Below are 42,118 nucleotides of genomic sequence, written 5' to 3' on the forward strand. Positions count from 1 at the left end.
ATGGGGGCGCTGCAGGGCGTTTAAAGACTCATCACTAGCATTCGCTAGAAGAGCCTGAAATAAGGCTCTAGCGCTTGATGGATAAGCGCGAGAAGCTATCAAAATGATAGCTTTTGATGACTGCCAGCTGCACTGGCAAGCCGCAGCAGGCGTGAGGGGCGTTTCGCCCGATACTCTAGCCCCGCGCACATTCCCGCTGCTTTGCCATGACCGACTTGCTTGCCCCTGCCAACGAAGCCCCCACCCAGCTCACCTCTGCCAACCCTGCCGATTGGCCTGTAGCCCCTGGCTGGCAGCCGTTGGTGGATGAGTTTTTTGGTGGACCTGTGGGGCAAAAGCTGCTGGCTTTTTTGCAAAGCCGCATGGATGCAGGCGCCAGCATCTTCCCACCCCGCCCGCTGCGCGCGCTGGAACTGACCCCGCCCGATGCCGTGCGCGTGGTCATCCTGGGGCAAGACCCCTATCACGGGCGTGGGCAGGCCGAAGGGCTGGCCTTTTCGGTAGCGCCCGGCGTGCGCCTGCCGCCCTCGCTACAAAACATCTTCAAGGAAATGCAGCGCGATCTGGGCGTGCCGTTTCCGCCCTTTCCCAATCCTGGTGGCAGCCTGGTGAAGTGGGCGCAAAACGGGGTGCTGCTGCTCAACACCTGCCTCACCGTGGAAGAGGGGCAAGCTGCCAGCCACGCCGGCAAGGGCTGGGAGCTGCTGACCGATGCCGTCATCCGCCATGTGGCCGAAGGGGATCGCCCGGTGGTTTTCATGCTGTGGGGCTCGCACGCACAGTCCAAACGCGCCTTCATCCCGCAAGACCGGGGGCACCTCGTGCTCACATCCAACCACCCCTCGCCTCTGTCGGCCTTGCGGCCACCCGTGCCCTTCATTGGCAATGGCCATTTCGGCCATGCGCGCGCGTTCCGGGAGCGGAACCAGGGCTGAGGCGCTGCCCCACACCTTCACCGCGCTGGAGGGGGGCTTATTCCTCGGCCTTGGGTGCCAAGGGCGCCGCAGGCGACTCGCAGCCCGCAGCCTGCCCCAGCCCCTTGAGGTAGCTGCGCCGGATGGTGCCCGCTGTGATGGAGGCTTCCACCTCGCGGCTGTACTTCTCGGCGCCCGTCAGCTTGCGCACCCAGCTGCGCATGGGCACAACGTCTTCTGCTGCGCCTCTCACGGCGCCGATGGCTCCCTTCTTCGCTGCGCCCGCACCCCGCTCAATCAGACTGGGGTTGGTTGAGGTGGAAGGGGTGTCCAGATCGGCCCCCAGCACCGCATCCAGTGACCGCACCTGCTCTGCCAGCGCTTGGCAGCTGCGGTCGGTCGGCAGGGCGTAAGGGGCTTGGCGGGCTGCCGCCAGCTGCGGCGGAATGTTTGCCTTCACCAGATTCAGGTCTGACAGCGGAGGCGTGATGGCACGGCCCACCTCCGATGCTGTATCGGAAGACTGTGGCGCCCCATGCGCTGTGCCTGCGGCTGCCTTGGTGTTCTTGTCAGTCGGGTTGGCGGCACAGCCCCCGAGCAGCAGAACACAGGAAAGCGCCACGGGGTGGAGGGAGAGGGTTTTTCTCATGAGGGGAGGTCTTGCAACGTGTGCCAGCTCCAATGTGTGCTGGTTAGTCGCGGCGAGTGTAGGCCCGGTATGTTGTGCCTTGCCCCTCTTGATGGCATCCAATCGTAAACAGGTGTGACGATTTGCTCGGCGTGGCGGTGCTAGGTCGTTGGATCAGTTGGCGGCCTTGGCGCGATCCAGCAGCATCGCATCCCCATAACTAAAAAAGCGGTAGCGCTGTGCAATGGCGTGGCGGTACAGGCCCATGATGTGGGCGTAGCCCGCAAACGCGCTCACCAGCATCATCAAGGTGCTTTTGGGCAGGTGGAAGTTGGTGATCAGCACATCCACCATCTTGAAGCTGAACCCTGGGGTGATGAAGATGTTGGTGTCACCCGTGGTCTTGCCGCTTTGGGCCCACGATTCCAGCGTGCGCACGGTGGTGGTGCCCACAGCTACCACGCGGCCACCGCGCTGGCGGCAGCGCTCCAGGGCAGCCAGGGTGGCCAGGGGCACTTCGTACCACTCGCTGTGCATCTGGTGTTCGGCCAGGTTCTCCGTTTTGACCGGTTGGAAGGTGCCTGCGCCCACGTGCAGGGTGACGCTGGCGCGCTCGATGCCGCGCGACTGCAGCTCGGCCAGCACGCCTTCGTCAAAGTGCAGCGCGGCGGTGGGGGCAGCAACGGCGCCGGGGTTGCGGGCAAACACGGTTTGGTAGCGCTGGCTGTCTTCCGCCTCGTCAGGGTCGTGGTCGGTGTTTTGCTGGCGTTCGATGTAGGGCGGCAGCGGCAGGTGGCCGTGGCGGTCCATCAACTCCCACGGCGTCTCGCCTGCGGGGCCTTGCAAGGCAAAGCGGAACAGCGGGCCGTCTTCGGTAGGCCAGCGGCCCAGCAGCGTGGCATCAAAGCCGCCCGCGTGGCGGCCGCCGGCCATGTGCACTGTGCTGCCGGGCAGGGGCTTTTTGCTGACCTTCATGTGGGCTACCACTTCATTCCCTGCGCTTCCAGCTTCGGCGGGCAGGACGCGCTCGATCAGCAACTCCAGCTTGCCGCCACTGGCCTTCTCGCCAAAGATGCGGGCCTTGACGACGCGGGTGTCGTTGAAGACGAGCAGATCGCCCTCGCGCAGCAGGCCGGGCAGTTCACGGAAGATGCGGTCTGCGGGCGCCATGGCGCGGCCGTCGAGCAGGCGCGATGCGCTGCGCTCGGGGGCGGGGTGCTGTGCGATGAGTTCGGGGGGCAGCGAGAAGTCGAAGTCGCTGAGGGTGTAGGCGTGTGGTGCCAGGGGGGCGCCAGGGGCGGAGAGCGAAAGATCGGTCATGAGCTTGAGGGCCGAACGGGCCCGTGCCAAGTGAAAAAGGGCGCTATTGTCCCACGCCCCGATGCGCTCGGTGTGGCTGTTCAGCGGGCCACAGTGATCACCTGCGGCACGGGCACCTGGGCGTGCAGGCGGTGGATGTCTGCTGCCTGGGCCAGCGCCGTGCCGGGCGACAGCAAGGCGGCTGCCCCGGCAGCCACGCCCCAGCGCAGGGCCTCGGGGGGCGTGTCGCCACGTTCCAGCGCCCAGACCAAGGCCGCTAAAAAGCAATCGCCCGCCCCGGTGGTGCCGGTGGTGGCCGGCACCTCAAGCGCTGGTGCGTGCCATACGCCGTCGCGGTGGGCCAGCACCGCGCCTTGTTCGCCCATGGAAATGGCCACCGTGCTGGCAGCGCCTTGCTGCACCAGGGTGAAGGCGGCGTCACCGCATTCCTGCACGGTGTTCAGCGGCCGTTGCAGCAAGTCGCGCAACTCGCGCAGGCTGGGCTTGACGAGCGCCACTCCCCCTTCCAGCGCTGCCGCCAGCGCGGCGCCCGAGGTGTCGAGCGCAAGCGGTGTTCCTTGCTGTTGGGCTGCGTGGGCCAGTTGCGCATAAAAGTCGTGCGGCATTCCGGGCGGCAGGCTGCCGCTGGCGATGATCCACCGGGCGGGTTGCGAACCCGGCTCTGCGGTTGGCAGCAGGGCCTCTAGCAGGGCTTGAGATTGCGTGTGGTCCACCGTGGGGCCTGGCAGCACGAACCGAAACTCCTGGCCAGTGCGGGTCTCCAGCACCGACATGTTTTCACGGGTATCGCCAGCGATGGCGTGCATCTGGCATGCCACCCCTTCTTGCTGCAGCAGTGCTTGCAGTTGCGCGCCTGCAGGGCCGCCCACCAGGGCCCGTGCCTCTACTGCAGCGCCCAGGCGGTGCAAGACCCGGGCTACGTTGATGCCGCCCCCGCCCGGATAGCGCAGCACCGTACCGCACCGCAGCTTGTGGGTGGGCAGCACCTGCTCGGTGCTGGTGGCAATGTCCAGCGCGGGGTTGGGGGTGAGGGTCAGAAAAGAGGTCATGGCGCGGCGCGTGGGTGGCGTCAGGTGACTGGCCTTCGGCGGTGCAGCGGCGTGCCGAAGGCGCTGGGGTCAGGGCTGCCCGTGGGGGTTGCCAGGGGCGCTCTGGCAGGCCCGACCACAACTCGTTGAGGTCTGGAAACCGCCATTTGTCAGGGTCTTCGCGGGCGACGATTTTTTCGTTGCAGCCCGGTTCGGCAAGATTCACCACTTCAGGGGGGATGCGCAGGTCTGACTTGGTGGAGAAGAACACCTTCACGCGCGGCGAGGTGAGGGACTTTTCGCCTTGCTCTGTCACCACGCCAATGCGGCCGGATGACAGCCGCACGAGCGAGCCCACCGGGTAGATGCCGATGCTTTTGACGAAGGCCTGGAACAGGCGCGGGTCGAAGTGCCCCTTGGTCCACTCGGCCATGCGACGAATGGATTCGGAAGGATCCCAGCCGCTCTTGTAAGGGCGGTCAGACGTGATGGCGTCGTACACGTCACAGATGGCCGTCATGCGCGCGATCAGCGAGATCTGGTCGCCCTGCAGCCTGTCGGGGTAGCCTGTGCCGTCCATTTTTTCGTGGTGGTGCAGGCAGGCGTCAAGCACCGAGTCCTCGACATTGCCACCTTCCTTGAGCAGGTTGTAACCCTCGACCGGGTGGCTCTTGACCACCGCGAACTCGCTGTCTGTGAGCTTGCCAGGCTTGTTCAGAACGGGCAGCGGGATGGCGGCCTTGCCCAGGTCGTGCAGCAGGCCGGCCATGCCGGCGCTGCGGGTGTGTTCCTCGCTCAGGCCAATCTGCTTGGCCAGTGCCACCATCATGGCGCACACAGCCACCGAATGCATGTAGGTGTAGTCGTCGGCAGTTTTCAGGCGTGCCAGGCTGATGAGTGCGCCGGGGTTGCGTCTGACGGAGTCCGAAATCTCTTCCACCAGGCTTTGCGCGTTGGCCGCGTCCACCACCTTGCCCATGCGCGCTTCGTTGAACATCGAAACGACGGCGCGTTTGGATTCGCTGCAAATGGAGGCCGCCAGTTGGATTTCATCTTGCATCGACGTGGGTTCACGGCTCCGACGCGGCAGTACAGGGCGGGGCGGCTCTTGGATGACGATGGCTGGCATGTCTTCCAGCTGGGCAAACTCTGAATCGATCTGCAGGTCAGCCTCTTCGCGCGAGACGGACATCACCCCCGCCGCCACATCCAGCCCCTTGGAGGTGTCGATCCACACCTCATCGATCGCGGTGGCCTGGAGGCGCTCCAGATCCTTGGGGTCCTTCAGGACGAACTTTGCACGCCAGAACGGGTGCTCCATCCAGGAGCCGCAGAATTCGTGCAGGTACATGCCCAGGATGAGATTTTTGGTACTGATTCGCTTGAGCATGACAACTATCTAGAACGCAAACTGACGCAATCACAGGGGCCGGGGCTTTATCCATGTTAGCCTTTTCGCCCCGCTTCTCCCTCTCCATTGTCCTCCCGCTTTGAAGAAAATGCCCGCAGTTTCGAGGCCCGCTGCCCCGGCCGCCCCCAGCGCTGCCCAAAAAGCCTTGCAAAAGATGGGGCTGCGCCGCGATATCGACCTGGCTTTGCACCTGCCGCTGCGCTACGAGGACGAAACCCGCATCACCCCCTTGGCCAGCGCCCGCGACGGGCAGACGGTGCAGATTGAGGCCACGGTGACGGCCTGCGAAGTGCAGTTGCGCCCGCGCCGCCAGTTGCTGGTGCAGGTGGAAGACGCCACGGGCAGTTGCGAGCTGCGGTTTTTCAGTTTCTACCCCTCGCACCAGAAGACCATGGCGGTGGGCAATCGCCTGCGCATTCGGGGCGAGGTGAAGGGGGGCTTTTGGGGGCGGCAGATGCTGCACCCGGCGTTCCGGCTGGCGGGGGGCGAATTACCCACAGCCCTCACGCCCGTTTACCCCACCACCGCCGGGCTGCCTCAGCCCTACCTGCGGCGCGCCGTGGTCAGTGCCCTGGGGCGTGTGGATTTATCAGACACCCTGCCGCCGGGGGTGGAGCCTCCTCATGCCATGTATCAAGGCCAAAATGGCCTCCAGCGCTCGTGGGGATTGCGCGAGGCGCTCACTTTTTTGCATCACCCCACGCCGGATGTGGCCCTGTCCACCCTGGAAGACCACAGCCACCCCGCCTGGCAGCGCCTGAAAGCCGAGGAGTTGCTGGCGCAGCAGCTCTCGCAACACCAGTCCCGCCGTGAACGCGACCGGCTGCGCGCCCCGGTGCTGCGCCCCCAGCCTGCGCAAGATGGTGCGCTGCCCTTGCACGAACAGCTCATGGCCGTGCTGCCGTTCGACCTCACAGCCGCGCAGCGCCGCGTGGGGGAAGAAATCGCGGCCGACCTGGCCCGCCGCGTGCCCATGCACCGGTTGTTGCAGGGTGATGTGGGCTCGGGCAAAACCATCGTCTCGGCCCTGGCCGCCTGCCTGGCCATGGATGCGGGCTGGCAATGCGCGCTGATGGCGCCCACCGAAATCCTGGCCGAGCAGCACTTCGCCAAAATGATCGGCTGGCTCGAACCCCTGCTGGCCGCCCGCGGCCGCAAGGTGGCCTGGCTGGTGGGCAGGCAAAAGAAAAAGGATCGCACCGTCATGCTGGAAATGGTGGCCAGCGGCGAGGCCGCGCTGGTCGTGGGCACCCACGCCGTGATCCAGGAACAGGTGCAGTTCAAGAATCTGGCCCTGGCCATCATTGACGAGCAACACCGATTTGGCGTGGCGCAGCGGCTGGCCTTGCGGCAAAAACTGGCGGCGCACGGTATGGAGCCGCACATGCTCATGATGAGCGCCACGCCCATTCCGCGCACACTGGCGATGAGCTACTACGCCGACCTGGATGTGTCGGTCATCGACGAGTTGCCGCCGGGCCGCACACCCATCGTCACCAAGCTCATTGCTGACAGCCGCAAGGATGAAGTGATCGAACGCATCGGTGCTCAGGTCGAAGCCGGGCGGCAGGTGTACTGGGTGTGCCCGCTGATTGAAGAAAGCGAGGCGCTGGACCTCTCCAACGCCACCGCCACGCACGCCGATTTGAGCGAGGCCCTGCCCGGCGTGATGGTGGGCCTGCTGCACTCGCGCATGCCCACGGCAGAGAAGAAGGCCGTGATGCAGCTTTTTTCCAGCGGCCAGATGGGCGTGCTGGTGAGTACCACCGTGATCGAAGTGGGGGTGGACGTGCCCAATGCCTCGCTCATGGTCATCGAACACGCCGAGCGTTTTGGTCTGAGCCAGTTGCACCAGTTGCGCGGGCGGGTGGGGCGGGGCGCGGCGGCATCGGCCTGCGTGCTGCTGTATTCCACCAACGACAGCGGCCGCGTGGGCGAAACCGCCAAGGAACGCCTGCGCGCCATGGCCGAGACCAACGATGGCTTCGAGATCGCCCGGCGCGACCTGGAAATTCGTGGCCCCGGCGAGTTTCTGGGCGCGCGCCAGTCGGGCGATGCGCTGTTGCGATTTGCTGATTTGGCAACCGATACCCACCTGCTGGAATGGGCGCGCGAACTGGCGCCCCAGATGCTTGATCGCTACCCTGAATTGGCTGCCAAACACGTGGCGCGCTGGTTGGGGGGAAAATCGGACTATCTCAAAGCATGAGACCCCGCCCAGCCCCACGCTGACGCGGCCCGCAGGAACACACCATGACCCTCACCGAACTCAAGTACATCGTGGCCGTGGCGCGCGAAAAGCACTTTGGCCACGCGGCCGATGCCTGCTATGTCTCGCAGCCCACGCTCTCGGTGGCCGTCAAGAAGCTGGAAGAAGAGCTGGATGTGAAGCTCTTTGAACGCAGCGCCGGCGAGGTCACGGTGACTCCGCTGGGTGAGGAGATCGTGCGCCAGGCCCAAAGCGTGCTGGAGCAGGCGGCGGCCATCAAGGAAATCGCCAAGCGCGGTAAAGACCCGCTGGCCGGGCCGCTGACGCTGGGCGTGATCTACACCATCGGCCCCTACCTGCTGCCCGAGCTGGTGCGCCAGTCCATCAAGCGCACCCCGCAGATGCCGCTGATGCTGCAGGAGAACTTCACCGTCAAGCTGCTGGAGATGCTGCGCACCGGCGAGATCGACTGCGCCATCCTGGCTGAGCCCTTCCCCGACACCGGGCTGGCCATAGCCCCACTGTACGACGAGCCCTTCATGGCGGCCGTGCCCAGCACGCACCCGCTGGCATCCAAGAAGTCCGTCACGGCGGCCGAGTTGAAGAACGAAACCATGCTGCTGCTGGGCGCAGGCCATTGCTTTCGCGACCATGTGCTGGAGGTGTGCCCCGAGTTCGCCCGCTTTGCCAGCAACGCCGAGGGCATCCGCAAGTCGTTCGAGGGCTCGTCGCTGGAGACTATCAAGCACATGGTGGCCGCAGGCATGGGCGTGACGCTGGTGCCCCGCCTGTCGGTGCCACGCGACGCCCTGCACACGGCGGCGCGCCGCCGCAAGAGCGACGAGAGCTACATCCGCTACCTGCCCATCGAAGAAAAAGACGGCAGCCCCCCGCCCATGCGCCGGGTGGTGCTGGCATGGCGGCGCAGTTTCACGCGCTATGAGGCCATTGCCGCCCTGCGCAACGCCATTTACGCCTGCGAATTGCCGGGTGTGACGCGTCTGTCCTGAACGTGGGCTGCCCAGGCGGTGGCCCTGCTGCAGCGGCAGGGCAAACGAAATATTTTGTTACTCGCGCCCTGTCGTTGGGCGGGGCTACACTCGCGCCGCGCTGGCAAAGCATGCCTGGCGTTTGCAATGTTTTTGCATTTCTTCCTCTTCCCGTCCCTGCCGTCGCCGTCCGCATGGCGGCGGTAAGTCCGTGACCGCTCCAAAAGAAAGGTTCCCATGAAGAAGCTTTGGCTTTCCGCCACGTTGGTGGCGGCCCTGTCGGCCTGCACTTCCATGCCACCCGCCGCATCCCAGGCCGGCGGCACCATCAAGAAGCCCGAAATGGACCGCATCGCTGCGGCACCTGCTGCCATGTCTGGCACGGCCGCATCGGGCAGTTTCAGCCAGTTCCTGGCGCTGTCGGCCCAAATGCAGCCCGAACTGGCGCCCGCCGTCGCGGCGTACGAGCGCAAGGCCACGCTGCAGGGCGATGACCTCGTCAACATCAGCCGCCTGCTGGGCCTGCACAACCGCCTGAAGAACCAGGCTGCCGTGATCGACGCCACCGCGCGCATGGTGTCCATCCCCACGGTGCGCTCCGACAAGGTGCCGCCGCACGAAGACAAGCACATCATCGCGTTTGGCGCGCTGGTGGAAGGCATGGCCAAGGAGTTTGGTCTGCAATACCGCAACGTGGACAACCGCGTGTTTGAGGTGAAGCTGCCCGGCAGCGGCCCCGACGAGTTCGGCATCCTGACCCATGCCGACGTGGTGCCTGTGGTGGCCGACGAATGGGTGCTGGACGACGGCACCAAACTCGACCCCTTCAAGCTGACCCGCGTGGGCGGCAACCTGTATGGCCGGGGCTCCATCGACGACAAAGGCTCCATCGCCACCGTGCTGTACGCCATGAAGGCCGTGAAGGAAAGCGGCCTGCCACTGGCCCGCACCATCCGCCTCATGATCGAAACCACCGAAGAAACCGGTGGCGACGCGATGAAGTACTACCGCGCCAAGACCACCCTGCCCGAGTACAACATCGTGCTCGACAGCAAGTACCCGGCCGTGGTGGCAGAAAAGGGATCGGGTGCGCTGCGCACCACCTTTGCACTGGGTGCCGCTTCGGGCAACCAGCCCACCATCGTGGCCATGGCGGGTGCTGCATCGGCCAACGCGGTGCCCCAGACAGCCACCGCCCGCCTGCGCGGCGGCGATGTGGACGCTGTGAGCCGCCAGTTGAACGCTGCCAAGGACGCCTTTGTCGGCAAATACACCGGCCAGGGCGGCAAGTTCAGCATCGACGTGACGCGTGACGGCGCAGATGTGCTGGTCAAGGTCACGGGTGCCTCGGCCCACGGCTCGCGCCCCGAAGAAGGCGTGAACCCGCTGCCGCGCCTGGCGCTGTTCCTGCAGCAATCGGGTGTGGCGTTGGCGGCCAATGGCTATGCCCAGGTCGCGCGCTACATCGCCGACCTGTATGGCGTGGATTACCTGGGCCGCACCCTGGGCCTGGCTTACAGCGACGACTTCATGGGCCCGCTGACCCTGTCGCCCAACCTGATTCGTGAAAAAGACGGCAAGGTCGATGTACTGGTGAACGTGCGCATGCCGCGTGGCAAAACGCCAGAGGCACTGTCTCAGGCCACCACCGAGCGCGTCAAGGCTTGGGGTGCCCAGGCTGGCGTCGCGGTGGAGGTGGAGCACAAACAGGGCAACTGGATGGCGCGCGACCCCAAGGGCGCGTGGCTGGCCACCTTGCTCAACACCTTTGGCGACACCACCGGCCTGCCCGCGCAGCCTGTGCCCACCGCCGGCAGCACCACCGCCAAGCTGATGCCCAACGCCATCAACTTTGGCCCTGCCATGCCCGGCAAGAAGTACACGGCCCACAACGCCAAGGAGTTCAAGGAAGTGGCGGACCTGGATGCAGACATGCAGATGTTCACCGAGATGCTGGTGCGCATTGGCAACCTGCAGCAAATGCAGTGAGCCTGGCCAGGCTGCTGGCCCGGCTTTTCACCGTTTGCTTGACCCAGACGCACTGCATCGGCAACGGATGACATCCACTGTCGGTGACTTGCGCTACAGTGTTTCAGGGCCCCGCGCCCGGCCTTCGGGACTGCATGGCGCGGGGTGTTTCATGTTTTCAGCACGAAAGGACCATCCATGGCCAAGCCAAGCAAAGCAGTGATCGGCAAGACCTCTGCTCCCAGCATCAACATCGGCATCAGCGACAAGGACCGCGCTGCCATCGCCCAGGGCCTGTCGCGCCTGCTGGCCGACACCTACACCCTGTACCTCACCACCCACAACTTCCACTGGAATGTGACGGGCCCCATGTTCAACACGCTGCACACCATGTTCATGGCGCAGTACACCGAGCTGTGGAACGCGGTGGATCCGATCGCCGAGCGCATCCGCTCGCTGGGCCATGTGGCCCCAGGCTCGTATGCCGAGTTTGGCAAGCTGGCCACCGTGCCTGACGCCCCCGCCAAGCCGCCCAAGGCACTGGACATGGTGCGCGTGCTGGTCGAAGGCCATGAAGCCGTGGCCCGCACCGCCCGCAGCCTGTTCCCCCTGGCCGACAAGGCCAGCGACGAGCCTACGGCCGACTTGCTCACCCAGCGCCTGACGGTGCACGAGCAAACCGCCTGGATGCTGCGCTCGTTGCTTGAAGAGTGACAACCGGCTTTCTGCGCGCGCCGTTCTTCCTTTGTGGTGCAGGGCGCCGCAGAATTGCGCCTTGTCCTACACGGCGCGGCCCCTTCGCCTGCACATGATGCGGGTTTGGCAATGCGCGCTGCCCTGGCGTCGCATGGCAGACCAACCCCCTGTGATGTATGCGAATCCTGTACGTTGAAGACAATCCAGAGCTGCGCGAAACCATTGGCATGCTGATGGAAGGCGAAGGCCGTACGGTGACGTCCTGCGCCTCTGCCGAAGAGGCCCTGGTGCTGGATGCCGGCCATCCCTTCGACGTACTGGTCACCGATGTGAGCCTGCCCGGTATGTCAGGAACCGATCTGGCCCGCCGGTTGCTGGCGGACGATCCGCTGCGCTGGGTGGTGTTGTGCTCAGGCTATGAACTGGGTAGCCAGCCGGGCAGCTGGGGGCCGAATGTGCGCACCCTGCTCAAACCGTTCGAGCTGGAAGAGCTGGAGCAACTGCTGGGTGGCATCCATACGGCCCTGGCTTCGGTCTCTACCTGATCCCTGCCGCGTGGCGGCATTTGTCGCTCACCATGCGTCTTTTCCCTTCACTGCATTCGCCCGCACGGCCCTTCCGGCGCCTGGATGGCTCGGGCTGTCGTAGCCCAACGGCGTCAGGCGACGGCGCTTCGTGCGGGGGCGTGGCGGGGCAACGTCACCCGGAAGGTCGTGACGTTGTCTTGTGACTTGGCCTCGATGGCACCTCGGTGCGCCCGCACGATCTGGTGCGCAATGAAAAGCCCCAGGCCCAGCCCCTGGTGGCGCCCTGGTTCGCGTTCGCCCCCGCGAAACGCGTCGAACAGATGGGGCATCAGTTCGGGCGGGATGGTGCCACCGTTCGAAACCGTGATGCTCACGGTCTCTGGAAGGTTGCCATCAGCGCAAATGCGCACCGGCTGGTCTGCGCTGCCATGGTGCAGTGCGTTGCCGACCAGGTTGGTGACCACCTGGCATAGCCGCTCGGTGTCCCAAGTGCCCGCGAGGTCGCCTTCCAGGATGGATTCGATGCCGCGTTCGGGGTGGCTGGTGGCTGCTTCGTCCAGGGTGCGCTGCACCACGGTCTGCATGTGGGCGGGGCTCAGTTGCAGCGCCAGCCCGCCTGCCTGGCGGATGCGGGTCACGTCCAGCAGGTCTTCGATCATGAGGGCCATGCGCTGGCTTGAGCGCAGCACCCGGTCCACCATCAGGGCTGCCTTGTCGGGCGGCGGCTGGCGCTTGAGCACGGTGGCCGCCGCGACGATGGACTGCAGCGGGGTGCGCAGGTCGTGGCTCAGCACGGCCATGAACATCTCGTTGATGCGCAACGCCTCGGTGCGCGCGCGCAGCTCGTGCGCCAGCGCCTGCTTGCGCCGGTGCAGTTCAAAGAACACGCCCGCCTTGTTGGTGAGCATGTGCGGGTCGATGGGTTTGTACAGAAAGTCCACCGCCCCGCTCTCGTACCCCCGGAACTGCCAGTTCTGCTCGCGCGAGCCCGCCGTCATGAAGATGAGTGGGATGTGTCGGGTGCGTTCGCTGCCCCGGATCAGCTCCGCCAGCTCAAAACCATTCATCTCGGGCATCTGCACGTCCAGCAACGCCAGGGCCACATCGTCGTGGGCCAGCAGCAGTTCCAGGGCCTCGGGGCCCGACTGGGCCTTGAGGATGTCCAGCCCGTCACGCTGCAGCAGCGCCTCCAGGGCGATGAGGTTTTCCTCGACATCGTCAACGAGCAGGCATTTGGTGCGGTCGGTCTGGGGCATGGGCGGTGGGGAGGGTGGGTGGGGTTCTCAAAAAGGGACGCATGTGCCCGGATCAAAGCAACTGGCGCTGGTGCAGGTCCGCCAGCAGCCTTGCGATGCCTTCCGGGGGCAGGATGTGGTCCACCGCCAGGGCCGCGATGGCTGCCTGCGGTATGGTGGGCATGCTGGCACTGGCGGGGTCTTGCACGATGGTGAGGCCGCCCGCCGCCTGAATGGCCTGCAGGCCGTGCACGCCGTCTTCGTTGGCGCCCGACAGCAGAATGCCCACCAGCCGGGGGCCGTAGTGGTCTGCCGCCGATTCGAACAGCACGTCGATGGAGGGGCGCGAAAAATGCAGGGGAGGGTCCACCGACAGCCCCACATGCGGGCCCTGGGGCCCCGCATCAACCAGCAGGTGATAGTCCGGTGGCGCAAAGCTCACCGAGCCTGGCGTGATGGCGTCTTTGTCGTGCGCCTCGCGCAGCGGCAGGGCGCAGCGGGGCTGAAAAATTTCCACCAGCAGGCTGCGCCGGTCCCGGGGCAGGTGCAGCACCACGAGCACCGCCGCCTGCAGTGTGGCGGGCAGCGCAGGCAGCAGCTCCAGCAAGGCATCGATACCGCCGGCAGAGCCGCCCACCACGATGGCTGCGTAGCCCCGGGAAGGTGTGGGTCTGGGGGCGAGGTGTTGGGTGCTCACAGCCCTGCCTTTTTGCGGTAGATGCGGTCCTGCGGCACGAAGTCGTCGAACGCATCGGTGTGCGCCGAAAACCGCAGCGACTCCTTGGAGCCTAGGCCCAGAAAGCCCCGGTGGCACAGCGACTCGCGGAACAGCCCCAGGGCGCGGTTCTGCAGGTCGCGCTCGAAGTAGATGAGCACATTGCGGCACGACACCAGATGGACTTCGGCGAACACGCTGTCGGTGGCCAGGCTGTGGTCGGAGAACACCATGTGCTCGCGCAGCCCCTTGTCGAACACCACGCGGCCATAGGCTGCCGCGTAGTAGTCCGACAAGGAGCTGCGGGCGCCGGAGCGCGCATGGTTCTCGGTGAAAGCTGCCACCCGCGACACGTCGAACACGCCCGACTCGGCGGCGCGCAGCGCATGCGGGTTGATATCGGTGGCGTAGATCAGGGTGCGGTCCAGCAGGCCTTCTTCCTGCAGCAGGATGGCCAGCGAATACACCTCTTCCCCCGCGCTGCACCCGGCCACCCAGACCTTGAGCGAGGGGTAGGTGCGTAGCAGCGGCACCACCTCATGGCGCAGCGCCTGGAAGTAGCTGGGGTCGCGGAACATGTCGCTCACCTGCACGGTGAGGTATTCGAGCAGCGCAGGGAACACGGCGGGCTCGTGCAGCACGCGGTCCTGCAGCTGTGACAGCGTCTTGCAGTCAAACTGCACCAGCGCCGACGCCAGCCGCCGCTTGAGCGACGCCTGCGCGTAGCCCCGGAAGTCGTAGTGGTAGCGGTGGTAGATGGCGTCGATCAGCAGGCGCTGCTCGATGTCTGCGGTGCGGGCCTTGCGGTGCGGCATAGAGGGGCCTACTTGGGCATCCACACCCGCACGAGGGACAGCAGCTTCTCCACGTCCAGCGGCTTGGCGATGTAGTCGTTGGCCCCGGCGGCCAGGCATTTTTCCTGGTCGTCCTTCATGGCCTTGGCGGTCAGCGCGATGATGGGCAGGCGGCGCCACTCGGGGCGGCTGCGGATCTCGCGCATGGCGGTGTAGCCGTCCATCTCCGGCATCATGATGTCCATCAGCACCAGGTCAATGGCGGGCTGGCCGCCGCTGCCGGCCCGCTCCAGCGCCTGCAGGGCCTCCAGGCCGTTGCGCGCAATCTCCACGCGGATGCCGGTGGGCTCCAGGATGCTGGAGAGCGCAAACACGTTGCGCACATCGTCTTCCACCACCAGCACGTTGCGGCCTTCCAGGGCGGTCTCGCGGTTGCGGGCCACCTGCAGCATCTGCCGGTGCTCGGCCGACAGCTCAGACTCCACCTGGTGCAGGAACAGCGTGACCTCGTCCAGCAGCCGCTCGGGGGAGCGGGCGTCCTTGATGATGATGGACTTGGAGAACCTGCGCAGCTGCTGCTCCTCGTCGCGCGACAGGGCGCGGCCTGTGTACACGATGACGGGCGGGAAGGAGACGCCGTCCTGCTCCGTCATTTGCTGCAGCAGTTCGTAGCCGCTCAGGTCGGGCAGATTCAGGTCCATCACCATGCAGTCGAAGGTGGAGCCGCGCAGGTGCGCCAGCGCCTCGGCTGCCGTGCCGGCGCCCACGATCTCCACGTCGTCGTTGGTGAGCAAGTGGCGCACGCTCTCGCGCTGGCGCTCGTCGTCTTCCACCACCAGCACGCGCCGCAGGTTCTGGGTGAACTTGGCTTCCAGCCGCTGCAGGGCGTGCACCAGTTCATCGCGTTTGACGGGCTTGAGGGCATAGCCCACGGCTCCCCGGCCCAGGGCCTCTTGTGAGTAGTCGGCCACCGAAACCACATGCACCGGAATGTGGCGCGTGGCCGGGTTGCGCTTGAGCTGGTCGAGCACGCCCAGGCCCGAGAAGTCGGGCAGGTTCACGTCCAGCACGATGGCGCTGGGCAGGCTGTGCATTGCGTAGGCCAGGCCGTCGGCCGCGTTGTGGGCCAGGTGGCAGTCAAAGTCCATCTCCCGCGCCAGATCGCTCAGGATCTGCGCAAAGCGCACGTCGTCTTCGATCACCAGGATGCTGCGCGCGCCCGCACGGCGCGGGGCTGCGGGAGCAACTGGGGCCGCCACGGGTGGCAATGCCGGGGCCGAAGGAGCCGGTGCGACGACCGGTGCCGCCGCGCGGGCTGGAGCAGGTGCCGCCAGCGGCACTGCGGGTTCTGCTTCCGGCGATGGGGGCACCAGCTTCTGTGGCAGCACCAGGGTGAAGACGCTGCCTTCGCCCGGCGTGCTCTGCACGTGGATGGACCCGCCCAGCAGGTGCGCCAGGTCGCGCGAGATCGACAGGCCCAGGCCCGTGCCGCCGTACTTGCGGTGCGTGCTGCCATCGGCCTGGCGGAAGGCTTCGAAAATCAGCTCCTGCTGGTGCGCCGGGATGCCGATGCCCGTGTCCTTGACGGCAAACGACAGGGTGTCGTCCGGGTTGCGCGACACATGCAGCGCCACCGAGCCCTTTTCGGTGAACTTGAGCGCGTTGGAAAGCAGGTTCTTCAGCACCTGCCCCAGGCGCTGCGGGTCGGTGTCCAGCGTGGCCGGTACGTCGGGTGCAACAGTGGCTGTGAGCGTCAGGCCCTTTTCTTGCGCCAGCGGGCGCAGCGGGTCGATCAGGGTTTGCAGGGCCTTGGACAGCGTCACCGTTTCCACCGACACCGTGGCCTGGCCGGCCTCGATCTTGGACAGGTCGAGGATGTCGTTGATCAGGGCCAGCAGGTCGTTGCCCGCTGCGTAGATGGTCTGCGCGTACTTCACCTGGTCGGGGCTCAGGTTGCCCGGCTTGTTGTCTGCCAACAGCTTGGCCAGGATCAGGGTGGAGTTGAGCGGCGTGCGCAGCTCGTGGCTCATGTTGGCCAGGAACTCGCTCTTGTACTGGCTGGCCAGCTCCAGCTCGCGGGCCTTGTCCGTCATGGCGCTTTGGGCGCGCAGCAGTTGCTCGCGCTGGTATTCCAGCTGCTGGGTCTGGGCCTCCAGGTGGGCGTTGGTCTGCTCCAGCTCGGTCTGCTGCACCTCCATCTGGGCCTGCGACTCTTGCAGGATGCGGCTTTGCTGCTCCAGCTCTTCGTTGCTCACACGCAGTTCTTCTTGCTGGGTCTGCAGTTCTTCGGACTGGCGCTGCGTCTCCTCCAGCAAGTTCTGCAGGCGGTTGCGGTCGATGCCGGAGCGGATGGCCACCGCCAGCAGTTCCGAGGCGCGCTCCATCAGCGTCCGCTCGGTCTCGGTCACCGGGCGGTTGAAGCCGAGTTCGATGACGGCATACACCTGCCCATGCTCCACGGCGGGCGCGACCAGCAGCTCGGCGGCGCTGGCCTGCCCCGTGGCGGACGACACCGGCAGGTAGCCCGCGGGCACATCGCGCACATGCATCAGCTCGCGCGACCGGGCGGCCTGGCCGACCAGCCCTTCGCCCACAAGCAGGGTCTCGGCCAGCCGCTCCCGCGGCAGCGCGTAGCCGCCGAACAATGCGAAGCCCGCGCCGTCCTGCACCACGTACCCGGCCCCGACCTGGGCGCGCAGGTAGCCTGCCAGGTACTCCAGCGCGATCTGTCCGATTTCTTCGAGCCGGTGGCCGCCATGGATGCGCTGACCCAGGCCCGTCAGGCCCGTCGAAATCCACGACTGCATGGACTTGGCCCGGTACTCCCGCGCCGTCACGCCGGCCGAAATGCAGATCAGCACCAGCAGAACCAGCGAGCCGGCGCCGGAATAAAGGTTGGCGTTGGTGGCCGCGGCCACCCACTGCTCGCGGCGGGTCTCCAGCTGCAGGTTCTGCTGCGTGCGCAGGCTCTCCGCCACCTCGCGCAGCTGGTCCATGATCTGCTGGCCCGCACCGCTTTGCACCAGCGTCATCGCGCCCACGCCGTCACCGGCCTTGCGCAGGGCAATGGTTTCGGTGAGCTCGCGCAGCTTCTGCTGCGTGAGGGCTTCGAGCTGCTCGACCAGCTGGAGGTGCGCTGGGTAGTCCGCCGCGCTGGCCTTGAGGTCCGTCAGGTGCTTGTGCAGCGAGGTCACGGCCGCGTCAAAGGGCTTGAGGTACGAGAGATCGCTCGTCAGCAGGTAGCCGCGCTGGCCCGTTTCCGCATCCTTGATGGCCTGCGTAAACCGATTGAGATGGCGCATGGCCAGGGTGGTGCGGTCCATGGCCCGAACGGCCTCAGTGCGGGTTTCGGCCGACCGGAAATTGACGAGCCCGATCACCAGTGTGGCCACGGCAGCCAGGATGAAGCCCGCCATCAGCGTGCGGGGGATGGCGAAGCGGGTGGCCGCCTGGGGGCTCGGGGTGCGGGTCATGCGGTGCGGTGGGTGGTGTACGGGGGAAAGGCGCACTTTATCGGGTTTGGACGGGCGCCGGGGCAGGAGGCCCGCGCCACGGCATTGCTGCTACATTCGGTGCGCCCTGCCCGCGTGTGTGGACGGGGCAGCCCCTCCTTGTTGTTCCAGCCGTTGCCCGCCATGTCCGCCGTCTCCCCCCGCAGCCGCTTTGGCCTGTACCTCGACCTCATCCGCTGGGACCGCCCCGCCGGCTGGCTGGTGTGCCTGTGGCCCACGCTCAGCGCGCTGTGGATTGCGGCCGACGGCTTTCCGGGCTGGCACCTGCTCATCGTGTTTGTGCTGGGCACCATCCTCATGCGCAGCGCGGGCTGCTGCGTGAACGACGTGGCCGACCGCGACTTTGACAAGCACGTCAAACGCACGGCGCAGCGCCCGGTGACCACCGGGCAGGTGTCCGTCAAGGAAGCACTGGGCCTGGGCGCAGTGCTGGCCCTGGTGTCGTTCGGCCTGGTGCTCACTACCAACATGGCGGCCGTCCTGTGGTCTGTGCCTGCCGTGCTGGTGGCCATTGCCTACCCGTTCACCAAGCGCATCATTGCCATGCCGCAGGCGGTGCTGGGCATTGCGTTCAACTTTGGCATCGTGATCGCGTTTGCCGCCGTGCAGGGTAGCGTGCCCGCAGTGGCGTGGTGGATGTGGCTGGGCAATATGTTCTGGGTGCTGGCCTACGACACCGAATACGCCATGGTGGACCGCGACGATGACCTCAAGATCGGCATCAAGACCTCGGCCATCACCCTGGGGCGCTTTGATGTGGCGGGCATTTCTCTGTTCTATCTGCTTTTCTTGGGCATTTGGGCGGTAGCGCTCGCCCCCTATGCGCTAGGTGCTATTTTTTATGTAGCAATGGCCGCCGCCTTGGCGCAGGCCGTGTGGCACTTCACGCTGATCCGCGCCCGCACCCGCGAAGGCTGCTTCAAGGCCTTCCGCATCAACCACTGGCTGGGCGCCACGGTGTTTGCGGGCATTGCGGGCAGCTACCTGTTGCGGTATTTGCTCACTAATTGATAGCTGCTAGCGCTTGTCGGATAAGCGCTAGAGCCAAAAAATGCTTCAAGCGCCAAATTCGTTGCCCAATTCATCGGCGCGCTTGCAAGCGGCCTGCATGGCGCGCTCGAACGCGGCACCCACGCCATCAGCCTCCATCGACTGCAGCGCGGCATAGGTGGTGCCGCCCTTGGATGTGACACGCTGGCGCAGCACGGCCGGGGGCTCGTCCGATCGGCGGGCCAGTTCCGACGCGCCTACAAATGTGCCTACGGCCAGCTGGTGCGCCTGCTGTTCGCTCAGCCCCATGCCGACGCCCGCGCGGGCCATGGCTTCGAGGAAGTAGAAAACGTACGCTGGGCCAGAGCCTGAGAGGGCCGTGACGGCGTCGAGCTGCTTTTCGCTTTCCACCCACAGGAATTCACCGGTAGACGCCATGATGGCTTCCACGCTCTGGCGTTCCGCTGCCGTGACGGCTGGGCGGGCGTACAGCGCGCTCATGCCCTTGCCCACCAGGGCGGGCGTGTTGGGCATGGTGCGCACCACGCGCTCAGAGCCCAGCCACTGGGCAATGCTGTCCGAGCGGATGCCTGCCGCCACGCTCAGGTGCAGAGCGGCTTGCGTGTGCGCCTTGGCTTGCGCGGCGGCGTCCTTGAAGGTTTGCGGCTTGACGGCCCAGACCACGATACCCGCGCGTTGCAGCGCAGGGCCCGCCTCGGCCTGCGCTTCGATACCGTAGTTCTTGCGCAGCGCCTCGCGCGCCTCGGCCCAGGGCTCCACCACCTCGATCTGGCTGGCAGGCAGCCCCTGGTGGATCAGCCCGCCAATGATGGCGCTGGCCATGTTGCCGCCGCCGATGAAGGCGATGGTGGGGAGGGATGGAGATGCGGCGGTTTGGCTCATGGGATGTGCAAGGTGGCAACAACAGGGGCCACGATGGTAGCGCCGCCGCGACTTGAGTTCACTCTGCGGTGGTTTGCCGCACCGCGTGTTCCCAGTTCGCCATCAACTCTTGCGCGCGGCCGTTGCTGAGCGTAGGCACAAAGCGCCGGTCGGCGCGCCACAGGTGGGAGAGTTCGTCGGTGCTGGCGTACACGCCGCTCGACAGGCCCGCCAGGTAGGCAGCGCCCAGGGCGGTGGTCTCAATCACGGCGGGGCGCACCACCGGAATGCCCAGCAGGTCGGCCTGGAACTGCATCAGCAAATCGTTCACGCACGCCCCGCCGTCCACGCGCAGCTCGCTCACCGGGGCACCGCCAGCGGCCACGGCGTCGCGGCTCATGGCCAGCAGCAGGGCGGCGCTTTGGTAGGCGATGCTTTCGAGTGCGGCGCGCGCAATGTGGGCAATGGTGGTGCCGCGCGTCAGGCCGGTGATGGTGCCGCGTGCGTCGGGCTTCCAGTAGGGCGCGCCCAGGCCGGTGAAGGCGGGCACCATCATCACGCCGCCCGAATCAGGCACGCTTTGCGCAAGCGACTCGACCTCGCTGCTGTTGGTGATGGCGCGCAGGCCATCGCGCAGCCACTGCACCACGGCGCCGCCCACAAACACGCTGCCTTCCATGGCGAACTCAGGCTGCTGGGAAGCCTGCGCTGCGCTGGTGGTGAGCAAGCCGTTTTGTGATGTCTGGAAGACATTGCCCGTATGCATCAGCATGAAGCAGCCGGTGCCATAGGTGTTCTTGGCCATGCCCGCCGTGAAGCAGGCTTGGCCAAAGAGTGCGCTTTGCTGGTCGCCCGCCACGCCGCCGATGCGGATGGAATGGCCCAGCAGGTCGGCGGCTGTGTCTCCAAAGTGCGCGGCGGACGGCAGCACCTCGGGCAGCAGGGCCTTGGGGATGCGCAGGAGCGCCAGCAGCTCGTCGTCCCACTGGTTGGTATGCACATTGAACAGCATGGTGCGCGCGGCATTGCTCACGTCCGTCACGTGTACCTGGCCGTGGGTCAGCTTCCACATCAGCCAGCTGTCCACCGTGCCAAAGGCCAGCTCCCCGCGCTCGGCCGCGTCGCGGGCGCCGGGCACATGGTCCAGCATCCATTGCAGCTTGGTGCCGGAGAAGTAGGCGTCTACCAGCAGACCCGTCTTGGCCTGGATGGTGCCGGCGTGGCCTTGTTCACGCAATTGCGCGCAGGCGGGTTCGGCGCGCCGGTCTTGCCACACGATGGCGTGGTGCACGGGCTGACCGGTTTTGCGGTTCCACAGCACGGTGGTTTCGCGCTGGTTGGTGATGCCCACCGCCCGCACGGCGTTGGCCGCTATGCCCGCCTTGGCCAGCGCGTCGCGCGCGGTGGCGAGTTGGGTGCGCCAGATTTCCAGCGGGTCGTGCTCCACCCAGCCGGGCTGGGGGTAGATCTGGGGCAATTCGAGCTGCGCCTGCGCCACGATGTGGCCGCGTTCATCGAACACGATGCTGCGGGAGCTGGAGGTGCCTTGGTCAAGTGCGAGCAGGTAGGTCATGGTCGAAAAATCCATTGGGTCAGGCCGCCACGGTGCAGATTACTCCGGCGTCTTGCAATAAAGCGGGAAAAGGCTCAGGCGGCGGCGCATCGGTGAATAGCCGCCCGATCTGATTGAGCGTGGCCAATTGCACCATGGCCGGGCGGTTGAACTTGCTGTGGTCGGCGGCCAGCCACACTTCGCGCGACTGCTCAATGATGGTTTGCGCCACCTTCACCTCGCGGTAGTCAAAGTCGCGCAGCGAGCCATCGGGCTCGATGCCCGAGATGCCGATGAGCGCGATGTCCACCTTGAACTGGCGGATGAAGTCCACCGCCGCCTCGCCCACGATGCCCCGGTCGCGCGCGCGCACCACCCCGCCAGCGACGATGACCTCGCACTCGGGGTTGCTGCTGAGGATGGCGGCCACATTCAGGTTGTTGGTGATGACGCGCAGGCCCCGGTGGTGCAGCAGCGCCTTGGCAATGGCCTCGGTGGTGGTGCCGATGTTCAGGATCAGTGAGCAGTCGTTGGGCACCTGTTCGGCCACGGCGCGCGCAATGCGGGCTTTGCCATCGGCGTGCAGGGTTTCGCGCTGGGTGTGGGCCAGGTTCTCCACCGTGGAGCTGGGCACGCGCACGCCACCATGAAAGCGGGTGAGCAGGCCAGATTCCGCCAGGCGCTGCACATCGCGGCGCACCGTCTGCAGCGTGACCCCCAGGGTGTCGGCAAGCTGTTCCACCGTGGCGGATTTGCGCGCACGCACTTCTTCAAGCAGTTGGAGTTGGCGGGGGTTGGTGTTCACGGTGGGGGGGCTGGGTGCGTGGGTTGTCACCGACTTGTAACAAATTTGAAACATCTGATCGGCGCGTCGATGGAGCGTTCGAGACTGTAAAGCGAAAAAAAACGAATGCATTAAGGGTAAACCTTGATTCGATTCGAACAAAAAAGAACAAAAATGAGCAAGTTCGAAAGTTGTGGGCTGCAGCTTAGGTGCGCAGTCCTTTCACACAGGCCCAAGGGGCGGAAGAGGATGCTTCATGCAGCTGGCGTTGGACAGCATCAGCAAGAAAGTCGGGGCGCAGACCTGGCTGTATGACATGAGCCTGGCGCTGCAAAGCAATGCCGTGACGGTATTGCTGGGCGCGACCCAGGCGGGCAAGACGAGCCTGATGCGCATCATGGCGGGGCTGGACGTGCCCACGCAGGGGCGCGTGCTGGTGGATGGCAAGGATGTGACGGGCACCCCTGTGCGCGACCGCAACGTGGCCATGGTGTACCAGCAGTTCATCAACTACCCCTCGATGAAGGTGTTTGACAACATCGCCTCGCCGCTGAAGCTGCGCGGCGAGAAAAACATCGACGCCCGCGTTCGCGAACTGGCCAGCCGCCTGCACATCGAGATGTTTCTGGACCGCCTGCCCGCCGAGCTGTCGGGCGGCCAGCAGCAGCGCGTGGCGCTGGCCCGTGCGCTGGCCAAGGGCGCGCCGCTGATGCTGCTGGACGAACCCCTGGTGAACCTGGACTACAAGCTGCGCGAGGAACTGCGCGAGGAGCTGACCCAGCTGTTTGCCGCCGGGCAATCCACCGTGGTGTATGCCACCACCGAGCCGGGCGAGGCCCTGCTGCTGGGCGGCTACACCGCTGTGATGCACGAAGGCCGCTTGCTGCAATACGGCCCCACGGCCGAGGTGTTCCATGCACCCAATTCGCTGAGCGTGGCGCGCGCTTTCAGCGACCCGCCGATGAACCTGATGACCGCCACCCGCCAGGACGGCGGCGTGCGCCTGAGCGACGGCACCGTGCTGCCACTGCCTTTGCCACCCGCGGCCAGCGCCTCGCTCACCGTGGGCGTGCGCGCCAGTGCGCTGCGCGTGCAGTCACGGCCGGGCGATGTGGAAGTGCAGGGCGTGGTGGAGCTGGCCGAGATTTCGGGCTCTGACACCTTTGTGCACGTGGACACGCCCTGGGGCGAACTGGTAGCCCAGCTCACCGGGGTGCATTACTTTGAACTGGGCGCACAGGTTCGCCTGCACCTGAACCCGGCCCAGGCCTATGTGTTCGGTGCGGACGAGGCTCTGGTGCTGGCCCCCCAGCGCGCGGGAGGACGCTGAACCATGGCACATATCCAGCTGGATCTGGCCCATTCCTACCGGCCCAACCCGCAGCAGGACAGCGACTACGCGCTGCTGCCGCTCAAGATGGACTTTGAAGACGGTGGTGCCTATGCGCTGCTGGGCCCCTCGGGCTGCGGCAAAACCACCATGCTCAACATCATGTCGGGCCTGTTGGTGCCTTCGCACGGCAAGGTGCTGTTCGATGGCCGCGATGTGACGCGCGCCACGCCGCAGGACCGCAATATTGCCCAGGTGTTCCAGTTCCCGGTCATCTACGACACGATGACGGTGGCTGAGAACCTGGCCTTCCCGCTCAAGAATCGCAAGGTGCCCGAGGCGCAGATCAAGCAGCGCGTGGGCCAGATTGCCGAAATGCTGGAGATGAGCCACCAGCTCGACATGCGTGCGGCGGGCCTGTCGGCCGACCAGAAGCAGAAGATCTCGCTGGGCCGTGGCCTGGTGCGCTCGGACGTGGCGGCGGTGCTGTTTGACGAGCCGCTCACCGTGATCGACCCGCACCTCAAGTGGCAATTGCGCCGCAAGCTCAAGCAGATTCACCATGAGCTCAAGCTCACGCTGATCTACGTGACGCACGACCAGGTGGAAGCGCTGACCTTTGCCGACAAGGTGGTGGTGATGAGCCGTGGCCGTGTGATGCAGCTGGGCACGCCCGATGCGCTGTTTGAAAAGCCCGCGCACACCTTTGTGGGCCACTTCATTGGCTCGCCCGGCATGAACTTCCTGCCCGCGGTGGTGGATGGCGCCACGCTGCAGGTGGCGGGCCAGCGCATGGCATTGCCTGCCCGCAGCTTGCCCGCAGGCGCTTTACAGGTGGGCGTGCGGCCTGAATATCTGGCTCTGTCTGCCCCGCAAGCCGCAGGCGCACTGCAGTGCCGCGTGGCACAGGTGCAGGACATCGGCACCTACCAGATGCTTACCGCCCAGGTGGGCGATCACACCATCAAGGCCCGCGTGGCCCCCGAGGTGGCCTTGCCCGCGGTGGGCGACAGCATCTGGCTGCAGGTGCTGGGTGAGCACACCTGCTTCTATCAAAACGAGGAGTTGTTGGCATGACGGCCCACCCCCTGAGCCGCTGCGCGGCTTCCCCCTGCGAGGGGGACGACGCCCTTTGCTGCGGGGCGGCCCTTGCTGGGCGTCCCGCTGATGGCGCTGCGCCCGTGTCATGCGCTGTGGCTGGCATCACTCTTTTGGAGTCTCTGGCATGAGCGTGACTACGAAACCCGTCAACCAGAAAGCCTGGTTCCTGATCCTGCCCGTCATCATCTGCGTGGCCTTCTCGGCCATCCTGCCGCTGATGACGGTGGTGAACTATTCGGTGCAGGACATCATCAGCCCCGAGCGCCGCGTGTTTGTGGGCACAGAGTGGTTCGTGCAGATCATGCGCGATGAGGAGCTGCACGCTGCGCTCTTGCGGCAGATCACCTTCTCGCTGGCGGTGCTGGCGGTGGAGATTCCGCTGGGCATCCTGCTGGCGCTGTCCATGCCCGCGCAGGGCTGGAAGTCGTCGGCAGTGCTGGTGGTGGTGGCACTGTCGCTGCTGATTCCGTGGAACGTCGTGGGCACCATCTGGCAGATTTATGGCCGGGCCGACATTGGCCTGATGGGCCGACTGCTGCAGGAGATGGGCATTGACTATAGCTACACCGGCAACGCCACGCAGGCGTGGCTCACGGTGCTGCTGATGGACGTGTGGCACTGGACGCCGCTGGTGGCGCTGCTGGCGTTTGCCGGGCTGCGCTCCATTCCGGATGCGTACTACCAGGCTGCGCGCATTGACGGTGCCAGCAAGTTCGCGGTGTTCCGCTACATCCAGCTGCCCAAGATGCGTGGCGTGCTGATGATTGCCGTGCTGCTGCGCTTCATGGACAGCTTCATGATCTACACCGAGCCCTTCGTGCTGACGGGTGGCGGGCCGGGCAATGCGACCACCTTCCTCAGCCAATACCTCACGACCAAGGCCGTGGGCCAGTTTGACCTGGGGCCTGCGGCGGCGTTCTCGCTGATCTATTTCTTCATCATCCTGCTGCTGTGCTTCATCCTCTACAACTGGATGCAGCGCGTGGGCACCGTCAGCGACGAAGGGGCTGGCCATGAATGAAAAGCGCTTCCAGAAGCGGACGCTGTTCCTCTTCGCGTACCTGTTGTTTGCCGTGTTGCCCATCTACTGGATGATCAACATGAGCTTCAAGACGAACGAGGAGATTCTTTCGACCTTCACGTTCTTCCCGCAGCACTTCACCTGGGCCAACTACAAGACCATCTTCACCGATGAGAGCTGGTATTCGGGCTACATCAACAGCCTGATTTACGTGAGCATCAACATGGTGATCACGCTCACCGTGGCCCTGCCCGCAGCCTATGCGTTTTCGCGCTACAGCTTTCTGGGTGACAAGCATGTGTTCTTCTGGCTGCTGACCAACCGCATGACGCCGCCCGCCGTGTTCCTGCTGCCGTTCTTTCAGCTCTACACCACCGTGGGGCTCATGGACACGCACATCGCCGTGGCGCTGGCGCACTTGCTGTTCAGCGTGCCGCTGGCGGTGTGGATTCTGGAAGGCTTCATGAGCGGCATCCCGCGCGAGATTGACGAGACGGCGTACATCGACGGCTATAGCTTCCCGCGCTTCTTCCTCACCATCTTCCTGCCGCTCATCAAGGCGGGTGTGGGGGTGGCGGCGTTCTTCTGCTTCATGTTCAGCTGGGTGGAGCTGCTGCTGGCCCGCACGCTGACCAGCGTGAACGCCAAGCCCATCGTCGCCACGATGACGCGCACGGTGAGCGCCAGCGGCATGGACTGGGCAACGCTGGCCGCCGCCGGGGTGCTAACCATCGTGCCCGGTGCCATCGTGATCTGGTTTGTGCGCCACTACATCGCGAAGGGCTTCGCCATGGGCCGCGTCTGACGTGAAGGGAAGCAAACATATGAACCAAAACAATTCCCAGCGGCGCGCGCGATGCGTCCAGTGCCAGCGGCAGCCGTGGAGCGGGCTTCGCCCGGCCACTGGCTGCGTCCCTCTGGGGGGAAGCGCCGCAGGCGCTCAGGGGGGTCGCCATGTTTGACTGGATGGCCTGGACCACGCCCGTAGCCGTGTTCTTCACCTGCATCGTGCTCATGCTCATCGGCATGACGGTGTGGGAAATCAAATCACCCACCACCCTGCGCAAGGGCTTTTTGCCCATTGCCACCACGCGGGGGGATCGCCTCTTCATCGGCCTGTTGTCGGCCGCTTATGTGAACCTGATTTTTGTGGGTCTGAGCGGGCGCATGGCGCAATGGCTCAGCCTGGAGAACGAGCCTTCGGTGTGGATCAGCTTCGTCTTGTCGATGGCGTTGCTGGGGCTGATTCTGCGCAAGGGTTGACGGATATTTGCTATTGAAATGAGAGCTGGTAGCGCTTTTAAATAAAAGGTTTGAGCATTAAAAGTGTTTTAAACCCTTTGAAATCAAGCGCAAGCAGCTATCGTTTTTGACGGTGTGCCAAGCGCCGGCCTGATTCCCCCCGGGGCCGGTGTTGTTCTACCCAAGGGGGTTCCATCTGAGGAGACAGCAATGAAGGTGCAGTTCAAGGCGATTGCGTTCGCCGCCGCGACCCTGGTTTTGGGTCACGCCGCCTGGGCCGGCGAGGCAGAGGCCAAGAAGTGGATCGACAGTGAGTTTCAGCCATCCACGCTGAGCAAAGACCAGCAGATGGCCGAGATGAAGTGGTTCATCGAAGCCGCCAAGAAGCTGCAGGCCAAGGGCGTGAAGGAAATCTCGGTCGTCTCCGAGACCATCACCACCCACGAATACGAAGCCAAGACCCTGGCCAAGGCGTTCACTGAAATCACGGGCATCACCGTCAAGCACGACCTCATCCAGGAAGGCGATGTGGTCGAGAAGCTGCAGACCTCCATGCAGTCGGGCAAGTCGATTTACGACGGCTGGATCTCTGACTCGGACCTGATCGGCACCCACTACCGCTACGGCAAGATCCTGAACCTGACCGACTACATGGGCGGCGCAGGCAAGGAGTGGACCAACCCCGGTATCGACATCAAGGACTACATCGGCACCAAGTTCACCACCGGACCTGATGGAAAGATGTACCAGCTGCCCGACCAGCAGTTTGCCAACCTGTACTGGTTCCGCGCCGACCTGTTTGAGCGCAAGGACCTGAAGGACAAGTTCAAGGCCAAGTATGGCTACGACCTGGGTGTGCCACTGAACTGGTCCGCCTACGAAGACATCGCCGAGTTCTTCACCAACGACGTCAAGCAAATCGACGGCAAGGCCATCTACGGCCACATGGACTACGGCAAGAAGGACCCATCGCTGGGCTGGCGCTTCACCGATGCATGGCTGTCCATGGCTGGTTCCGCCGACATCGGCACGCCCAACGGTCTGCCCATCGATGAGTGGGGCATTCGCGTGGCTGACGACAAGTGCACCCCTGTGGGCGCCAGCGTGGCCCGTGGCGGTGCGACCAACTCGCCCGCCGCTGTCTACGCGCTCACCAAGTACGTGGACTGGATGAAGAAGTACGCGCCCAAGGAAGCCATGGGCATGACCTTCGGCGAAGCCGGCCCTGTGCCCGCGCAAGGCCAGATCGCCCAGCAGATCTTCTGGTACACCGCCTTCACGGCCGACATGACCAAGCCCGGCCTGCCCGTGGTGAACGCCGACGGCACACCCAAGTGGCGCATGGCCCCCGGCCCCAACGGCCCTTACTGGAAGCAAGGCATGCAAAACGGCTACCAGGACGTGGGCAGCTGGACCTTCTTCAAGGACCACGACGCCAACAAGACGGCTGCCGCCTGGCTCTATGCCCAGTTCGTGACCGCCAAGACCACTTCTCTGAAGAAGACCCTGGTGGGCCTGACACCGATCCGCGAATCGGACATCCAGAGCAAGGCCATGACCGACGCAGCCCCCAAGCTGGGCGGCTTGGTCGAGTTCTACCGCAGCCCCGCCCGCGTGGCATGGTCGCCCACCGGTACCAACGTGCCTGATTACCCCAAGCTGGCCCAGCTGTGGTGGAAGAACGTGGCCCAGGCAGTGACGGGTGAAAAGACCCCGCAAGGCGCCATGGACACGCTGGCTGACGAAATGGACCAGGTGATGGCCCGTCTGGAACGCGCTGGCATGGCCAAGTGCGCGCCCAAGCTGAACAAGAAGGAAGACCCCAACAAGTGGCTGAGCGACAAGCAAGCCCCTTGGAAGAAGCTGGCCAACGAAAAGCCAAAGGGTGAAACCATCGCGTACCAAACCCTGCTGGACGCCTGGAAGGCTGGCAAGGTGCGCTAATCAGCGCTGGTCTGACGGGTTCCACGGCCCGTCAGACCCATTCCCGGGGTGGGCAGTTTTTTCCTGGTGCCCCGCGGGAGGCTCTGGCTTCAGGCCCCCTGCCGATCCAGAAGATCGGCAGCTGGTGGCCATGCACCAAGGTCAGAAATTACGGGTAAACCCTTACTTAATACCCTATCCCATGGACAATCGGATCCCATGACCAACGTTTCTGCACCCCTCTCCACCCAGCGCTCCGATTTGTTGGACCGCCTGGCCCAGCCGCATGTCTACGATCTGGCCGTGATCGGCGGCGGAGCAACCGGCCTGGGTGTGGCGCTGGACGCTGCCGCGCGAGGGTTCAGCGTGGTGCTGGTGGATTCACATGATTTCGCCAAGGGAACGTCGTCGCGCGCCACAAAGCTGGTGCACGGAGGCGTTCGCTATCTGGCACAAGGCAACATCTCCCTGGTGCGCGAGGCGCTGCACGAGCGCACCACGCTGCTCAGCAACGCGCCCCACCTGGCGCAACCCCTGGCGTTCGTGATGCCCTCCTATCGCTGTTGGGAGACTCCGTTTTATGGCATCGGCCTCACGATGTATGACGCCCTTGCAGGCAAGGCCGGCCTGGGGTCCACCCAATTTCTGGGGCGTGAACGCACCCTCCAGTGCCTGCCCACCGCCCGGCAGGATGGCCTCAAGGGTGGGGTGAAGTACTGGGATGGTCAGTTTGATGACGCCCGCCTGGCCTTGGCCTTGGCCCGCACTGCGGCAGCCCGGGGCGCTCTACTGGTCAATTACTGCCCCGCCAAGAAGCTGGTGCATGAAGGTGGGCGCGTGACTGGTTTTGAGTGTGAAGACGCTGAAACCGGCCGCTCCTTCACCGTGCGGGCCCGCTGCGTGGTGAATGCCACTGGCGTGTGGGTGGATGGGCTGCGCCAAATGGATGGCGAAGCCATCGGCAAGCCCGTCAAACCCATGGTTGCCCCCAGCCAGGGTGTGCACATCGTGGTGGATCGGGAATTTTTGCCATCCGACCACGCGCTGATGGTGCCCAAGACAGCCGACGGGCGGGTGCTGTTTGCCGTGCCTTGGCTGGGCAAAGTCATTCTGGGCACCACCGACAGTCCGCGCCAGGATGTGGTGCGTGAGCCGCTCCCATTCAAGGAAGAAGTAGCCTTCATCCTGAACGAATCTGCACGTTATCTATCGCGCGCGCCCAAGCAGGAAGACATTCGCAGCATCTGGGTGGGCCTGCGGCCCTTGGTCAAACCGCAGGATGATGATGGCGGTAACACCAAGAGCATCAGCCGCGAACACATCGTGCTGGCCAGCCGCAGTGGCCTGGTCACCGTGACGGGCGGCAAATGGACCACCTACCGGGCCATGGCGGAAGACGTGCTGCAAAAGTGCTTCGACACGGGGGGGCTCCCTCCCAAGGCGGCCGGCATTACCAATCAGCTTCCGCTGGTCGGATCCCCTGCAGGTGCCGTTCAACACAGCATCAGCGACGCCCCTGGCATCCATCTCTATGGCGCAGAAGCCGCCGCAGTGGCGGCCTTGCCAGGTAGCGCCAAGGAGTTGGGCGGGGGCTTGACGGAAGCCATGGTGCGCTTTGCCGCGCAGTTCGAATACGCACGAACGGTGGAGGATGTGCTCGCACGCCGTTCTCGCCTGCTGTTCCTCGATGCGCGCAAAGCCATCGACATGGCCCCTGCGGTCGCAGGCATCCTCCAGGAAGAGTTGGGCATCGACCCCCAGCTGCCTGCCTTCTTGGCATTGGCGCAACAATATTTGCGCCCAGAAATGTGATAAGCGCTTGACTAGGCGCTTTCACTTTGCAATAATCGTGGGCTTCGCGTTCAAAGCGCGGAGTTTCTGCCCAGCGGGAAGTGCTGCAAATGGTTTGCGGTGCGGACGACGGGCCCAAGACTGACTGGCTGATTTGCGGCCCTTGAGAAGTTCTCTGGGGCTGTTGTCTTCTGGTGCAAGTTGGGAATATTGAAATGATCCAAACAGAATCTCGGTTAGAGGTTGCCGACAATACCGGCGCTAAGTCCGTCCTTTGCATTAAGGTGCTGGGTGGCTCTAAGCGTCGCTATGCAAGCGTTGGCGACATCATCAAGGTGAGCATCAAGGAAGCCGCTCCACGTGGCCGCGTCAAAAAAGGCGAGGTTTACAGTGCAGTGGTGGTTCGCACGGCGAAGGGTATTCGTCGCGGCGACGGTTCGCTCGTCAAATTCGACGGCAACGCTGCAGTGTTGCTGAATGCAAAGTTGGAGCCTATCGGCACCCGCATCTTTGGACCCGTGACGCGCGAGCTGCGTACCGAAAAGTTCATGAAGATCGTGTCCCTGGCTCCTGAAGTTCTCTAAGGACGCGCTATGAACAAGATTCGCAAAGGCGACGAAGTCATCGTGCTGACGGGGCGCGACAAGGGCAAGCGCGGCACAGTGTCGTTGCGCAAGGATGACTCTTATCTGGTCATCGATGGCATCAACCTGGTCAAGAAGCACGTCAAGCCAAACCCTATGAAGGGCACAACTGGCGGCATCGTTGAAAAGGCTATGCCAATCCATCAGTCCAACGTGGCCATCTTCAATGCGGCTACTGGCAAGGCTGATCGCGTAGGCATCAAGGTGCAAGCTGACGGTTCGCGCGTTCGCGTGTTCAAGTCCAGCGGCGCTGAAATCAAGGCGGCCTAAGGGGTAAACATGGCACGACTGCAAGACATTTACCGCGACAAAGTCGCTCCCGAGCTGACCAAGCAGTTCGGTTACACCTCGCCCATGCAAGTCCCACGTCTGACCAAGATCACCCTGAACATGGGTGTGAGCGAAGCCGTTTCGGACAAGAAGGTGATGGACAACGCCGTGGCTGACCTGACCAAGATTGCTGGTCAAAAGCCTGTGGTGACCAAGGCCAAGAAGGCTATCGCTGGTTTCAAGATCCGCGAAGGCCAAGCTATCGGCTGCATGGTGACCCTGCGTGGCGTTCAGATGTATGAATTCCTGGATCGTTTCGTGACCGTGGCTCTGCCCCGCGTCCGTGACTTCCGTGGTATCTCCGGCCGCGCTTTCGACGGTCGTGGCAACTACAACATCGGTGTCAAGGAACAGATCATTTTCCCTGAAATCGAGTATGACAAGGTTGACGCTCTGCGCGGCCTGAACATCAGCATCACCACAACGGCCAAGACCGACGAAGAAGCCAAAGCGCTTCTGGCAGGTTTCCGTTTCCCGTTCAAGAACTGAGGCGAAGCATGGCTAAAGTAGCTTTGATCCAGCGCGAACTGAAGCGCGAAAAACTGGCCGCCAAGTACGCAACCAAGTATGCGGAACTGAAGGCGATTGCTGGCGATGCCAAGCGCAGCGACGAAGAGCGTGAAGCAGCCCGCCTGGGCTTGCAAAAGCTCCCTCGCAACGCCAACCCAACGCGTCAGCGCAACCGTTGCGAAATCACCGGTCGTCCACGCGGTACGTTCCGTCAATTCGGTCTGGCCCGCGCCAAGATCCGTGAACTGGCTTTCAATGGCGACATCCCCGGTGTCACCAAGGCCAGCTGGTAAGCAGGCAGGAGAGATTAAACATGAGCATGAGTGATCCCATCGCTGACTTGCTGACCCGCATCCGTAACGCACAGATGGTGTCCAAAGCAACGGTTCAGGTACCTTCCTCCAAAGTGAAGGTTGCCATCGCCCAAGTGCTGAAGGACGAGGGTTATATCGACGGCTTCCAAGTGAAAACTGAAGCTGGCAAGTCCGAACTTGAAATCGCCCTGAAGTACTACGCAGGCCGTCCAGTGATTGAGCGCATCGAGCGCGTCAGCCGCCCTGGTCTGCGTGTCTACAAAGGCCGTGATTCCATTCCACAAGTCATGAACGGTCTGGGTGTGGCAATTGTCACGACTCCCAAGGGCGTGATGACTGATCGCAAAGCGCGTGCTACCGGTGTCGGTGGCGAAGTGCTGTGCTACGTGGCCTAACCGCGGCATTGAGGAGTAACTGAAATGTCCCGAGTAGGAAAAATGCCCGTGACCATCCCCGCTGGCGTGGATGTGTCGATCAAAGACGACCAGATCTCTGTGAAGGGTTCTGGTGGTACCTTGTCTCTGGCGCAAAACGTGCTGGTCAAGGTGTCTAGCAATGATGGCAAGCTGAGCTTCGAGCCCGTGAATGACTCGCGTGAAGCCAACGCCATGAGCGGAACCCTGCGTCAACTGGTCAACAACATGGTTGTTGGCGTGAGCAAAGGCTTTGAGAAAAAGCTGAGCTTGGTTGGTGTGGGTTACAAGGCTGCAGCATCAGGTTCCAAGCTGAACCTGGCTGTTGGTTATTCGCATCCCGTCAACTTTGAAATGCCTGCTGGCATCACCGTTGCCACCCCAACGCCCACTGAAGTGGTTGTGAAGGGTGCTGACCGTCAGCGCGTAGGTCAAATTGCTGCTGAGATCCGTGCTGTTCGTCCTCCCGAGCCCTATAAGGGTAAGGGTATCCGCTATGCGGACGAAAAGATCACGATCAAAGAGACCAAGAAGAAATAAGGAGCTGCAACATGTTGACAAAGAAAGAGCAGCGTCTTCGTCGTGCCCGTCAAACCCGCATTCGCATTGCCCAGCAAGGCGTGGCCCGTTTGACTGTGAATCGGACGAACCTCCATATCTACGCCAGCGTGATCTCTGGCGACGGCAGCAAGGTGCTGGCAAGTGCTTCCACGGCAGAAGCCGACGTGCGCCAGTCGCTCGGCGGCTCGGGCAAGGGTGGCAATGCCGCCGCAGCCCAGCTGATCGGCAAGCGTATCGCTGAAAAGGCGAAGGCAGCAGGCGTCGAGAAGGTTGCATTTGATCGCGCAGGTTTCGCTTACCACGGTCGCGTCAAGGCTTTGGCCGATGCAGCCCGCGAAGCTGGTCTGCAGTTCTAAGCGGAGCGGAATAAAAAATGGCTAAATTTCAACCCAAAGTGCAAGACGAAGGTCGTGACGACGGTCTGCGCGAAAAAATGATCGCGGTCAACCGCGTGACCAAAGTCGTGAAGGGCGGCCGTATTCTCGGTTTTGCTGCACTGACTGTGGTTGGCGACGGTGATGGCCGCGTCGGCATGGGCAAGGGCAAATCCAAGGAAGTGCCTGCTGCCGTGCAGAAGGCGATGGAAGAAGCTCGCCGCAACATGGTCAAGGTTTCGCTGAAGAACGGCACCATCTATCACAACGTCACGGGCCACCATGGCGCCGCTGTCGTGATGATGGCGCCCGCTCCAAAGGGTACCGGCATCATTGCTGGTGGTCCTATGCGCGCAGTCTTTGAAGTGTTGGGCGTGACGGATATCGTGGCCAAGAGCCATGGTTCCTCCAATCCTTACAACATGGTTCGCGCAACGTTTAACGCCCTTGTCAATTCGACGACTCCGTCGAACGTGGCAGCCAAGCGTGGCAAGACAGTCGAAGACATCTTCGCCTGAACCGGAGTCTGAAATGACAACGCAACAAACCGTCAAGATTCAACTGGTGCGCAGCCCGATTGGCACCAAAGAGTCGCACCGCGCCACCGTCCGTGGTCTGGGTCTGCGCAAGCTGAACAGTGTCAGCGAACTGCAAGACACGCCCGAAGTGCGCGGCATGATTAACAAGATCAGCTATCTGGTCAAAATCGTCTGAGAGATCGATCATGGAACTCAATAGCATCAAGCCCGCAGACGGCGCCAAGCATGCCAAGCGCCGCGTAGGCCGTGGCATTGGCTCCGGTCTGGGTAAGACCGCTGGCCGTGGTCACAAGGGTCAAAAGTCGCGTTCCGGCGGCTATCACAAGGTGGGCTTCGAAGGCGGTCAAATGCCTTTGCAGCGTCGCCTGCCAAAGCGCGGTTTCAAGTCGCAGTCTCTGAAGTTCAACGCAGAAGTCACTTTGTCTGCTCTGGAACAACTCGGCCTGCCTGAAGTCGACGTGTTGGCTCTGAAGCAAGCAGGTTTGATTGGTGAGCTGGCCAAGGTGGTCAAGGTCATCAAGACCGGCTCTCTGACCAAGGCCGTCAAGCTGACTGGCATCGGTGCAACGGCAGGTGCCAAGGCAGCTATCGAAGCTGCTGGCGGCTCCCTCGCCTGATAGCACTCCCCAAGGAAGGCATCTGTGGCAACTAGCGCAGCTCAAATTGCAAAGACCGGCAAGTTCGGCGACTTGCGTCGTCGGCTGGTTTTTCTGTTGCTTGCGCTGGTCGTGTATCGCATCGGGGCTCATATCCCTGTGCCAGGCATCGATCCAGCCCAACTTCAGCAGTTGTTCAGTGGACAACAGGGCGGCATCCTGAACTTGTTCAACATGTTCTCGGGTGGCGCTTTGTCTCGCTTCACGGTTTTTGCACTGGGGATCATGCCGTACATCTCGGCATCGATCATTTTGCAGTTGATGACTTACGTCATTCCTACCTTTGAGCAATTGAAGAAGGAAGGCGAGGCCGGCCGCAGAAAGATTACCCAGTACACACGTGCTGGTACTTTGGGTCTGGCGCTTTTCCAGTCGTTCGGCATTGCTGTTGCGCTGGAAAGCTCTGCAGGTCTGGTGCTGAGTCCTGGTTTTGGTTTCCGTCTTACGGCGGTGGTGAGTCTGACTGCTGGAACAATGTTCCTGATGTGGTTGGGTGAGCAAATCACTGAGCGTGGTTTAGGCAACGGCATTTCCATCCTGATCTTTGCAGGTATTGCCGCAGGGCTCCCAAGCTCTATTGGTGGTTTGCTGGAATTGGTCAGTACTGGCGCGATGTCAGCACCTGCTGCGATCTTCATCGTACTGGTGGTGGGTCTGGTAACATACTTCGTTGTGTTCGTGGAGCGAGGCCAGCGCAAGATTCTCGTGAACTATGCCCGTCGTCAGGTGGGGAACAAGGTTTACGGCGGTCAGGCGTCTCATCTGCCCCTGAAGTTGAACATGGCCGGCGTGATTCCACCGATCTTTGCATCGTCGATCATTCTGTTGCCGGCAACAGTAGTGAATTGGTTCAGTGCAGGCGATTCGATGCGTTGGCTGAAGGATATCTCTGGTGCACTGACCCCTGGTCAGCCCATCTATGTGATGTTCTATGCGGCCGCCATCATCTTCTTCTGTTTCTTCTATACGGCGTTGGTTTTCAACAGCCGCGAGACGGCAGATAACCTGAAGAAGAGCGGTGCCTTCATCCCTGGAATTCGCCCAGGCGAGCAAACTGCCCGCTACATTGACAAGATTCTGGTTCGCTTGACTCTTGCCGGTGCTGTGTACATCACCTTTGTGTGCTTGCTGCCCGAGTTCTTGATTCTCAAGTACAACGTGCCGTTCTACTTTGGTGGTACATCGTTGTTGATCATTGTGGTGGTGACCATGGACTTCATGGCCCAGGTTCAGAACTACATGATGTCGCAGCAATACGAGTCTCTGCTCAAGAAAGCTAATTTCAAGGGTGGCAGTGCTGGTTGAAGCATGATTTCTGAGTAGCCAGTGCTGCTCAGAAGTTATGAAATTAAGTTAAGTGAGCGCCCCACGAGTTTTCGCGGGCACGCATTGTGTTCCGTGCAAAGCAGCCGGGACGGATGGAAAAGTTTTAGGAGAATGCAATGAGAGTTTCGGCTTCGGTCAAAAAAATCTGCCGCAACTGCAAGATCATCCGCCGCAAGGGTGTGGTGCGCGTGATCTGCACGGATCTGCGTCATAAGCAGCGCCAAGGTTGATTCGAAAGTATTAGAGGACGCATATGGCACGTATCGCTGGCATCAACATTCCGCCTCACAAGCATGCGGAAATCGGTCTGACCTCCATTTTTGGCATTGGTCGCACCCGCGCTCGCAAGATTTGCGAAGCAACTGGCATCGCTTACACCAAGAAGATCAAGGATCTGACGGATAGCGATCTGGAAAAAATTCGCGAGCAAATCGAACAGTTCACCATTGAAGGTGACCTGCGTCGCGAAACCACCATGAACATCAAGCGTTTGATGGACATTGGCTGCTACCGTGGTTTCCGCCATCGTCGTGGTCTGCCGATGCGTGGTCAGCGTACGCGTACCAACGCCCGTACTCGCAAGGGTCCGCGCAAGGGTGCAGCTGCACTGAAGAAATAAAGAGATTGAAAGATCATTATGGCTAAGTCTCCTGCCAATAACGCAGCTCAGCGCGTTCGCAAGAAGGTTCGCAAGAACGTTTCGGACGGTATTGCACACGTGCATGCCTCCTTCAACAACACGATCATTACCATTACCGATCGTCAAGGCAACGCTTTGTCTTGGGCGTCGTCTGGTGGTCAAGGTTTCAAGGGCTCGCGCAAGTCCACTCCCTTCGCAGCACAGGTGGCTTCCGAAGTGGCTGGCCGCGCTGCCATTGACCAAGGTATCAAGAACCTGGATGTCGAGATCAAGGGTCCTGGTCCAGGTCGTGAATCCTCTGTGCGCGCTCTGGGCGCCTTGGGCATCCGCATCACATCGATTTCCGATGTGACGCCTGTGCCGCACAATGGCTGCCGCCCTCAAAAGCGTCGCCGTATCTAATTTTTTTAAGCCCACCGCCGTCTGTAGACGCGTAAGCGCTCCAGGCGGCTCCCGCAATGGTTTGCGGTAGATGACATAAAAGGAAGCTCAAGTGGCACGTTACCTCGGCCCCAAGGCCAAACTTTCCCGCCGTGAAGGCACGGACCTGTTCCTGAAGAGTGCTCGTCGCTCCATCGCTGACAAGTCCAAGTTCGATTCCAAGCCTGGTCAGCATGGTCGCACCTCCGGCGCCCGTACCTCTGACTACGGACTGCAGCTGCGCGAAAAGCAAAAAGTCAAGCGCATGTACGGCATTTTGGAAAAGCAATTCCGCCGTTACTTCGAAGCCGCTGATGGCAAGAAGGGTAACACTGGTGCGAATCTGCTGTTCCTGTTGGAGTCACGCCTGGACAACGTCGTGTATCGCATGGGCTTTGGCTCGACACGTGCAGAAGCCCGTCAGTTGGTTTCGCACAAGGCGATCACTGTGAACGGCCAGTCGGTCAACATCCCTTCGTACCTTGTGAAGGTCGGTGATGTGGTCGCTGTACGTGAGAAGTCCAAAAAGCAGGCCCGTATCACTGAAGCACTGCAACTGGCCGCTCAAGTGGGCATGCCCGCTTGGGTTGATGTGAATGCCGACAAGGCAGAAGGTGTCTTCAAGAAGGTGCCTGATCGTGATGAATTCGGTGCGGATATCAACGAATCCCTGATCGTTGAGTTGTATTCGCGCTAATCACTCGATCTAGTTTTCGAGTAAACCGTTCCTAAACCGCGAGGCATCGCGGTTTAGGCGCTTCACCAGCCTTACCGGTGTAACGAGCTGGGGGTATTGAGAGGAAGTTTGAATGCAAACCAATTTGCTGAAACCCAAGACGATCAATGTCGAGCAGCTGGGCCACAACCGCGCCAAAGTGGCTCTGGAGCCGTTTGAGCGGGGCTATGGCCATACACTGGGCAACGCTATCAGACGCGTTCTGCTTTCGTCTATGGTGGGTTACGCAGCGACTGAAGTCACCATTGCCGGTGTGCTTCACGAGTACTCCTCTATTGATGGAGTTCAAGAAGATGTGGTGAACATTCTCTTGAACCTGAAGGGTGTGGTGTTCAAGCTCCACAACCGTGATGAAGTGACCCTGAGCCTGCGCAAGGACGGCGAAGGCGTCGTGACCGCACGTGATATTCAGACACCCCACGACGTAGAGATCGTCAACCCCGATCACGTGATCGCACACTTGTCGCAGGGCGGCAAGCTGGACATGCAGATCAAGGTGGAAAAGGGCCGTGGTTATGTGCCTGGCAGCATGCGTCGTTACGCCGACGAGGCTACTAAATCTATTGGCCGTATTGTTCTCGACGCCTCTTTCTCTCCAGTCAAGCGCGTTAGCTACACAGTCGAAAGTGCCCGCGTGGAGCAGCGTACCGATCTGGACAAGCTGGTTGTAGAGATTGAAACCAATGGCGCGATCACTGCGGAAGATGCGGTGCGTGCGTCTGCCAAGATTTTGGTGGAGCAGTTGGCTGTGTTTGCCCAGCTGGAAGGCGGCGAACTGACAGCTTTTGAGACACCTTCGGGCCCACGTGGCGGTGCTACGTTCGATCCGATTTTGCTCCGCCCAGTGGATGAATTGGAACTGACAGTGCGTTCTGCCAACTGCCTCAAGGCAGAGAACATCTATTACATCGGTGATCTGATTCAGCGCACCGAAAACGAGTTGCTCAAGACGCCTAACCTTGGTCGTAAGTCGCTCAACGAAATCAAGGAAGTCCTGGCTTCCCGCGGTCTCACCTTGGGTATGAAGCTTGAGAACTGGCCACCAGCCGGTCTCGACAAGCGTTAAGTTATAATTTTCGGTTCTCTGAATGGGAACAGTGCGTTGGGCAGTACCTGATACGGCTGCTCAATTTAATTAAAGTAAAAGGAAAGCACCATGCGCCACGGACACGGCCTCCGTAAACTCAATCGCACCAGCTCGCACCGCCTTGCGATGCTGCAAAACATGATGAACTCGCTCATCGAGCATGAGGCCATCAAAACAACGGTCCCCAAGGCTAAAGAACTTCGCCGCGTGATCGAGCCCATGATCACTTTGGCTAAAGAAGACTCCGTCGCCAACCGTCGCCTCGCATTCAACCGTCTGCGTGACCGTGACAGCGTTACCAAGCTCTTCAACGAACTGGGCCCACGCTTCAAAGCCCGTCCCGGTGGCTACACACGCATCTTGAAGATGGGTTTCCGTGTGGGCGACAATGCTCCTATGGCTTACGTCGAACTGGTTGATCGTGCTGCGGAAACTGAAAATTCTTCGGCAGCTGCTGAATAATAGGGTATAATTTAAATCTACCGCGCGATGGAGCAGTCTGGTAGCTCGTTGGGCTCATAACCCAAAGGTCGGAGGTTCAAATCCTTCTCGCGCAACCAACAAAATAGCGGTTCTCGCTAACAGTAAACGCCCACTTTTCAGTGGGCGTTTTTATTTGTGCCCAAGTTGTGCCCACTCTGTGCCCGCGTTGTGCCCACGCGGATTCAGCCGATCACTATTGCGACCATTGGGTAGATTTGGCACGTTTTACTTTAGTGACTGACTCTTCAAGGTTGGTTGCTGTCAGCTAATTCTGTAAATCTGACGTCCGCTGCGCCTCAAAGTGAATCGCCTTGGGGCGATTCAAAAGAGTTTCCGGACTTTGTGTACGACCGAGCTAGCTGCTGCTCGATCAAGCTGTTTTGGCGGCGCAGTCACTCAGCGAAACAGACAGGTCAGCAGCAGATGGGCGGCCCTATCTGCCGGCACTGGCTAGTTTTTTAGGCTGACCCGAAGGGATTCGACAAGGGCTTGCGCCGCTCGATTCGGGTGCTGCATCAACGGAACAATGACTCCGATTTCAAATTTTTGTATGGGATCAAGAGGTAGTGAAATCAGACCTTCTCGCTGATGTTCAGGTAAGCTGATGCTGGTGACGATCGTTACACCCAGGCCAGCACGCACCAGCTCGATGGCTGCCCCCGCATCACCGACCTCAATCACGAACTTTGGACTGACGCCCGCCGCCGCAAACCAGTTTGCGACCATCGGCCGGATCACACCACCAGGCTTGATCCCGACGACAGGTATGCCATCAATGTCAGCGGGCGAGACATTCACTCCACCATGAAGGAAGCCAGGCGCGGACGCGACACACAGGAGCTCGCTGTCAAATAGCTTCGTCGCAATAGCCCCGTCCATTTCCGGTGGCAACGAAAGAATGCCCAGATCCGCTTGGGCAGAGCTGATCCGATGCATGATGGTCAGCCGATGGTCCACATCGACATCCAGTTTCAGTCCCGGATGCGCGACTGCAAATTGCCCGATCGCATTCATGATGCGGCCGCTCGCAAGGGCCTGTGTGAGGAGCACGCGGACAGTAGCCCGCTCATGGTTGGCGATCTGTTGCGCGGCGGCCTTGATACCGTCCAGACCGTCGTAGAGCCTGTTGACCTCTGCCATGAGTTGCAGAGCCTCCGGCGTAGGGGTCAGCTTGCCACCGCGTCGACTGAAAAGCTCGAACCCCACCTCTTTTTCGAGACCACTGATCAGGTAGCTTATAGCGGGTTGCGTGATCGCCATCGCCGAACTGGCGCGCACCATGCTGCCCTCGCGCATGACGGAGCGGAACGCCTCGATTTGTCTCAACTTGAGTGCCACGGCATTGCCCCGACAATGAGTTCAAATTACGACGCCAGAGACTCTCACACGAGACAGGAGTCTTTCGACGGACGAGGATGCGAGTCCCAGATGATCGATCAAATCATTACCCGCAAGAAAATCCTCTCCAACGATCAGTTCTGCCATGCTGATCATGGCCTGTGTGTAAGGCATCTCGACGTTGGCCACACGGCCAAGTGCCATGAGGAATACGAGCCCATATGGCACATCTTCCGACAGGTATCGGGTATCGATCTGGGTGGGCCCGGGCGGTCCGCCACGCTTCTTGTGCAGTTCGGCGGCGATGTCCTCTAGGCGATCCCCTTCGGTCTTGAACGATTGCGAGAAGTGTTGCTTGACGCTGCGCACCTCGATACCGAATGCACCGGCAACGGCCAGGCGTTCAGCGTCGATGGCCTCAATGGCGCAGGACACGCGAGGCGTCATGTAGTGATACTGGGGCCAGTTTTCTGCTCGCTCAATCCTCGTCCAATTGAACAATGCGAGCGGCACGTGTGTGATAGCGCTGGTATTCGCAAGGCTGGAGACAAGCGGGTCTTCTTCCACGTTGAACCCGTCGCCAAACAGCGCTTCACAAGCAGCGAGCGCCTGAGGGGCGGCCGTCTGTGGCAGACAGGAGATCGCAACCTGGCTGCGCCGAGTCATGATGTTCACCTGAGCCGGCCCCTTGCGCCGCGCCGTGAGGGCGGTCGTGCCGAAGCTCGCAACACAAAGGGCAATTCCACGCGCGACCGCGCGCTCATACAGGTACAGCGATGACAACGATCCCATGGAACTGACAATCACCAGCTGCCCGGACCGTAGATTCGGCAAAAGTGCGTCCATCACTGCCTTATGGGCATTGAGTGGGACAGCAATCAGGATAACGTCGGACTGTGCCGCCAGCGTCTGCGCGCTATCGGTGGCCCCCACGGCAAGCGTCGCTTCCAATGCACCCATTGCGCTCAACGGCTCGTCTCGCAGCGCATTTGCGCTGCCGCTAGGTGCCCACACCGAAACCCCATGACCGCGCTGGGCGGCCCAGGCCGCGCTCGCCAAGCCGATGCTCCCGGCACCCACAATTCCGACTTTGATCCGGTTCACTTTTCTTCCATCTTCGTTTCGCATACGCTTGTATCTTTAAACCAGACCAGCGCGGTAGAGTCTGAACGCCGTTGAGGCGGC

General features: G+C 62.5%; 43 protein-coding genes, 1 tRNA gene and 1 pseudogene. 32 read left to right on the plus strand and 13 right to left on the minus strand.

All coding sequences use genetic code 11. From position 1 onward, the window contains the following. Nucleotides 1-206: 206 nt before the first annotated feature. Complete coding sequence (locus tag IHV84_RS16660; protein WP_198847697.1) at nucleotides 207-935, plus strand: uracil-DNA glycosylase; 729 nt, start codon at nucleotides 207-209, stop codon at nucleotides 933-935. Between the two features lie 37 nt (nucleotides 936-972). On the opposite strand, the gene IHV84_RS16665 is transcribed toward IHV84_RS16660, so the two are convergent. The 4 genes and pseudogenes from IHV84_RS16665 to IHV84_RS16680 form a co-directional block, all read right to left on the minus strand. After that, nucleotides 973-1,563, minus strand: coding sequence for a hypothetical protein (locus IHV84_RS16665; protein ID WP_198847698.1), 591 nt, complete (start codon nucleotides 1,561-1,563; stop codon nucleotides 973-975). A 153-nt stretch (nucleotides 1,564-1,716) separates the two neighbouring features. Then, on the minus strand, nucleotides 1,717-2,862 hold the full coding sequence (gene queA, locus IHV84_RS16670; protein WP_198847699.1) for a tRNA preQ1(34) S-adenosylmethionine ribosyltransferase-isomerase QueA: 1,146 nt from the start codon (nucleotides 2,860-2,862) through the stop codon (nucleotides 1,717-1,719). Nucleotides 2,863-2,942: 80 nt separating this feature from the next. Then, the gene (locus IHV84_RS16675; protein ID WP_198847700.1) at nucleotides 2,943-3,911 is read right to left on the minus strand and encodes a 1-phosphofructokinase family hexose kinase; all 969 of its coding nucleotides are present in this window, start codon (nucleotides 3,909-3,911) and stop codon (nucleotides 2,943-2,945) included. Nucleotides 3,912-4,002: 91 nt separating this feature from the next. Further along, nucleotides 4,003-5,280, minus strand: a pseudogene (locus tag IHV84_RS16680) (HD-GYP domain-containing protein); the annotation flags it as partial. 109 nt (nucleotides 5,281-5,389) lie between these two features. On the opposite strand from IHV84_RS16680, the gene recG reads away from it, so the two are divergent. The 5 genes from recG (at nucleotide 5,390) to IHV84_RS16705 (ending at nucleotide 11,708) form a co-directional block, all read left to right on the plus strand. Continuing rightward, nucleotides 5,390-7,510, plus strand: a complete 2,121-nt coding sequence (recG, locus tag IHV84_RS16685; protein WP_198847701.1) for an ATP-dependent DNA helicase RecG — start codon at nucleotides 5,390-5,392, stop codon at nucleotides 7,508-7,510. Nucleotides 7,511-7,554: 44 nt separating this feature from the next. Continuing rightward, nucleotides 7,555-8,520 carry a LysR substrate-binding domain-containing protein gene (locus IHV84_RS16690; protein WP_198847702.1) on the plus strand — a complete coding sequence of 322 codons (966 nt, stop codon included), beginning with the start codon at nucleotides 7,555-7,557 and terminating at the stop codon, nucleotides 8,518-8,520. 216 nt (nucleotides 8,521-8,736) lie between these two features. After that, nucleotides 8,737-10,488, plus strand: a complete 1,752-nt coding sequence (locus tag IHV84_RS16695; RefSeq protein ID WP_198847703.1) for a dipeptidase — start codon at nucleotides 8,737-8,739, stop codon at nucleotides 10,486-10,488. A 177-nt stretch (nucleotides 10,489-10,665) separates the two neighbouring features. Further along, nucleotides 10,666-11,181 (plus strand): Dps family protein, encoded by a 516-nt coding sequence (locus tag IHV84_RS16700; RefSeq protein WP_044396586.1) that lies wholly within the window; start codon nucleotides 10,666-10,668, stop codon nucleotides 11,179-11,181. Nucleotides 11,182-11,339: 158 nt separating this feature from the next. After that, nucleotides 11,340-11,708 (plus strand): response regulator, encoded by a 369-nt coding sequence (locus IHV84_RS16705; protein ID WP_198847704.1) that lies wholly within the window; start codon nucleotides 11,340-11,342, stop codon nucleotides 11,706-11,708. Nucleotides 11,709-11,821: 113 nt separating this feature from the next. Here IHV84_RS16705 and IHV84_RS16710 read toward each other — a convergent pair whose 3' ends face one another. Genes IHV84_RS16710 through IHV84_RS16725 form a run of 4 tightly spaced genes read right to left on the minus strand, consistent with a single transcriptional unit; the run spans nucleotide 11,822 to nucleotide 17,907 of the window. Further along, entirely contained in the window at nucleotides 11,822-12,946 is a 1,125-nt protein-coding gene (locus IHV84_RS16710) for a hybrid sensor histidine kinase/response regulator (protein ID WP_198847705.1), read from the minus strand. Between the two features lie 52 nt (nucleotides 12,947-12,998). Further along, nucleotides 12,999-13,622, minus strand: a complete 624-nt coding sequence (locus IHV84_RS16715) for a chemotaxis protein CheB (protein WP_198847706.1) — start codon at nucleotides 13,620-13,622, stop codon at nucleotides 12,999-13,001. Beyond that, the gene (locus IHV84_RS16720) at nucleotides 13,619-14,455 is read right to left on the minus strand and encodes a protein-glutamate O-methyltransferase CheR (RefSeq protein WP_198847707.1); all 837 of its coding nucleotides are present in this window, start codon (nucleotides 14,453-14,455) and stop codon (nucleotides 13,619-13,621) included. The genes IHV84_RS16715 and IHV84_RS16720 overlap by 4 nt, the downstream gene beginning before the upstream one ends. An 8-nt stretch (nucleotides 14,456-14,463) precedes the next feature. Further along, complete coding sequence (locus tag IHV84_RS16725) at nucleotides 14,464-17,907, minus strand: response regulator (RefSeq protein WP_198847708.1); 3,444 nt, start codon at nucleotides 17,905-17,907, stop codon at nucleotides 14,464-14,466. A 162-nt stretch (nucleotides 17,908-18,069) separates the two neighbouring features. Here IHV84_RS16725 and ubiA point away from each other — a divergent pair, with 162 nt between their 5' ends. Further along, nucleotides 18,070-18,957, plus strand: a complete 888-nt coding sequence (gene ubiA, locus IHV84_RS16730; protein WP_198847709.1) for a 4-hydroxybenzoate octaprenyltransferase — start codon at nucleotides 18,070-18,072, stop codon at nucleotides 18,955-18,957. A gap of 45 nt (nucleotides 18,958-19,002) precedes the next feature. Here ubiA and proC read toward each other — a convergent pair whose 3' ends face one another. Genes proC through IHV84_RS16745 form a run of 3 tightly spaced genes read right to left on the minus strand, consistent with a single transcriptional unit; the run spans nucleotide 19,003 to nucleotide 22,175 of the window. Beyond that, a complete protein-coding gene (gene proC, locus IHV84_RS16735) occupies nucleotides 19,003-19,839 on the minus strand; it encodes a pyrroline-5-carboxylate reductase (protein WP_198847710.1) in 837 nt (278 codons plus the stop codon). Nucleotides 19,840-19,897: 58 nt separating this feature from the next. After that, the gene (gene glpK, locus IHV84_RS16740; protein ID WP_198847711.1) at nucleotides 19,898-21,391 is read right to left on the minus strand and encodes a glycerol kinase GlpK; all 1,494 of its coding nucleotides are present in this window, start codon (nucleotides 21,389-21,391) and stop codon (nucleotides 19,898-19,900) included. A 19-nt stretch (nucleotides 21,392-21,410) separates the two neighbouring features. Then, nucleotides 21,411-22,175, minus strand: coding sequence for a DeoR/GlpR family DNA-binding transcription regulator (locus tag IHV84_RS16745; RefSeq protein WP_092698048.1), 765 nt, complete (start codon nucleotides 22,173-22,175; stop codon nucleotides 21,411-21,413). A gap of 235 nt (nucleotides 22,176-22,410) precedes the next feature. Between IHV84_RS16745 and IHV84_RS16750 the strand changes: the two genes are divergently transcribed. The 25 genes from IHV84_RS16750 to IHV84_RS16870 all read left to right on the plus strand — a co-directional run bounded on the left by IHV84_RS16750 (nucleotide 22,411) and on the right by IHV84_RS16870 (nucleotide 39,672). After that, a complete protein-coding gene (locus tag IHV84_RS16750) occupies nucleotides 22,411-23,484 on the plus strand; it encodes an ABC transporter ATP-binding protein (RefSeq protein WP_198847712.1) in 1,074 nt (357 codons plus the stop codon). A gap of 3 nt (nucleotides 23,485-23,487) precedes the next feature. Beyond that, nucleotides 23,488-24,561 carry an ABC transporter ATP-binding protein gene (locus IHV84_RS16755; RefSeq protein ID WP_198847713.1) on the plus strand — a complete coding sequence of 358 codons (1,074 nt, stop codon included), beginning with the start codon at nucleotides 23,488-23,490 and terminating at the stop codon, nucleotides 24,559-24,561. 148 nt (nucleotides 24,562-24,709) lie between these two features. Then, complete coding sequence (locus tag IHV84_RS16760; protein WP_198847714.1) at nucleotides 24,710-25,606, plus strand: carbohydrate ABC transporter permease; 897 nt, start codon at nucleotides 24,710-24,712, stop codon at nucleotides 25,604-25,606. Further along, nucleotides 25,599-26,411 carry a carbohydrate ABC transporter permease gene (locus IHV84_RS16765; protein WP_111867249.1) on the plus strand — a complete coding sequence of 271 codons (813 nt, stop codon included), beginning with the start codon at nucleotides 25,599-25,601 and terminating at the stop codon, nucleotides 26,409-26,411. Before IHV84_RS16760 ends, IHV84_RS16765 begins: the two co-directional genes overlap by 8 nt. A gap of 149 nt (nucleotides 26,412-26,560) precedes the next feature. Beyond that, entirely contained in the window at nucleotides 26,561-26,869 is a 309-nt protein-coding gene (locus IHV84_RS16770) for a DUF2160 domain-containing protein (protein WP_044399245.1), read from the plus strand. Nucleotides 26,870-27,058: 189 nt separating this feature from the next. After that, a complete protein-coding gene (locus tag IHV84_RS16775) occupies nucleotides 27,059-28,792 on the plus strand; it encodes an ABC transporter substrate-binding protein (protein WP_198847715.1) in 1,734 nt (577 codons plus the stop codon). Between the two features lie 198 nt (nucleotides 28,793-28,990). Continuing rightward, on the plus strand, nucleotides 28,991-30,583 hold the full coding sequence (locus tag IHV84_RS16780) for a glycerol-3-phosphate dehydrogenase/oxidase (protein WP_198847716.1): 1,593 nt from the start codon (nucleotides 28,991-28,993) through the stop codon (nucleotides 30,581-30,583). A gap of 194 nt (nucleotides 30,584-30,777) precedes the next feature. Further along, on the plus strand, nucleotides 30,778-31,146 hold the full coding sequence (rplN, locus tag IHV84_RS16785; RefSeq protein WP_007861702.1) for a 50S ribosomal protein L14: 369 nt from the start codon (nucleotides 30,778-30,780) through the stop codon (nucleotides 31,144-31,146). A 9-nt stretch (nucleotides 31,147-31,155) separates the two neighbouring features. Then, nucleotides 31,156-31,476: a 50S ribosomal protein L24 gene (rplX, locus tag IHV84_RS16790; RefSeq protein ID WP_011793787.1), complete on the plus strand. Its 321-nt coding sequence runs from the start codon at nucleotides 31,156-31,158 to the stop codon at nucleotides 31,474-31,476. A gap of 9 nt (nucleotides 31,477-31,485) precedes the next feature. Then, nucleotides 31,486-32,025 (plus strand): 50S ribosomal protein L5, encoded by a 540-nt coding sequence (rplE, locus tag IHV84_RS16795; RefSeq protein WP_044399265.1) that lies wholly within the window; start codon nucleotides 31,486-31,488, stop codon nucleotides 32,023-32,025. A gap of 8 nt (nucleotides 32,026-32,033) precedes the next feature. Further along, nucleotides 32,034-32,339, plus strand: coding sequence for a 30S ribosomal protein S14 (gene rpsN / locus IHV84_RS16800; protein ID WP_044399267.1), 306 nt, complete (start codon nucleotides 32,034-32,036; stop codon nucleotides 32,337-32,339). 20 nt (nucleotides 32,340-32,359) lie between these two features. Beyond that, nucleotides 32,360-32,755, plus strand: coding sequence for a 30S ribosomal protein S8 (rpsH, locus tag IHV84_RS16805; RefSeq protein ID WP_044399270.1), 396 nt, complete (start codon nucleotides 32,360-32,362; stop codon nucleotides 32,753-32,755). 24 nt (nucleotides 32,756-32,779) lie between these two features. Then, nucleotides 32,780-33,313, plus strand: a complete 534-nt coding sequence (gene rplF, locus IHV84_RS16810) for a 50S ribosomal protein L6 (protein WP_044399272.1) — start codon at nucleotides 32,780-32,782, stop codon at nucleotides 33,311-33,313. Nucleotides 33,314-33,324: 11 nt separating this feature from the next. Continuing rightward, nucleotides 33,325-33,690: a 50S ribosomal protein L18 gene (rplR, locus tag IHV84_RS16815; RefSeq protein WP_044399274.1), complete on the plus strand. Its 366-nt coding sequence runs from the start codon at nucleotides 33,325-33,327 to the stop codon at nucleotides 33,688-33,690. Between the two features lie 17 nt (nucleotides 33,691-33,707). Beyond that, complete coding sequence (gene rpsE, locus IHV84_RS16820) at nucleotides 33,708-34,226, plus strand: 30S ribosomal protein S5 (RefSeq protein ID WP_198847717.1); 519 nt, start codon at nucleotides 33,708-33,710, stop codon at nucleotides 34,224-34,226. A gap of 13 nt (nucleotides 34,227-34,239) precedes the next feature. Further along, the gene (gene rpmD, locus IHV84_RS16825) at nucleotides 34,240-34,422 is read left to right on the plus strand and encodes a 50S ribosomal protein L30 (protein WP_063462383.1); all 183 of its coding nucleotides are present in this window, start codon (nucleotides 34,240-34,242) and stop codon (nucleotides 34,420-34,422) included. A 10-nt stretch (nucleotides 34,423-34,432) separates the two neighbouring features. Further along, the gene (gene rplO / locus IHV84_RS16830; protein WP_066784382.1) at nucleotides 34,433-34,864 is read left to right on the plus strand and encodes a 50S ribosomal protein L15; all 432 of its coding nucleotides are present in this window, start codon (nucleotides 34,433-34,435) and stop codon (nucleotides 34,862-34,864) included. 24 nt (nucleotides 34,865-34,888) lie between these two features. Beyond that, on the plus strand, nucleotides 34,889-36,208 hold the full coding sequence (secY, locus tag IHV84_RS16835) for a preprotein translocase subunit SecY (RefSeq protein ID WP_066698024.1): 1,320 nt from the start codon (nucleotides 34,889-34,891) through the stop codon (nucleotides 36,206-36,208). Nucleotides 36,209-36,345: 137 nt separating this feature from the next. Next, nucleotides 36,346-36,459: a 50S ribosomal protein L36 gene (gene rpmJ, locus IHV84_RS16840; protein ID WP_005793651.1), complete on the plus strand. Its 114-nt coding sequence runs from the start codon at nucleotides 36,346-36,348 to the stop codon at nucleotides 36,457-36,459. A gap of 23 nt (nucleotides 36,460-36,482) precedes the next feature. Beyond that, nucleotides 36,483-36,848, plus strand: a complete 366-nt coding sequence (gene rpsM, locus IHV84_RS16845; RefSeq protein ID WP_066698027.1) for a 30S ribosomal protein S13 — start codon at nucleotides 36,483-36,485, stop codon at nucleotides 36,846-36,848. An 18-nt stretch (nucleotides 36,849-36,866) separates the two neighbouring features. Continuing rightward, nucleotides 36,867-37,271: a 30S ribosomal protein S11 gene (gene rpsK, locus IHV84_RS16850; RefSeq protein WP_005793662.1), complete on the plus strand. Its 405-nt coding sequence runs from the start codon at nucleotides 36,867-36,869 to the stop codon at nucleotides 37,269-37,271. A 91-nt stretch (nucleotides 37,272-37,362) separates the two neighbouring features. After that, nucleotides 37,363-37,986: a 30S ribosomal protein S4 gene (gene rpsD / locus IHV84_RS16855; protein WP_044399288.1), complete on the plus strand. Its 624-nt coding sequence runs from the start codon at nucleotides 37,363-37,365 to the stop codon at nucleotides 37,984-37,986. A 112-nt stretch (nucleotides 37,987-38,098) separates the two neighbouring features. Continuing rightward, complete coding sequence (gene rpoA / locus IHV84_RS16860; RefSeq protein ID WP_066698030.1) at nucleotides 38,099-39,091, plus strand: DNA-directed RNA polymerase subunit alpha; 993 nt, start codon at nucleotides 38,099-38,101, stop codon at nucleotides 39,089-39,091. 90 nt (nucleotides 39,092-39,181) lie between these two features. Further along, nucleotides 39,182-39,574, plus strand: a complete 393-nt coding sequence (gene rplQ, locus IHV84_RS16865) for a 50S ribosomal protein L17 (protein ID WP_066698045.1) — start codon at nucleotides 39,182-39,184, stop codon at nucleotides 39,572-39,574. A 21-nt stretch (nucleotides 39,575-39,595) separates the two neighbouring features. Next, nucleotides 39,596-39,672 (plus strand) — tRNA-Met (locus IHV84_RS16870). A gap of 373 nt (nucleotides 39,673-40,045) precedes the next feature. Here the strand turns inward: IHV84_RS16870 and IHV84_RS16875 are convergent. Continuing rightward, nucleotides 40,046-40,933: a LysR family transcriptional regulator gene (locus tag IHV84_RS16875; protein ID WP_066690539.1), complete on the minus strand. Its 888-nt coding sequence runs from the start codon at nucleotides 40,931-40,933 to the stop codon at nucleotides 40,046-40,048. Between the two features lie 21 nt (nucleotides 40,934-40,954). Further along, the gene (locus IHV84_RS16880) at nucleotides 40,955-42,061 is read right to left on the minus strand and encodes an NAD/NADP octopine/nopaline dehydrogenase family protein (protein ID WP_066690537.1); all 1,107 of its coding nucleotides are present in this window, start codon (nucleotides 42,059-42,061) and stop codon (nucleotides 40,955-40,957) included. Nucleotides 42,062-42,118: the final 57 nt, after the last annotated feature.

The sequence above is a fragment of the Acidovorax sp. IB03 genome, from assembly GCF_016406015.1.
GTDB classification, from domain to species: Bacteria; Pseudomonadota; Gammaproteobacteria; order Burkholderiales; family Burkholderiaceae_C; genus Acidovorax; species Acidovorax temperans.

Coding starts and splice junctions, on each gene's coding strand:
- IHV84_RS16660 (WP_198847697.1), top strand. CDS start 207: ATGACCGACTTGCTTGCCCCTGCCAACGAAGCCCCCACCCAGCTCACC.
- IHV84_RS16665 (WP_198847698.1), bottom strand. CDS start 1,563: ATGAGAAAAACCCTCTCCCTCCACCCCGTGGCGCTTTCCTGTGTTCTG.
- queA (WP_198847699.1), bottom strand. CDS start 2,862: ATGACCGATCTTTCGCTCTCCGCCCCTGGCGCCCCCCTGGCACCACAC.
- IHV84_RS16675 (WP_198847700.1), bottom strand. CDS start 3,911: ATGACCTCTTTTCTGACCCTCACCCCCAACCCCGCGCTGGACATTGCC.
- recG (WP_198847701.1), top strand. CDS start 5,390: ATGCCCGCAGTTTCGAGGCCCGCTGCCCCGGCCGCCCCCAGCGCTGCC.
- IHV84_RS16690 (WP_198847702.1), top strand. CDS start 7,555: ATGACCCTCACCGAACTCAAGTACATCGTGGCCGTGGCGCGCGAAAAG.
- IHV84_RS16695 (WP_198847703.1), top strand. CDS start 8,737: ATGAAGAAGCTTTGGCTTTCCGCCACGTTGGTGGCGGCCCTGTCGGCC.
- IHV84_RS16700 (WP_044396586.1), top strand. CDS start 10,666: ATGGCCAAGCCAAGCAAAGCAGTGATCGGCAAGACCTCTGCTCCCAGC.
- IHV84_RS16705 (WP_198847704.1), top strand. CDS start 11,340: ATGCGAATCCTGTACGTTGAAGACAATCCAGAGCTGCGCGAAACCATT.
- IHV84_RS16710 (WP_198847705.1), bottom strand. CDS start 12,946: ATGCCCCAGACCGACCGCACCAAATGCCTGCTCGTTGACGATGTCGAG.
- IHV84_RS16720 (WP_198847707.1), bottom strand. CDS start 14,455: ATGCCGCACCGCAAGGCCCGCACCGCAGACATCGAGCAGCGCCTGCTG.
- IHV84_RS16725 (WP_198847708.1), bottom strand. CDS start 17,907: ATGACCCGCACCCCGAGCCCCCAGGCGGCCACCCGCTTCGCCATCCCC.
- ubiA (WP_198847709.1), top strand. CDS start 18,070: ATGTCCGCCGTCTCCCCCCGCAGCCGCTTTGGCCTGTACCTCGACCTC.
- proC (WP_198847710.1), bottom strand. CDS start 19,839: ATGAGCCAAACCGCCGCATCTCCATCCCTCCCCACCATCGCCTTCATC.
- glpK (WP_198847711.1), bottom strand. CDS start 21,391: ATGACCTACCTGCTCGCACTTGACCAAGGCACCTCCAGCTCCCGCAGC.
- IHV84_RS16750 (WP_198847712.1), top strand. CDS start 22,411: ATGCAGCTGGCGTTGGACAGCATCAGCAAGAAAGTCGGGGCGCAGACC.
- IHV84_RS16755 (WP_198847713.1), top strand. CDS start 23,488: ATGGCACATATCCAGCTGGATCTGGCCCATTCCTACCGGCCCAACCCG.
- IHV84_RS16760 (WP_198847714.1), top strand. CDS start 24,710: ATGAGCGTGACTACGAAACCCGTCAACCAGAAAGCCTGGTTCCTGATC.
- IHV84_RS16765 (WP_111867249.1), top strand. CDS start 25,599: ATGAATGAAAAGCGCTTCCAGAAGCGGACGCTGTTCCTCTTCGCGTAC.
- IHV84_RS16770 (WP_044399245.1), top strand. CDS start 26,561: ATGTTTGACTGGATGGCCTGGACCACGCCCGTAGCCGTGTTCTTCACC.
- IHV84_RS16775 (WP_198847715.1), top strand. CDS start 27,059: ATGAAGGTGCAGTTCAAGGCGATTGCGTTCGCCGCCGCGACCCTGGTT.
- IHV84_RS16780 (WP_198847716.1), top strand. CDS start 28,991: ATGACCAACGTTTCTGCACCCCTCTCCACCCAGCGCTCCGATTTGTTG.
- rplN (WP_007861702.1), top strand. CDS start 30,778: ATGATCCAAACAGAATCTCGGTTAGAGGTTGCCGACAATACCGGCGCT.
- rplX (WP_011793787.1), top strand. CDS start 31,156: ATGAACAAGATTCGCAAAGGCGACGAAGTCATCGTGCTGACGGGGCGC.
- rplE (WP_044399265.1), top strand. CDS start 31,486: ATGGCACGACTGCAAGACATTTACCGCGACAAAGTCGCTCCCGAGCTG.
- rpsN (WP_044399267.1), top strand. CDS start 32,034: ATGGCTAAAGTAGCTTTGATCCAGCGCGAACTGAAGCGCGAAAAACTG.
- rpsH (WP_044399270.1), top strand. CDS start 32,360: ATGAGCATGAGTGATCCCATCGCTGACTTGCTGACCCGCATCCGTAAC.
- rplF (WP_044399272.1), top strand. CDS start 32,780: ATGTCCCGAGTAGGAAAAATGCCCGTGACCATCCCCGCTGGCGTGGAT.
- rplR (WP_044399274.1), top strand. CDS start 33,325: ATGTTGACAAAGAAAGAGCAGCGTCTTCGTCGTGCCCGTCAAACCCGC.
- rpsE (WP_198847717.1), top strand. CDS start 33,708: ATGGCTAAATTTCAACCCAAAGTGCAAGACGAAGGTCGTGACGACGGT.
- rpmD (WP_063462383.1), top strand. CDS start 34,240: ATGACAACGCAACAAACCGTCAAGATTCAACTGGTGCGCAGCCCGATT.
- rplO (WP_066784382.1), top strand. CDS start 34,433: ATGGAACTCAATAGCATCAAGCCCGCAGACGGCGCCAAGCATGCCAAG.
- rpmJ (WP_005793651.1), top strand. CDS start 36,346: ATGAGAGTTTCGGCTTCGGTCAAAAAAATCTGCCGCAACTGCAAGATC.
- rpsM (WP_066698027.1), top strand. CDS start 36,483: ATGGCACGTATCGCTGGCATCAACATTCCGCCTCACAAGCATGCGGAA.
- rpsK (WP_005793662.1), top strand. CDS start 36,867: ATGGCTAAGTCTCCTGCCAATAACGCAGCTCAGCGCGTTCGCAAGAAG.
- rpoA (WP_066698030.1), top strand. CDS start 38,099: ATGCAAACCAATTTGCTGAAACCCAAGACGATCAATGTCGAGCAGCTG.
- rplQ (WP_066698045.1), top strand. CDS start 39,182: ATGCGCCACGGACACGGCCTCCGTAAACTCAATCGCACCAGCTCGCAC.
- IHV84_RS16880 (WP_066690537.1), bottom strand. CDS start 42,061: ATGCGAAACGAAGATGGAAGAAAAGTGAACCGGATCAAAGTCGGAATT.